Annotated in this window: 55 protein-coding genes and 1 riboswitch; of the genes, 22 read left to right on the forward strand and 33 right to left on the reverse strand. The window is 44.0% G+C overall.

Features of this window, described 5'->3' with window-relative positions; genetic code table 11:
• The coding region (locus OEX01_03605; protein ID MDH5448072.1) for an inositol-3-phosphate synthase at nucleotides 1–1,005 on the reverse strand (1,005 nt) is incomplete at its 3' end.
• A gap of 150 nt (nucleotides 1,006–1,155) precedes the next feature.
• Between OEX01_03605 and OEX01_03610 the strand changes: the two genes are divergently transcribed.
• Nucleotides 1,156–1,626 carry an MGMT family protein gene (locus OEX01_03610; protein ID MDH5448073.1) on the forward strand — a complete coding sequence of 157 codons (471 nt, stop codon included), beginning with the start codon at nucleotides 1,156–1,158 and terminating at the stop codon, nucleotides 1,624–1,626.
• Between the two features lie 17 nt (nucleotides 1,627–1,643).
• Here the strand turns inward: OEX01_03610 and OEX01_03615 are convergent, their stop codons facing one another.
• The 9 genes from OEX01_03615 to OEX01_03655 form a co-directional block, all read right to left on the reverse strand.
• Nucleotides 1,644–4,100, reverse strand: coding sequence for a valine--tRNA ligase (locus tag OEX01_03615; GenBank protein MDH5448074.1), 2,457 nt, complete (start codon nucleotides 4,098–4,100; stop codon nucleotides 1,644–1,646).
• A gap of 379 nt (nucleotides 4,101–4,479) precedes the next feature.
• Nucleotides 4,480–4,662 carry a winged helix-turn-helix transcriptional regulator gene (locus OEX01_03620; protein MDH5448075.1) on the reverse strand — a complete coding sequence of 61 codons (183 nt, stop codon included), beginning with the start codon at nucleotides 4,660–4,662 and terminating at the stop codon, nucleotides 4,480–4,482.
• A 226-nt stretch (nucleotides 4,663–4,888) separates the two neighbouring features.
• On the reverse strand, nucleotides 4,889–6,790 hold the full coding sequence (gene gatE, locus OEX01_03625) for a Glu-tRNA(Gln) amidotransferase subunit GatE (protein ID MDH5448076.1): 1,902 nt from the start codon (nucleotides 6,788–6,790) through the stop codon (nucleotides 4,889–4,891).
• Nucleotides 6,774–8,090 carry a Glu-tRNA(Gln) amidotransferase subunit GatD gene (gene gatD, locus OEX01_03630; protein ID MDH5448077.1) on the reverse strand — a complete coding sequence of 439 codons (1,317 nt, stop codon included), beginning with the start codon at nucleotides 8,088–8,090 and terminating at the stop codon, nucleotides 6,774–6,776. The genes gatE and gatD overlap by 17 nt, the downstream gene beginning before the upstream one ends.
• Before the next feature lie 38 nt (nucleotides 8,091–8,128).
• On the reverse strand, nucleotides 8,129–9,730 hold the full coding sequence (locus tag OEX01_03635; GenBank protein MDH5448078.1) for a tRNA uridine(34) 5-carboxymethylaminomethyl modification radical SAM/GNAT enzyme Elp3: 1,602 nt from the start codon (nucleotides 9,728–9,730) through the stop codon (nucleotides 8,129–8,131).
• Nucleotides 9,731–9,785: 55 nt separating this feature from the next.
• Nucleotides 9,786–11,360 carry an amidohydrolase gene (locus OEX01_03640; GenBank protein MDH5448079.1) on the reverse strand — a complete coding sequence of 525 codons (1,575 nt, stop codon included), beginning with the start codon at nucleotides 11,358–11,360 and terminating at the stop codon, nucleotides 9,786–9,788.
• 37 nt (nucleotides 11,361–11,397) lie between these two features.
• A complete protein-coding gene (locus OEX01_03645; protein ID MDH5448080.1) occupies nucleotides 11,398–11,571 on the reverse strand; it encodes a 30S ribosomal protein S30e in 174 nt (57 codons plus the stop codon).
• 62 nt (nucleotides 11,572–11,633) lie between these two features.
• Complete coding sequence (locus OEX01_03650; protein MDH5448081.1) at nucleotides 11,634–12,467, reverse strand: DUF362 domain-containing protein; 834 nt, start codon at nucleotides 12,465–12,467, stop codon at nucleotides 11,634–11,636.
• A gap of 24 nt (nucleotides 12,468–12,491) precedes the next feature.
• Nucleotides 12,492–12,833, reverse strand: a complete 342-nt coding sequence (locus OEX01_03655; GenBank protein ID MDH5448082.1) for a PadR family transcriptional regulator — start codon at nucleotides 12,831–12,833, stop codon at nucleotides 12,492–12,494.
• 84 nt (nucleotides 12,834–12,917) lie between these two features.
• On the opposite strand from OEX01_03655, the gene arsM reads away from it, so the two are divergent.
• Nucleotides 12,918–13,676: an arsenite methyltransferase gene (gene arsM, locus OEX01_03660; GenBank protein MDH5448083.1), complete on the forward strand. Its 759-nt coding sequence runs from the start codon at nucleotides 12,918–12,920 to the stop codon at nucleotides 13,674–13,676.
• A 22-nt stretch (nucleotides 13,677–13,698) separates the two neighbouring features.
• Here the strand turns inward: arsM and endA are convergent, their stop codons facing one another.
• The 4 genes from endA to OEX01_03680 form a co-directional block, all read right to left on the reverse strand.
• Nucleotides 13,699–14,256: a tRNA-intron lyase gene (endA, locus tag OEX01_03665; GenBank protein ID MDH5448084.1), complete on the reverse strand. Its 558-nt coding sequence runs from the start codon at nucleotides 14,254–14,256 to the stop codon at nucleotides 13,699–13,701.
• 16 nt (nucleotides 14,257–14,272) lie between these two features.
• Nucleotides 14,273–14,932, reverse strand: coding sequence for a DUF47 family protein (locus OEX01_03670; protein MDH5448085.1), 660 nt, complete (start codon nucleotides 14,930–14,932; stop codon nucleotides 14,273–14,275).
• Nucleotides 14,933–15,018: 86 nt separating this feature from the next.
• The gene (gene glyS, locus OEX01_03675) at nucleotides 15,019–16,764 is read right to left on the reverse strand and encodes a glycine--tRNA ligase (protein MDH5448086.1); all 1,746 of its coding nucleotides are present in this window, start codon (nucleotides 16,762–16,764) and stop codon (nucleotides 15,019–15,021) included.
• Between the two features lie 86 nt (nucleotides 16,765–16,850).
• Nucleotides 16,851–17,969 carry a bifunctional phosphoglucose/phosphomannose isomerase gene (locus tag OEX01_03680; protein ID MDH5448087.1) on the reverse strand — a complete coding sequence of 373 codons (1,119 nt, stop codon included), beginning with the start codon at nucleotides 17,967–17,969 and terminating at the stop codon, nucleotides 16,851–16,853.
• Between the two features lie 116 nt (nucleotides 17,970–18,085).
• Between OEX01_03680 and OEX01_03685 the strand changes: the two genes are divergently transcribed.
• From OEX01_03685 to OEX01_03705, 5 genes are all read left to right on the forward strand, one after another.
• A complete protein-coding gene (locus OEX01_03685; protein MDH5448088.1) occupies nucleotides 18,086–18,946 on the forward strand; it encodes an RNA methyltransferase in 861 nt (286 codons plus the stop codon).
• Nucleotides 18,947–18,973: 27 nt separating this feature from the next.
• Nucleotides 18,974–19,750 carry a hypothetical protein gene (locus OEX01_03690; GenBank protein MDH5448089.1) on the forward strand — a complete coding sequence of 259 codons (777 nt, stop codon included), beginning with the start codon at nucleotides 18,974–18,976 and terminating at the stop codon, nucleotides 19,748–19,750.
• 63 nt (nucleotides 19,751–19,813) lie between these two features.
• Nucleotides 19,814–20,824 (forward strand): 50S ribosomal protein L3, encoded by a 1,011-nt coding sequence (locus OEX01_03695; GenBank protein MDH5448090.1) that lies wholly within the window; start codon nucleotides 19,814–19,816, stop codon nucleotides 20,822–20,824.
• A gap of 21 nt (nucleotides 20,825–20,845) precedes the next feature.
• Nucleotides 20,846–21,622 (forward strand): 50S ribosomal protein L4, encoded by a 777-nt coding sequence (rpl4p, locus tag OEX01_03700; GenBank protein MDH5448091.1) that lies wholly within the window; start codon nucleotides 20,846–20,848, stop codon nucleotides 21,620–21,622.
• 2 nt (nucleotides 21,623–21,624) lie between these two features.
• Entirely contained in the window at nucleotides 21,625–21,885 is a 261-nt protein-coding gene (locus tag OEX01_03705; protein ID MDH5448092.1) for a 50S ribosomal protein L23, read from the forward strand.
• Between the two features lie 125 nt (nucleotides 21,886–22,010).
• Here the strand turns inward: OEX01_03705 and OEX01_03710 are convergent, their stop codons facing one another.
• A complete protein-coding gene (locus OEX01_03710; protein ID MDH5448093.1) occupies nucleotides 22,011–22,472 on the reverse strand; it encodes a flavodoxin domain-containing protein in 462 nt (153 codons plus the stop codon).
• A gap of 125 nt (nucleotides 22,473–22,597) precedes the next feature.
• On the opposite strand from OEX01_03710, the gene OEX01_03715 reads away from it, so the two are divergent.
• On the forward strand, nucleotides 22,598–22,948 hold the full coding sequence (locus OEX01_03715; protein MDH5448094.1) for a DUF3795 domain-containing protein: 351 nt from the start codon (nucleotides 22,598–22,600) through the stop codon (nucleotides 22,946–22,948).
• Nucleotides 22,949–22,960: 12 nt separating this feature from the next.
• Here OEX01_03715 and OEX01_03720 read toward each other — a convergent pair whose 3' ends face one another.
• From OEX01_03720 to OEX01_03735, 4 genes are all read right to left on the reverse strand, one after another.
• Nucleotides 22,961–23,701 carry an HAD family acid phosphatase gene (locus tag OEX01_03720; protein ID MDH5448095.1) on the reverse strand — a complete coding sequence of 247 codons (741 nt, stop codon included), beginning with the start codon at nucleotides 23,699–23,701 and terminating at the stop codon, nucleotides 22,961–22,963.
• Nucleotides 23,698–24,909 (reverse strand): cation:proton antiporter, encoded by a 1,212-nt coding sequence (locus tag OEX01_03725; GenBank protein MDH5448096.1) that lies wholly within the window; start codon nucleotides 24,907–24,909, stop codon nucleotides 23,698–23,700. Before OEX01_03725 ends, OEX01_03720 begins: the two co-directional genes overlap by 4 nt.
• Nucleotides 24,910–25,301: 392 nt before the next feature.
• Complete coding sequence (locus tag OEX01_03730; GenBank protein ID MDH5448097.1) at nucleotides 25,302–25,655, reverse strand: hypothetical protein; 354 nt, start codon at nucleotides 25,653–25,655, stop codon at nucleotides 25,302–25,304.
• A 21-nt stretch (nucleotides 25,656–25,676) separates the two neighbouring features.
• Nucleotides 25,677–26,147, reverse strand: coding sequence for a DUF3795 domain-containing protein (locus OEX01_03735; protein MDH5448098.1), 471 nt, complete (start codon nucleotides 26,145–26,147; stop codon nucleotides 25,677–25,679).
• A 97-nt stretch (nucleotides 26,148–26,244) separates the two neighbouring features.
• A riboswitch (TPP riboswitch) is annotated at nucleotides 26,245–26,358 on the forward strand.
• Here OEX01_03735 and OEX01_03740 point away from each other — a divergent pair.
• From OEX01_03740 to OEX01_03765, 6 genes are all read left to right on the forward strand, one after another.
• Nucleotides 26,346–27,092: an energy-coupled thiamine transporter ThiT gene (locus OEX01_03740; GenBank protein MDH5448099.1), complete on the forward strand. Its 747-nt coding sequence runs from the start codon at nucleotides 26,346–26,348 to the stop codon at nucleotides 27,090–27,092. It overlaps the preceding riboswitch by 13 nt.
• 14 nt (nucleotides 27,093–27,106) lie before the next feature.
• Nucleotides 27,107–27,814, forward strand: a complete 708-nt coding sequence (locus tag OEX01_03745) for a hypothetical protein (GenBank protein ID MDH5448100.1) — start codon at nucleotides 27,107–27,109, stop codon at nucleotides 27,812–27,814.
• Between the two features lie 11 nt (nucleotides 27,815–27,825).
• A complete protein-coding gene (locus OEX01_03750; GenBank protein ID MDH5448101.1) occupies nucleotides 27,826–28,833 on the forward strand; it encodes an AIR synthase-related protein in 1,008 nt (335 codons plus the stop codon).
• A 78-nt stretch (nucleotides 28,834–28,911) separates the two neighbouring features.
• Nucleotides 28,912–29,364, forward strand: coding sequence for an emp24/gp25L/p24 family protein (locus tag OEX01_03755; GenBank protein MDH5448102.1), 453 nt, complete (start codon nucleotides 28,912–28,914; stop codon nucleotides 29,362–29,364).
• A 69-nt stretch (nucleotides 29,365–29,433) separates the two neighbouring features.
• On the forward strand, nucleotides 29,434–29,931 hold the full coding sequence (locus OEX01_03760; protein MDH5448103.1) for a hypothetical protein: 498 nt from the start codon (nucleotides 29,434–29,436) through the stop codon (nucleotides 29,929–29,931).
• 106 nt (nucleotides 29,932–30,037) lie between these two features.
• Complete coding sequence (locus OEX01_03765) at nucleotides 30,038–30,385, forward strand: zinc-ribbon domain-containing protein (protein MDH5448104.1); 348 nt, start codon at nucleotides 30,038–30,040, stop codon at nucleotides 30,383–30,385.
• On the opposite strand, the gene OEX01_03770 is transcribed toward OEX01_03765, so the two are convergent.
• From OEX01_03770 to OEX01_03780, 3 genes are all read right to left on the reverse strand, one after another.
• Entirely contained in the window at nucleotides 30,364–31,134 is a 771-nt protein-coding gene (locus tag OEX01_03770) for a hypothetical protein (GenBank protein MDH5448105.1), read from the reverse strand. The genes OEX01_03765 and OEX01_03770 overlap by 22 nt on opposite strands.
• A complete protein-coding gene (locus OEX01_03775) occupies nucleotides 31,131–32,555 on the reverse strand; it encodes a B12-binding domain-containing radical SAM protein (protein ID MDH5448106.1) in 1,425 nt (474 codons plus the stop codon). Before OEX01_03775 ends, OEX01_03770 begins: the two co-directional genes overlap by 4 nt.
• A gap of 159 nt (nucleotides 32,556–32,714) precedes the next feature.
• Complete coding sequence (locus OEX01_03780) at nucleotides 32,715–33,050, reverse strand: hypothetical protein (GenBank protein MDH5448107.1); 336 nt, start codon at nucleotides 33,048–33,050, stop codon at nucleotides 32,715–32,717.
• A 235-nt stretch (nucleotides 33,051–33,285) separates the two neighbouring features.
• Here OEX01_03780 and OEX01_03785 point away from each other — a divergent pair, with 235 nt between their 5' ends.
• Nucleotides 33,286–34,527, forward strand: coding sequence for a redox-regulated ATPase YchF (locus OEX01_03785; GenBank protein ID MDH5448108.1), 1,242 nt, complete (start codon nucleotides 33,286–33,288; stop codon nucleotides 34,525–34,527).
• A gap of 145 nt (nucleotides 34,528–34,672) precedes the next feature.
• Nucleotides 34,673–34,870: a hypothetical protein gene (locus tag OEX01_03790; protein ID MDH5448109.1), complete on the forward strand. Its 198-nt coding sequence runs from the start codon at nucleotides 34,673–34,675 to the stop codon at nucleotides 34,868–34,870.
• Between the two features lie 91 nt (nucleotides 34,871–34,961).
• Here the strand turns inward: OEX01_03790 and OEX01_03795 are convergent, their stop codons facing one another.
• The 3 genes from OEX01_03795 to OEX01_03805 form a co-directional block, all read right to left on the reverse strand.
• Complete coding sequence (locus OEX01_03795) at nucleotides 34,962–35,264, reverse strand: hypothetical protein (GenBank protein ID MDH5448110.1); 303 nt, start codon at nucleotides 35,262–35,264, stop codon at nucleotides 34,962–34,964.
• Between the two features lie 130 nt (nucleotides 35,265–35,394).
• Nucleotides 35,395–35,691 (reverse strand): hypothetical protein, encoded by a 297-nt coding sequence (locus OEX01_03800; protein MDH5448111.1) that lies wholly within the window; start codon nucleotides 35,689–35,691, stop codon nucleotides 35,395–35,397.
• 192 nt (nucleotides 35,692–35,883) lie between these two features.
• Nucleotides 35,884–36,276 carry a hypothetical protein gene (locus tag OEX01_03805; GenBank protein MDH5448112.1) on the reverse strand — a complete coding sequence of 131 codons (393 nt, stop codon included), beginning with the start codon at nucleotides 36,274–36,276 and terminating at the stop codon, nucleotides 35,884–35,886.
• A 167-nt stretch (nucleotides 36,277–36,443) separates the two neighbouring features.
• On the opposite strand from OEX01_03805, the gene OEX01_03810 reads away from it, so the two are divergent.
• The 3 genes from OEX01_03810 (at nucleotide 36,444) to OEX01_03820 (ending at nucleotide 39,092) form a co-directional block, all read left to right on the forward strand.
• Entirely contained in the window at nucleotides 36,444–38,084 is a 1,641-nt protein-coding gene (locus tag OEX01_03810; GenBank protein MDH5448113.1) for a GNAT family N-acetyltransferase, read from the forward strand.
• Nucleotides 38,081–38,431 (forward strand): adenosylmethionine decarboxylase, encoded by a 351-nt coding sequence (gene speD, locus OEX01_03815; protein ID MDH5448114.1) that lies wholly within the window; start codon nucleotides 38,081–38,083, stop codon nucleotides 38,429–38,431. The genes OEX01_03810 and speD overlap by 4 nt, the downstream gene beginning before the upstream one ends.
• Nucleotides 38,432–38,552: 121 nt before the next feature.
• The gene (locus tag OEX01_03820; protein MDH5448115.1) at nucleotides 38,553–39,092 is read left to right on the forward strand and encodes a QueT transporter family protein; all 540 of its coding nucleotides are present in this window, start codon (nucleotides 38,553–38,555) and stop codon (nucleotides 39,090–39,092) included.
• 48 nt (nucleotides 39,093–39,140) lie between these two features.
• Here the strand turns inward: OEX01_03820 and OEX01_03825 are convergent, their stop codons facing one another.
• Genes OEX01_03825 through OEX01_03835 form a run of 3 tightly spaced genes read right to left on the reverse strand, consistent with a single transcriptional unit; the run spans nucleotide 39,141 to nucleotide 42,147 of the window.
• Entirely contained in the window at nucleotides 39,141–39,743 is a 603-nt protein-coding gene (locus OEX01_03825; GenBank protein ID MDH5448116.1) for a 4Fe-4S dicluster domain-containing protein, read from the reverse strand.
• Between the two features lie 33 nt (nucleotides 39,744–39,776).
• Nucleotides 39,777–40,280: a 4Fe-4S dicluster domain-containing protein gene (locus tag OEX01_03830; protein MDH5448117.1), complete on the reverse strand. Its 504-nt coding sequence runs from the start codon at nucleotides 40,278–40,280 to the stop codon at nucleotides 39,777–39,779.
• 1 nt (nucleotide 40,281) lies between these two features.
• The gene (locus OEX01_03835) at nucleotides 40,282–42,147 is read right to left on the reverse strand and encodes an aldehyde ferredoxin oxidoreductase family protein (GenBank protein MDH5448118.1); all 1,866 of its coding nucleotides are present in this window, start codon (nucleotides 42,145–42,147) and stop codon (nucleotides 40,282–40,284) included.
• A 244-nt stretch (nucleotides 42,148–42,391) separates the two neighbouring features.
• Here OEX01_03835 and OEX01_03840 point away from each other — a divergent pair, with 244 nt between their 5' ends.
• Nucleotides 42,392–42,889 carry a hypothetical protein gene (locus OEX01_03840; GenBank protein MDH5448119.1) on the forward strand — a complete coding sequence of 166 codons (498 nt, stop codon included), beginning with the start codon at nucleotides 42,392–42,394 and terminating at the stop codon, nucleotides 42,887–42,889.
• A gap of 66 nt (nucleotides 42,890–42,955) precedes the next feature.
• Here the strand turns inward: OEX01_03840 and OEX01_03845 are convergent, their stop codons facing one another.
• From OEX01_03845 to OEX01_03860, 4 genes are all read right to left on the reverse strand, one after another.
• A complete protein-coding gene (locus OEX01_03845) occupies nucleotides 42,956–45,358 on the reverse strand; it encodes a cohesin domain-containing protein (protein MDH5448120.1) in 2,403 nt (800 codons plus the stop codon).
• A 171-nt stretch (nucleotides 45,359–45,529) separates the two neighbouring features.
• Nucleotides 45,530–47,401, reverse strand: a complete 1,872-nt coding sequence (locus tag OEX01_03850; GenBank protein ID MDH5448121.1) for a cohesin domain-containing protein — start codon at nucleotides 47,399–47,401, stop codon at nucleotides 45,530–45,532.
• Between the two features lie 106 nt (nucleotides 47,402–47,507).
• On the reverse strand, nucleotides 47,508–48,500 hold the full coding sequence (locus tag OEX01_03855) for a hypothetical protein (GenBank protein MDH5448122.1): 993 nt from the start codon (nucleotides 48,498–48,500) through the stop codon (nucleotides 47,508–47,510).
• A 116-nt stretch (nucleotides 48,501–48,616) separates the two neighbouring features.
• On the reverse strand, nucleotides 48,617–51,655 hold the full coding sequence (locus OEX01_03860; protein ID MDH5448123.1) for a cohesin domain-containing protein: 3,039 nt from the start codon (nucleotides 51,653–51,655) through the stop codon (nucleotides 48,617–48,619).
• A 397-nt stretch (nucleotides 51,656–52,052) separates the two neighbouring features.
• On the opposite strand from OEX01_03860, the gene OEX01_03865 reads away from it, so the two are divergent.
• Nucleotides 52,053–54,113, forward strand: coding sequence for a PKD domain-containing protein (locus tag OEX01_03865; protein MDH5448124.1), 2,061 nt, complete (start codon nucleotides 52,053–52,055; stop codon nucleotides 54,111–54,113).
• Nucleotides 54,114–54,129: 16 nt separating this feature from the next.
• On the opposite strand, the gene OEX01_03870 is transcribed toward OEX01_03865, so the two are convergent.
• The gene (locus OEX01_03870; GenBank protein ID MDH5448125.1) at nucleotides 54,130–54,909 is read right to left on the reverse strand and encodes a hypothetical protein; all 780 of its coding nucleotides are present in this window, start codon (nucleotides 54,907–54,909) and stop codon (nucleotides 54,130–54,132) included.
• 700 nt (nucleotides 54,910–55,609) lie between these two features.
• On the opposite strand from OEX01_03870, the gene OEX01_03875 reads away from it, so the two are divergent.
• Complete coding sequence (locus tag OEX01_03875) at nucleotides 55,610–56,779, forward strand: right-handed parallel beta-helix repeat-containing protein (protein MDH5448126.1); 1,170 nt, start codon at nucleotides 55,610–55,612, stop codon at nucleotides 56,777–56,779.
• The last annotated feature ends 2 nt before the right edge of the window (nucleotides 56,780–56,781 follow it).

The following is a 56,781-nucleotide window of genomic DNA, read 5'->3' on the forward strand; positions in this document are numbered from 1 at the left end:
TATTTTGGGCGGGTGTTTGAAGGCATAAGCAGATATGCTCAGTATCGCTCCTGCTTCTTCTCTTTCAAGAGCAACCTTAACCGCCCTTATAATATCTAAAAGGACAGAACCAGCATTCGGGCCGTCAACCGTGCACAGTCGCAGTTCAATTTCCATTGGTGCCTTTCCAAAGTATAATCCTTTGAGCCACATGTAGCTGTCTCTTCTGTTCTGTAGAAAATCTACATAATCCGTCGTCCCAGCCACAACCGAAGCCTCATAAGGCAAAGCCGACTCCACCGTCCTCGTCTTCACAACCCGCTTAGTCTCCCGACTCCTCTCCAATGTATCCAACGACTCCGTCCCCCCACCCACATCAAGCTGATAAGTCTGGGAAATACGAACACCTTGCGCCGAAAGCAACCTCATCAACGTCTTATGCAACGTAGTAGCACCCACCTGATCAATCAAATCATCACCTGCAACAGGCAAACCCGCATCCTCAAACCGCCCCGCCCAAGCCACATCACTGGCAATACCTACAGGAGTTACATTAACAAACGCACAACCCGCCCGAAGCGCCTGCTCCGCATACCACCGCGAAGCCCTCACCGCACCACTTGGAAGAAGATTAACAACAATTTCCGCATCGCTCTCCTTCAACACTTGTGCTACATCTATATCTGGGGAAGAATCGACTTTCACGACGTCTTTCAGATACTTACCCACACCATCCAAGACCTGCCCCTTCTGAACAGAAACGCCTAATTCGGGAACCTGAGCAAACTTCAAAGTGTTGTTCGGCTCAGCAAAAATAGCCTTCGACAAATCTCTTCCAACCTTTCGAGCGTCAATGTCAAAAGCTGAAACAACCTCGATGTCCCGCGGATGATAACCACCAAGAACTAACCGCCTCAGCCCAACAACGTCTTCCGCATTGTCGGAATCTTTATAATAATGTAGACCTTGGACAAACCCTGAAGCACAATTTCCAACACCAGCCAATGCAATTTTAATCTTCGTCATTCAAATGTCACCAGCCACGCTTATGAGATACACTGTTCTATTCAAAACTCTTTCGAACCCCAAAGACATCTCCAAAAGCCCATCCGCCATCTGTACGCGTACTAAGACTTATTAAAACGGCAATTGCACAGTTAATTCCGGGAACAAATCATGCCAAAGAAGAAAAGTTGGTCTGAAAAACTACACGACAGCAAAGACCTGCCAAGAGTAGAAAAAATCACAGACAAAATGAGCAAAAGATGGGGCACGGGAACAGTAGTCATCCCGGCGCCGATAGAAGTCGACGAAATGATGAGAAAAGTACCCAAAGAAAAACTCATAACCATAAACCAAATCCGCACCACTCTGGCCAAGAAACACGGAGCAACTATTGGCTGCTCTTTAACCACAGGAATCTTCGCAAGAATTGCAGCTGAAGCCGCCAAAGAAGAAAGAGAAAAGGGTGGAAAAGATATTACACCTTATTGGCGCACCCTAAAAGCAGGTGGAGTCATAAATCCGAAATATCCTGGCGGAGCAGAAGGACAAAAGACACTGCTAGAAAAAGAAGGACACAAAGTAATCCAGAAAGGTAAAAAACATGTTGTCGTAGACTACGAAAAGGCATTGGCAAAACTATAAGCATTCAAGCTTTCTAGCTATACGCCAATAAACCGAACGTCACCGTACCCTTGAACTGCTACACCCTCACTCTTTCGTGGCAGTATGTTAATTTTTTCGATTTTGCAAGTACCCGCAATGTCTTCAGAAGACTTAGCTAGCGTTTCAGCGTTTTCTTTGGTTCCGGCGTAGACTCTTAATTCTTTAATTGGGGCGTTCAGCGGCATTCTCTTCCTCGCCTTCTCTCTTCTAATTTCACCTATCACTGCCACGAGCAAGTCGCCTTTCTCTATAGTGTTCACATCGATTTTTTCCTTTTTCACATGGGGCCACGGTGACAAGTGTATGCTTTTATGCTTCATGTCTTCGGCGAACATGGTTTGATAAATTTCTTCCGTGATGTGAGGAGCGATTGGGGCAAACAGTTGGAGAAGGCGGTAAAGAGCAGTGTAAAGCGTATATTGGGCAGCTTCGCGTTTTTCTGTGCCGTACACTTCACCCTTGTAAAGCCTATGCTTTGCCGCTTCTAGGTAGTTGTCACAGAGGTCACGCCAAGCAAAGTTTCTAATATCCTCCAAAGCTATGTTGAATTGACACTTCTCCAACGCCTCAGTAATCCTCAACGTGGCCTGATTCATCCTTTCCAGAAGCCACCTGTCTAAAAGAGCCAGTTTTGAAGCATTTGCAGGTTTGTAGTCTTTCAATAGGAGACTGGCGAAGCGAGAGGCATTCCACAATTTTATGAGAAAACGCCATCCATATTCTACGTCTGGCCAACGGAAAGGTATATCTGAACCTGTGGTGCCGCCGCCTGCTGCCCACTGTCTGCTTGTGTCTGCACCATACTTTTTGAACACTTCTGGAGTGGCAATGTAGTTGCCGAGGCTTTTACTCATTTTGCGCCCATCACTGCCGAGAACCATACCGTTGATAAGACAAGCCTTGTAGGGTGTCTTGTTGAAGAGGGCGAGGTGGCGCACCATGAGGTAGTAAGCCCATGTGCGGATAATGTCAGTACCTGAGGCGTGGAGATTTGCTGGAAAAAGTCTTCGCCACTCCTTTTCAGATTTATCTGGCCATCCTGCGTGTACAGCGCAGGTTATTGAAGAGTCCATCCAAGTGTCGAACACGTCTCTTTCAGAAATGAATTTTTCGCAGCCACATTTTGGGCATTTTTTGATTTTTGGATTTTCCTGTTTTGGGTCTATTGGAGGCCAAGTTTCCTCTGCTAATATCATTTCGCCGCATTTTTGGCAGTACCATATAGGAATCGGGGTGCCAAAGACTCGTTGGCGGCTGATGACCCAGTTCCAGTCCAGTGATTTTGCCCAGTCGATGAGGCGAGTTTTCATGTATTCCGGATACCATTTGAGGGTGTCGGCAGTTTTTTCCACGTGGTCTGTTAGTTGTCGGGTTTTCATGAACCACTGCTTCGTTTCTAAGATTTCGATGGGAGTGTCGCAGCGGTCGCAGAGACCTATTTCTTGTTGGATAGGCTCGGTCTTAACCAGCAAGCCTTGTTTTTCAAGGTCTTCAGCTACGGCTTTTTTTGCTTCTTGAACTGTTAAGCCTTCATATTTGCCTGTGTTTTGGTTCATTTTTCCATCTTTGGTTAGGGTTGTGATTCTAGGAAGCTTGTGTTTGGCGACAGTCTTTACGTCTGCTTTGTCGCCATAGGTGCATATCATGACTACGCCTGTGCCGAATTTTGGGTCTACCATGTTGTCTGTGATTATTTTGACGGTGCGATTTGTAGTTGGGACGTGGATGTTCTTGCCTACGTATTGTTTGTAGCGTTTGTCTTTTGGGTTGACGGCGACGGTGACGCAGGCGGGTATGAGTTCGGGGCGTGTGGTGGCGATGGTTAGATAGCAGCTTTTTTCTAGTGAGAATCTGATGTAATAAAGAGTGCCTTGTCGTGCTTCGTAGTTTACTTCAGCGTCTGCTATGGCAGTTTCGCAGCTGGGACACCAATTTACGGGGTGTGTGCCTTGGTAGATGTAGCCCTTCTTGTAGAGCAGTATGAAGCTTAGCTGAGTACGACGCCAGTAGTCCGGGTTCATGGTTTTGTATTCGGTTGTCCAGTCGTTGCTACAGCCAAGCTGTTTTATGGCGGTTTTCATGACGTTTATGTATTTGTCTACGAACTCCTTGCAGAGATTGATGAATTCGGATGTGGGAGTTTCAGACTTTCTAACGCCGTATTCTTTTTCGGCTCTTCTTTCGATTTGCAAGCCGTGGCAGTCCCAGCCTTGAGGAAAGTAAACGTTAAAGCCTTGCATGCGCTTGTAGCGGGCGACAATATCAAAATAAGTCCAGTTGAGAACATTGCCCATGTGGAATTCCCCACTGGGATAAGGCGGTGGGGTGTCGATGCTGAAGGTGGGCTTAGAGTGGTCGTTCCAGTCAAAGTGGTAAATGCCTAGCTCTTCCCATTTACGTTGCCACTTTTCTTCAGTAGCGAGGAAATCGATTTTTTTAGGCAGGGGCTTCATAGTATAAACTTCCAGTAAACGCATAGTCTTTTATGCAGATAGGCAAGGGAGATAAATAACCATTATCATTCTGCCGCGATGTGTACACTAAAAGCATAAAAGGGTATAGTGGCGTCAAAATTGTCGGGGAGTGGCTGTTATGTTTAGAAGCGAAAAGACTCTGGTTTTTTGGCTAGGTTTGATAATTCTTGGTATTGCGATTATTTTGTTATTCTGGGCTCTCTCTGGTATCCGTCTGTGATTTATCATTCCTATTCTTGGGCTACTTCTCCAGCTTAGCAGAATTTTGTGCCAATAATCTTTGGGAGTGTAGTTTTTTGCTCATCGGGTTTTATATTATGATGTCAGGTGTGAAGAAGGAAGAGATGAAGAGTTAGGTTTATTCTTTTGCAATTGTGTATTGACGCCCTCTGGTGTTTATTTTGCCTTTTTCGAAAAGTCTTTTCAGGGTTCTAAAGATGGTTTTTTCTGGTTTATCGAGTTTTTGGGCAATTTCAGCTAAAGTTAGAGGTTCCGGCGAGTTTTGTAAGATTTCTAGGACGGGTCTGTCAAGCTTACCCAACAAACAACACCACACATACAAGAGTTTTTTTATATTTTCCGTCTCAATTTCTATTTATAACTTATCCAATACCCCTTATAATTTTAAGAGAAACCGCTTTGAAATTTTCAATAATTGTGAAACTCTCAGCAAAAGTGTCTCTCACATATTTGGCTTCTATTATCCACCTATTTGGACCTTTTTAGAATCTAAAGAGTCTAGGAGGCACATGAATGCACAGCGCAAACTATTTCTTGAAATTTTTAAGTTTCCTCTTCACTAGCTTACTTACAAACTCAGCTTTTGCTCTTCCTCTCACCCGCCTCATCACCAAACCCATAAGAACACCAAAAGCCTTCTCCCCACGCTCTACCAAAAGACTTCGATTCTCTTCAATTAAGCTGTTAACAATTTTTTCAAGTTTACTTCGCGAAAGCATACCCAAACCAAGAGCATCAACCGCCCCCGCCACATCTGCATCCTCGTGCTTCGACAACCAAACAATTATATCCGAAACCGCCTCCTTCGCAACCTCTCCCAAACCCACCAAACGGAACAACTCCAAAAACTGCTCATCAGACACTTTTCCAATTTCCGCATTTTCACGTCTCAAAGCCTTCAACATCTCAGTCAAAACAACAGCAACCATCGTAGGCGAAACTCTACCATTACTAACAGCCTCTTCGAAAAGTTGGCTAAACTCAGAATCAAGAACTTGCTTCGACAACTTCTCGTTCAACCCATAATCCTGCATCAGACGCTGCATCTTCCTCTCTGGCAACTCAGGCAAACACTTACGCAAACTTTCAACATAGCCCCGTGAAATCTGGATGGGAGGCACATCAGTTTCAGGATACATGCGAGCAGCGCCAGGTCTAGGCCGCATATAACGAGTTGACCCGTCTGGTTTTGCAGCGCGAGTTTCCTGCGGTACCTTCTTCAAAGCTTCTTTTGCCCGTTCGTTCACCGCTTTTAAAGCATCAGACGCATTTCCCAAAACGTCCGCAACAAAAACCACAGCATCGCCCTGCTCTGCATTCATAACGTGCTTCAACGTGTCAACCTCTTCTGCAGTGATTCCGTAGGCAGGCAACTCGTCTGTGTGAAAGATGCCGCCGACACGCCCCCAAAACCGAGCTCTATCCGCCATCTCAGTGCCCAACCTAACATCAGGCGTTAATTCCTTCTTCAAGAGATTTTCAAATTTCTGTAATTTGACAGCGAGAACTTGCTTGCCTCGTTCTAGAGCAGCACGAATAACCTTGCACTTAGTCTTTGCAAAAACATGTGTAACGTTCACAAACACGTTTTTAACGTCTTTTTCTTTAACGCCTCGTTTCGTTAACTCTTCTTTTATTTTTAGGAGATTAAGCTGCCGCTGAACCTCGTTCTCAACAACTAAAGAAACAAGCTCAAGCTCCTGCACTCCCTTAATCTCCACGAGAGCACCATCACGAATTGAAACGTTCAAGTCTTGCCGTATGGTGCCTAAGCCCCTTTTCACCTTGCCTGTTGCTCGCAGAATCCGCCCAATAGCCAAAGCAACCTCTTCTGCTTCTTGTGGCGTATAGATAACTGGAGCGGTTGCAACCTCCACAAGGGGAATGCAAAGGCGATCAATACGATATTTGACAATGATGCTGTTTTTGCCCATTTTTCGAGCTGCGTCTTCTTCGAGACTCATATGTTGAATTGGAACGGTCTTCTCCTTGGTTTCAACTTTACCGTTAAAAGCTACTACACAAGTGCGCTGGAAGCCCGTGGTGTTTGAGCCATCGATGACTGTTTTTCGCATGACATGAATTTCGTCAACAGGCTTAGACTCCAGCATAAGCGAAATGATAAGCGCTGTTTCTAACGCTTCGCGATTTAAATTATGAGGCGGTTCTTCATCCATCTCCACCAAACACGCCGTGTCTTTATTAGCTTCGTATAGTATTTTGACGCCTTTTTGAAACTCGAAAAAAGCAGCGGGGTCAATTTGTCCTAGCTCGCTTTGTGTTGGGCGCAGTCTACGTAAGAAGGTGATTTCTGGTTCTTCCTTGAAAAGCTCTGTCTTGCAACTGCAAAAGAGTTTCTTTTCGGTGTTTAATTGCTGGTGTATTTCTAAGCCTACTTTTAAGCCTATTTTCTTATAATCTATAGTCACCAATCATCTTCCTCCTTTGGCTCTTTTCAAGAACTGTTCGGTCTGAGAATTCGTTGGCAATGTTTTTTGTGAGGAGTTTCTTTGCTTCCTCAACATCCTTTGTTTGCCCCAACACCCACATCATTTTTACAAGCGCCGTTTCAGGCAACATATCTCCAAATGGGATTACGCCGATTTCCTGAAGGTCTCTACCCGTGTCGTAAACGTTCATGTTTACTCGTCCCCAGATGCATTGGGAGGTCATGCCGACTATGATGTTCTGTGAAACTGCTTTTTTTATGGCAGAGAAACAGTAGTTACCTATATGCCCCAAACCTGTTCCTTCTAAAATGATGCCTTTGAAACCGTTGTCAACATACCAGTCGATAATTCCTGCGTCCATGCTGGGATAGAATTTTGCAAGGGCAACTTTTTTGTCGAACAAGGTTTTCACCATCAACTTTCGTTTACTGTCTCGTTCATTGTAAACTTCGGTTAGCATTCTGACTTTGCCATCTTCAAGTTCAGCCAACGGCTCCACGTTTACAGACTTGAAAGCATCACGACGGCTAGTGTGACACTTTCTCACCTTGGTTCCCCGATGAAAGACAATCGCTTTGTCAGAAACTGTATCATGCATGGCGACAGCAACTTCTGCAAAAGGCGCGTTTGCTGCAGCTTTTACGGCTCCAATTAGGTTAGTTGCGGCGTCTGAGCTCGGTCTGTCAGCGGAGCGTTGAGAGCCGACTAGAATTACTGGCACGGGCAAGTCTTGTAGTGCAAAGCTTAGCGCAGCTGCGGTATAGCCCATTGTGTCAGTTCCATGCGCCACAACCACTCCGGCAACGCCGTTTTCAATGTGGTTGGCAACGTGTTTTGCGGTTTTTGTCCAGTGTTTGGGCGTTATGTTTTCGCTGAATACGCTGGAGAGGATTTCTGTTTCTATTATGGCTATGTCGGAAAGTTCTGGGACAACGCTGTAGAGGTCGTTTGCTGTGAGTGCGGGTCTTACTCCGCCTGTTCTGTAGTCTACTCTGCTTGCAATTGTGCCTCCCGTGCTGAGAATGGTTACTCTGGGAAGTTTTGATTTTTGTTTAGGTAGAGGCGGCGTTGAAAACGTAGGTTTTGCTCCCGTTCCGATTTTTTCAATCTTTGTTTCGTGAGTTACTTGGATTCCAACGTTGTAGCCGTTTCTCAGCTTAATCACTATATGTTTGTCATCGCCAGATTCTGACCTTGGAATAAGCACACCTTCATATGTTTCTCCATCCTTCAAAACACGAATAATATCTCCAATTTCCGCTCTGGCTTCTTTCAACATTCCAAGAACTTTGCCTTTGTAACCCGGAAACTTTTCACTCAACTCTTTTGCCTCTTCAACATTTTAGACATGTAGGGACCGTCGTATTTGTAGCCGAAACGCATGTAGTACCTTTTTGTTCCTAAGGCGCTTATAACTACAACTTTTCGCCTACCATACTCTTCCTTTGAGATTCGTTCCGCCTCAGAAAGTAAGACAGCGCCGTAACCCTTGTGCTGCCACGCTCTAGCAATGCGCTTCCCGATCGGAACAAGATAGCCATACACGTGAAGCTCACGCACAATCGAAGAAGGCTCGGACAGTATTTCGGGTCGATGAGGATTTTCGGAAGGTATGCGCAGTCGCAGATACCCTATGAGAACGTCGTTAACAGGGTCTTCGGCAGAAATAAACACGTTAACTCCTTCTGAGGCTTTCTCTCTCACCGAAAGAATTTGCACATTTTCAGGGTCAGGTTTAACTTTGTCTCTGAGCCATCGGTGCCCCACCTCGCGACACCTTATACAACGACACCTCACACCCTCCTGTTCCAGCCTCTTCAAAACAAGTTGCCTAAGGTTACTCTTCTTAACTCCCGCCTCAACCAAATAGGCTGGGATGTCCCGCTGAATCCGCATAATACGAACCCACGGAGGAACAAGCTTCTTTACCTCAGCAATAAGTCTAACAGCTTCTTCTGTGGAGTAGGGAGTGTATTTACCATTCCTCCACCACTCATAAGCCCTGGTGCCTTTCAAAACAAGACATGGATAAATCTTGATCATATCAGGCTTGAAATCCGAGTCAGCAAAAACCGTTTTGAATCCTTCCAAGTCTCTCTCAAAACCTGACCCTGGCAACCCGGGCATGAGGTGATAAAGCACCTTCAAACCCGCGTCTTTTAGCATGCGTGTGGCTTCAACTACGTCTTTGACTGTGTGGCCTCGTTTAACATGGCGATAGATGTCGTCGTAAACGTTCTGCACTCCAACCTCCACACGAGTTACGCCCATGGACAGCATGTGGTCTATTTGCTTTCTTTTAGCCCAGTCGGGGCGGGTTTCGACAGTGATGCCTACATTGCGAATCTTGCTAGTCTCGGCAAGCCTTTTAGTCTCTTCAAGGCTCTCTGTTTCAGTCCCTATTAGTGCGTCTAAGCATCCTTTAACAAAACCTTCCTGATAATCTGTAGGCGTGTTTGGGAACGTGCCGCCCATAACTATCAGTTCCACCTTGTCAACTACGTGGCCAATCGCTTTCAGTTGTTTTATGCGGCTCCTAACCTGCATGTAAGGGTCGTACTGGTTCTGTATTCCTCGCATAGCCGCTGGCTCATAACCCGTATAACTCTGCGGAACTCCTTGAGAAGGGCCTCCTGGACAATAGGCGCACGGAGCATCATGAGGACATGGCCACGGCTTTGTCATTGCTGCAATTATTGTGACGCCGGAGATGGTGCGTGTGGCTTTCCTTTTCAGCACGGACAATAGTTTCCGTTTTTCATGGGGGTTTAGGCATTGTATTAGTTCTGAGTTGGGAGTAACACATGCCAAGCCTTGCTTGCCTGCAACTTTTACCTTGGCTATGTTAACGTCTTCTTTTGTGGGTTTGGGAATCTTCATTAGGGATTCGATGATTTCGCGGCAGACTTCTCGGTTCATGATAGTCTCATCTAACTATGCATCGGTGCTTTAAAATAAGGATGTAGTCGCCGAGTTACTGCTTTCTGGTGTAAACGGTGTTGCCGCCGACTATTGTCATCTCTACCTTTATATTCTTAATTTGTTTGGGTGCAGTTTTGTAAGGGTCTTGGGAGAGCACCACAAAGTCGGCAAGTTTACCTTTCTCTATCGAACCCTTGATGTCTTCTTCGAAGGAGCCGTAGGCAGCATTTATGGTGTAAAGTCGTAAAGCTTCTTCGACGGTTAACTGTTCTTGTGGAAACGTTTTTCTTGCAACCGCAGCGTAAACGCCTAAGATTGGGCTGATGGGTTCTACTGGAGCGTCAGAGCCCCCCATATTCATTATTCCTTCTTTAAAGAGACTTTTGAACGCATAAGCCCATCTAGCTCTAGCTTTTCCCAAACGATCTACTATCCAAAAATCCGAAACCACAAAGTGAGGCTGCACAGACGCAATGACGCCGATTTCTCTCATTTTCTTTATTAGCCGCGGATTAAGAACAGAAACGTGTTCCAGTCTGTGACGGTGATTTTCTTTCGGCACCTTCCCAAGCTCTTTCTCCAAGATTTTCAGCACCACTTCAACTGTTTTGTCGCCTATGGCGTGGATGGCTAGCTGCAAATTGGCTTCATGCGCTTTTTCCACAAATTTCTCCAGCTGTTTTTGTGAATAAAGCATCATTCCTTCAGTTTCTGGCGTGTCATTGTAAGGTTGTTTTAGTGCTGCCGTTCTTGCTCCTAGAGAGCCGTCTGCCAATATTTTGATGCTGCCAACTTTAATTTTGTCGCCTCCAAAGCCTGTTGATAAACCCAACTCGACAAGGTTGTCAAGAAATTCGACTGGTATCAACACGTAGATACGTAGTGGAAGCATGTTGCGACTATTTAATTTTTGAAGCACATGCAATTCACTTGCTGAGCTTATTATCCAATGAGCGGTGGTTATACCTTCTTCAACCATTCTCTGACAAGCCAACAAACATATGCTCGTAAGGTTTTTCTCACTAGACTCAGGTAAAACCTTGTAAATAAGGTTACGAGCGTTCTCTTGCAGAATACCATTCAGCTCACCAGTTTTTGGGTCTTTGTCTATACATCCACCTTCGGGCGGTTCTGTCTGCTCCGTGATTCCAGCGAGTCTCATAGCTTTTGAGTTAACCACACCAAGGTGTCCGCATACGCGTAGCAAAAAAACTGGGTGGCGAGGTGCTGCTTGATCTAGGTCAAAACGTGAAGGATATCGATGTTCAATGAGCTTGTCTTGATCCCATCCTCTGCCAATTATCCACTTACCCACAGCGGTTTTCTTAGTCCATTGCTTGACTTTTCGCTGGATTTCCTTTATTGATTTTACGTTACGTAGATTAATTTGAGATAAGACCCGCCCCAGTGACGCGCCATGCACGTGTGCATCAACGAAGCCTGGAACGACTGTCTTGCCCTTAAGGTCTATTCTCTTGGTGTTTTCCTCAGCATAAGAAAGAATTTGCCTGTTAGTGCCGACTGTGACAAATTTGCCATTTTTTATTGCTACTGCTTGGGCTTTTGGCTGTGCAGAATTCATAGTGACTATATTGCCATTTACAAGAACCAAGTCAGCGTATAGCATAGACGAGAAGTATTAGGCTGCACCGTTAAAAGACTTGTCAGTAACGCCTTTTTCCCCAATTCTGCCCAGCTTTTCGTTGCAGAATTATACGTTTTTCATAGTTTCGTCTTGCTCGCCTTCGGGGAACAGCACTTTTCTTGGGAGTGGGCTGTATTTTAGGGGTTTGACTACGCACTTTACCCGCTTTTGAAAGCGACCCGTGAGTTGGCATTTTCGCTAATCATATCTCCTTTACTGCTGAAAAACTATCGTATAGGCTCTTTTAAGCATTTCCTAGTCTCTTCTGAACCGTCTTTTAACTTCGTTTATTCTCGAGCCAACCACGCTTATTTTTGCTTCATCCATCTCACCGAAGCCCTTTTCGTATGCACGTTTGATGTGATATATTTCGGTGGGGTTTATGCCTATCACTCGACAGGCAGTTGCATCCACTGCTACTACATCCTTGCCAGCGATCAACAAATTCATCTTAACTGGCGTTCCAGAAGTAGGACCAGGCCCTTCAAGGGCATAAAATCCATCGATTATCGTGAATTCTGGTTGTAACACCGCGTTTATGTCTACCACAACTTTATTCATGTTTTTGAGATGATACTTGAACTTCATCTTTTCTGGCAAGAGACCGAATATGTTCTTCATCCCGAGAGACACGCCTGTAACACTGTGGGTTTTCAATTTTGCAGCATTAATTACAGCTGAATCCACAACTATTCGCGGCACTTTAATCTCCTTAAGCGTCTCAGCGTTTGGAATCAGCAACTTAACCCTGTCTTTCTCTCTTCTCAAATTGAGAAATACTACTTCGTTCTTGTCGCACACTTCCTTCACTCCTGTGATTTCACAGGCCTTATTTGCATTTGTCATGCTAGCATCAGATTCTACAACAAAGACTTGGTCGAAAACTTCTAAGGCTTTATGGATTAAACCCTCTACCACTATAGGGTCAGTTGTTACGCCTGTTTCGTAAGTTTTGGTTGAAATAAAATTTACCTTTATCAAAGCTCTACTATAGTCTTCTGCTATTTCCTCGAGTCCGCCAACAAGCTCAACAGCTTCATAAACTGTTTTTGGTTCTCTTGGACCCTTGACGAGAGCTACTTCAACCATAGAGAAATCACATCGGTAAAGTCTTCACTGTATTTCATCAACGTATTCTCGGAAGATCTCTCCAAAAGCTCTACAAAAGTATTTACAAGCATTTAGCATTCCTTTTTCGCCTTTTTTGGTAAGATGATAAGTTGTCTTTCTCCCCTTGATACTTGACCTCACTAAGTCCCGTTTTTCCAGCTCTTTCAGAGCGGGATATATCGTTCCTGGATTAGGTTTGCTGCCCCTTCTCCTACCTATTTCGGCTGCAATTTCTTGTCCATACATGGATTTCTTTGAAAGCAACCAGAGTATGTAAAAAGAAAGCATTCCTCTCATGTCACAGCATTCTGGAGGTTCGACGTTACAACATTTTTCAGGGTTCATTGAGAATATTATTGGGCGTCCAATACATTTAAATATTCCCCCCCGACGCTATTATCGGTCATCCAATAATAAGAGGTTCATAAATTGAAAGCAGATCACAATGAGAAGGAAATCAAAGATTTCGTTAAAAAGCGCTACTCAAAACTAGCAAAAAGAGGGTGCTCCTGTAGCGGAAACGTGCCAACATGTTGTACAGATGTGAAAGGCAGTTATGCTCAAAAGATCGGATATAAAGATGAAGAGCTAAAAGATTTGCCAGACACCGTACTCAGCACTGTGGCAGGCTGCGGAAATCCAACAGCGCTTGCCGATCTTAAGGAAGGGGAAACGGTTTTAGACCTTGGCTCCGGAGGAGGCATCGATGCTTTCCTTGCAGCAAAGAAAGTTGGCGCCGCTGGAAAAGTTATTGGAGTGGACATGACAGAAGACATGATAAAGCTCGCAAACGAAAACAAGAAAAAAATGAACACAAAAAACGTGGAATTCCGCTTAAGCGAAATCGAGGATCTGACAGTTGAAGACAACTCGGTTGACGTTATAATCAGCAACTGTGTAATCAACCTTTCACCAAACAAGGATAAGGTCTTCAAGGAAGTCTTTAGAGTATTAAAGCCGGGGGGACGGATGCTAGTCTCTGATATAGTAACACAAGGCGAATTACCCGATGAAATTCGCAAAGACCCTGAAATGTGGGCGGGATGTATAGCCGGCGCGTTAGAGGAAGAAGAATATCTTCAAAAAATTAGTAATGCCGGTTTCAGGAACATTCACTTAGTGTCAAAACAAGATTTTATGGGCCTTGCCAGTAGCATTAAAGTCAAAGCCAATAAACCGCTCAATTAAGGAGCAGCCTGGAAAAGACAGTTTACGCTTTGAACCATTTAAATATTAAATACTGAATCTTTTCTGTTCCAAGCTCTGGCACTGCAACGATGAATCTTTTTCTCACTGTTGTGGCAAGTCTTCCAGCCTTTACAATGTCAGTCGCCGTCATGTCCTCTTCATTCTTCTTTACTGACACCATATAAGGCGCATGTTCAATTCCAGGTCCATGCTTGTAAACGGCAAAGTCGCATCCATACTTGATGCCGGGAGTAACAATAAAGCCACTTCCTCTTAAGTCGCGGTAAACCGCATATTTTGAGTCAAACTCGTCGTACAGTTTGCGAGCTCTTCGCTTAAGCTCCTTCAACCTCACCTTCTTATTTTTCGGGCCTTCCTCCACCTCTATGATTTTGTTTTCGACTAGATATAGTCCTTCCATGAGGTCTAGGATTAGTGGAACGTTGAACTCGGCTATTTTTGGCTTGGGTATTCCTAAAGGCTTGCCGTAATATCCCATCTTATAAAGTTCTGAACTCTGCGCTGAATCCCAGACAACAAGAAAATTTTCGATAAATTCCACCGTAATATGCTTACTCATTGTGATCTCAGCTTTGTTATATGGCGAAGGACAATATACGTGCAGCGTCCGAGGCATCCTCAGCCTTATCCGCTGCGTTTTCAAGAAGTTGCGTTATGTCTCTTAAAAGCAGCATTGCCTGAATCTCTAGATTGCTATTTATTATTTTGATTTCCAACTCTCGGTAGATATCGTCTACTACACGTTCTGCAGTTTCAACCTCTCTGGCTTTCTCCAAAGTCTTCTCAGAACCGTAAGAAAGTGTTATAGCGGTTTCTCTAAGTTTTATCACAGTGTCCAGTGTGGCTTCTGCAAGCTTTACGAGGTCCCGCTTTATGTCTTTCGGCACCTTCCATCCGCGTTCCATAATGGAAAGCAGCCAGAACGCTAAACCTTCGCAGAAATCTGAGATTTCGCTTGCTAAGTTGGTGAAGCGTAGAAAATCTTCTCTGTTTATAAGTATGGCACCTATTTGGGCAAGTTCTTTAGAAACAATTCGTCTCGCTTTGTCCACTTCTTCTTCGGTTTTTCTTATCTCGGCGAAAACCTGTCTCGCGGTGTCTTTGTCGTCGGCGGCGAAGCAGTCAACCATTTGGGGAACTTTACGTGTAATCTCCAGCACCTTCCGTAGATGATCTTGGCAAACGCTAAGTGCTCTTCGCTTTACACGCTCTTCTGTTTCAACCGGAAGAACCAATTGTCTCGCCCCGGAAAATGCCTTGCAGGCACCACCATAGAATGTGTGAATACACTAAAAAAGCTAACGAAACTTGCCAGCGTTTTTTATAGGCTTTTTCCAATATCTTCAAAATCTTTTTTGTGACTGAAATAAGCGTGTAAACTTTTGGGCAAATTTTCTATTTTTGTGCGAACTTGTTTCCATGAGTCGCGGTCTCGTATAGTTATGGTGTCGTCCTTTAATGTTTGATAGTCAACCGTGACGCAGAGTGGTGTACCAACTTCATCGGCTCGAGCGTAGCGTCTTCCAATGGAACCAGCTTCGTCAAGTTCCACCGTAAAGCCTTCCTTCAGCAACATCTTGTGTAGCCTTCTCGCTTTTTCTGTCAACCCGTCTTTAGTGACTAAAGGATACACTCCAACTTGTACAGGCGCAAGTTCTCTTGGAAGCCTCAGAAGCGTTCTGTCCTCTCGCTTATCATAGGCATATTCTAAAGCCACATATACAAGTCTGTCTATTCCAAAGCTCGGCTCAACAACATGGGGGACGAATCGTCTCCCAGTTTCTTCTATGTCTTTGCGGACAATTTTGACGTGTTCGGGCAAAATTTTAAACGACTCCGCCGTATAGTACCCGTTTTCTTTCAGCGATTTTTCAACTTCTTCAATGTCGGCTTTCGAAAGCAGAGCCACCACTTTTGAAGCTTCTTTTTTGAATGCTGGCCCAATCTTAGCCAAGACAGGTTCGACAACAACCTTTTCTGTTATTGTGGGTTTGTTGTATTCTTTGAAAACTTGCATGTCCATGCCGCTATGTTTCATATGCTGTTTTAAGTCGTAGTCTGTGCGGTAGTTGAAGCCTGAAACTTCTGTCCATCCCCAGCGGTCTAAGTAGATTTCCTGATCATAACCCTGCTCGGAATAGTGAGCTCTTTCCCACTCCAGTTTTTCCGCAAAACGTTGCTTATCATCTGGAATTCCAAGCTCGTTTAGGAAGTGTTTAGCCAAGACCATGAAGTATGCTTGCCACTCTGTTTTAATGTATCCCTTCTGCAGGGCTTCTTTGACCGTTACTTGCACCGCTTTTTTAGCATCCTTCCGTTTCAACACCGTTGGGATAAGATGTAGAGTTTCTTTTTCAACCTCCTTCAGCATGGGGCATTGAGGTTCTTTCGGGTCAAAAAAGAATTCGATGTCGGCAATTGTGAACTCCCTTTGTCTGATGAGACCTTGTCTAGGCGAGATTTCGTTTCTCAAGGCATGGCCAATTTGAACCACACCTAAGGGCAACCTCTCTCTTGCAGTCTCGTAGAGGCGTTTAAACTCAACGAAAACGCCTTGTGCCGCCTCGGGTCTGCAGTAGCCAACAGCGTCGGAGTAAGGTCCAATTGTTGTAGTAAACATGGTCATGAAGTATTTGGGCTCGCCTAACTCGCCACTACATTCGGGGCATATTATGTCGTGCTTTTTTATTTCTGCGGCTATTTCTTGAAGACTAAGTTTTTCGGTTTGTGTGTCGCTCATTTTGGTTTGTTCTTGAAGTAGATGGTCGGCGCGAAACTTTTTCTTACATTTTGAGCATTCTACCATGGGTTCTTGGAAGGCTTTCACGTGGCCAGACGCTTCAAACACTTTCGCCGGCGTTACAATGGACGATTCTATTTCGAGGATGTCGAGGGGTTTGATGAAGAAATCTCTGAATTTCGCTTCAATTCTTTGTTTAAGCAGTGAGCCTAGGGGTCCGTAGGTGTAGAAGCCGCTGACGCCGCCGTAGATTTCGTAGGAAGGCCAAAAGAAGCCTCGGCGCCTAGCAAGTTCGCTGACAATTTCGTACTTGTCGGGTTTCTGCAATAAGCTTCAACTCCCCTTTAGCCGTTATTATCACAGCTTTTAGTGTGTTTCTTTATAATAAAGCAAACGTAAGCTGTTGGAAAACTTCAGGTTATTTTCTCGATTTCTTTTTCAAGCCTAGCTGTCATGTCAAATTCCTTCTTCATTTCCCTCTTCAAATGCGCAATTGTCTTAGTTGGAGTCGGGTCAACGCCTCTCAGCAACGCCAAATATATGCTCACAAAATCACCCATATACATGGCTGAAAGCATTTTCGCCAGCTTCTGCTTGCCAACTGCCCGGATTTCCAGAATCCTGCAAACTTTTTTGGACGCAATTTGCTTTGTTACCTCAATTCTCTGCTTGATTTCCCGTGGCTCTTTCGAGTCTCGGATGACTAGTATAGAGAAGGCTTTTGTGAGGTTTCTCGGCGCCTCCCACCCAACAACTTCATTGTGATTAAGCTCCGAAAACACGTCGAATTTGCTTGGAACCTTGCTGTTTTCGTTGAATTGACATTTTAGGCGTCGCGCTACCGCATTGTATTGTCTAAATCCGTAAACTATCGGAACTGTGTCTCCTATTTCTAAGGCAAGTTTTTTCGCCATGTTGTTTTTCAGAGGGGTTCGAAGCGCATTTTCTTCGCTGATTTTCTGCAAAACACGCAAAGTTTCTTCAATTTCCTCGTTTGCTTTTTTGGCGACACATAATTTTTTCATCAGCACCACAAGTGGAAAGAATAGGTAGGCGATTGCAGCACGTGGAGCAGGGGAATCTGAAGGTATGAGTATATGTGGGATTTTTAGTTTTTGTGAGAATGTTTGAAGGTGGCCGCCAGAGGACACTGTTAAAACCATGCAGCGTCGCTTTATTGCTTCTAGGAAGGCGCTTAGGGTTTCTTCTGTTTCTCCCGAGTAACTCACCGCGACGATAAGGCTGTTTTCGTTGGCGTATGCGGGTAGGACGTAATCTCTGCAAACTTCAATGGGAATTGACGCTCTGTCATACAGCCAGTTTTTTAGTAGTTCTCCGCCTATGGCTGAGCCGCCCATTCCAGCGACAATGACGTTCTTGGGTGATTTGTAGCTGATAGGTATTTCTACTTTTTCAGCTCGTTTGACTGCGTCTCTGCAGAAATCTGGAGTTTTCTCGCACGCTCCAAGCATGTTGCTCTTGTCAATTGCCTTAACCTTATCTGGCTGATCTAAAACTGTGAGTTTTTGCATTCACTCATCAACTTACCGTATTTTCTGCGTTTAAGCTTTTAAAAGCAGGTAGCTTTAAAATATGGCTAACGTAAAAAGGCTACGTTTCTATTCTATAAAAATGGAGAACATAAGAATTGGTCCTTAATCGTGAGATGTCAATAGCAATCCCCGCCTCAATTGTTTCTGACATTCCACACCTCAGAGAAAAAACTTTGAAAATCGGAATGGTAGGGAGAACCTCTGCAATTTTTGACGTAGAAGAAGTTATCGTTTTTCCAGACACTCCGAAGCGAAACCAGAGTCGAGAGATTGACCTCATCGCCACAATTCTTTCTTACATGGAGACGCCGCAGTACTTACGGAAGCGACTGTTCAAAATAAAGCCTGAACTAAGATATGCTGGTGTGCTGCCGCCTCTTCGTACACCGCACCACCCTCTACAAAATCGCGTGAAAGACTTGGAAGATGGCAAATATCGCGAAGGCGCAATTGTATCCCACACTAAAGATGGGGCTCTTGTGGATGTAGGTGTCGAACGACACGCGTTGATAAGAGGCAAGAAAATTCCGATTAATACTCGTGTCACGGTAAAGATAAGGAAGGCTAGAAAGCTGTTGGAGGCAGAGGTTGCGAGCCACAGCGAAATTGTGGAGTATTGGGGGTATCGAGTAACTCGTTCACGCTTGACGTTTGGAAAGCTTTTGAAGAAACGTGGTTTCGATTTAGTTATAGCAACTTCGAAGTATGGAAAGCCTTTCATGGAGACTTCGAAAGAGATAGTAAACTGTTGGAAAACTTCTAAAAAAATTCTTGTGGCTTTCGGTGCGCCCACAAAAGGGTTGTACGAAATTGTCAAGCAAGAAAACTTGAACTTGGATGATGTTGCCGATTTTGTAGTAAACACAATTCCCTGTCAAAGAGTTGAGACGGTGCGCACCGAGGAAGCGTTGGTTGTGACTTTGGGGATTCTTAACTTGATGGTTGCTAAAGGTTAAAATTTCACACATGCCATATAGTGGCGTATGCTGTTCGACATAGTGCTTCCATCGGTCATTAGCGTGGTCACGGTAGCTATAGTTTTGTTGTATGCTAAGTTTGAAGCTAAGATAAAGCTGCTTTTTAAAGAAGAAAAAGAGTTTCAGATTCGTGACGCTGTGTTTCTTGTCATTGGCATGAGTGTTATGGTTACAGCTATCGTGTTTATTCCTCAGCAAGCCATCCTAGTTTTGTTTTTGGCGGCTTACTCCTTCGTCTTATTTCTCTTTACTTACATCGCCCTAGAGAAATGGTACTTTGCAGTTTTACCATCCATCGCTTTTGTGGCACTCTACTTTCTCTCTTGGAACATCATTTTGCTTAACGCATTTGCACTGCTCTTCGCCATATTTATTTCAATTTATTTGGGTGGTCTCTTTTCGTGGAAAACTGTCTTAGTTTTTGCTGGGTTGATTACTGTTATGGATGTTATCCAAGTTTTTGGAACAGGGTTTATGGGCTCTGCTGCAGGCAAATTTGTTGAGCTTGGGCTGCCGGTGCTAATACAAGTTCCCACGTTTCCTGTTGATAGCTGGATTGGCTTGGGGTTGGGAGACATATTTTTGGGTGGTTTACTTGCCATTCAGACTACGCAGAAGTATGATAGGAAAGCAGGAGTTATATCTGCGGTATCGGTAGGCTTTGCTTTTCTTCTCTTCGAAATCATCATGTTGAATTACGAGTTCGCTGGCTATTTTCCCGCCACTCTTGTGGTAGTCGGAGGGTGGCTTCTGGGTTTGGGTGTGTACCGCATTATCAAGTAAAAAAATCGCTTCGTAACCTTTATAACGTGATGCTTGCATTGAAACAGAGACGAGTGGAAAACCATGGGGCATAGAAAGAAAAGTGCTCCAAAACGCGGATCCCTAGCATACCTACCTAGAGGACGCGCCGCTCGACAAACCGGCAGAATACGCTACTGGCCCCCCATATCTGAAGGAGTTAGACTTCTCGGATTCATGGGCTACAAAGCCGGGATGACGCATCTTTTTTACGTGGAAGATCATCCTCGTTCCCCAAATTTTGGAAAAGAAGTCAACCAACCCGTCACAGTCATCGAAACCCCGCCAATCCTAGTATGCGCAATCCGCGCCTACACCCGAACAGATTATGGTTTGAAAACGTTCACCGAAGCTTGGATGAAAAACCCCCCAGAAGATTTGGAACGAGTTTTAACTCTGCCAGAAAATTTCGACCCAGAAAGTGGCTTCAAAAAGATTGAAGAAAACTTAGACGACGTTGTGGAGCTTCGCCTTTTAACGATTACTCAACCACGATTAGCAAACGTTCCGAAGAAGAAGCCTGAGCTTATGGAGATAAAGGTTGACGGCGCACCCATAAACGAGCTGTTCGAGTATGCGAAGGGACTGCTAGGTAAGACGGTTGGGTTTACGGACGTTTTTAAGGAAGGACAGTTTGTAGATGCTGTGGGAGTTTCTAAGGGAAAGGGCTTTCAAGGACCTGTGAAGCGGTGGGGCATCAGAATTTTGTCTCGCAAGTCCAGAAAGATTAAACGAGGCGTGGCGTGTATTGGACCTTGGAAGCCGCCTAGAGTCTTGTACACCGTTCCACGGGCTGGGCAGATGGGTTATCATCATAGAACCGAGTATAACAAGCGTATTTTGAAGATAGGAATCGATGGCAAAGAAGTGACGCCCAGCGGTGGCTTCGTGAAATACGGCGTCGTAAAGGCACCGTATATTTTGCTTAGTGGAAGCGTTCCTGGCGCCAAGAAGCGTTTGATTCGGCTTCGTGTTCCTGCGCGAGCGCCTAAGGTGGTTTCTGCGGAGCCTCCGAAGATTGTGAGTGTTTCTTTGGAGTCACAACAAGGCAGATAGTGGGGTGTCTTTGTGGGTAAGGTGTCGAGTAAGGTTTTTGATTTGAAGGGGAAAGCGGTTGGTAAGGTTAAGCTTCCCAGTGTGTTTAAGACGCCGTTGCGTCCTGATGTTGTTAAGCGGGCTGTTGTGGCTTTGCAGTCGCGGGGTTTTCAGCCGCAGGGGCGGGATCCGATGGCTGGGAAGCGGACTACAGCTGAGTCTCGGGGTGTTGGTTTGGGGATTGCGAGGGTGCCTAGGTTGAAGGGTGGTGGGGGGCGGGCTGCTTTTGGGGTTGGTATTGTTGGTGGTCATAGTGCTCATCCACCGCGTTCTGAGAAGAAGATTGTGAAGAGGGTTCCGCGGAAGGAGATGGGTTTGGCTTTGCATAGTGCGGTTGCTGCTACTGGGGTGAAGGGTGTGGTGGCGAAGAGGGGGCATGTGGTTGAGGATGTTCGGGATTTTCCGTTGGTGGTGGTTGATGAGGTGGAGGGTTTGCGGCGCACGAAGGAGGTTGAGGGTGTTTTGTTGGCGTTGGGTGTTTGGGGTGATGTTTTTCGGGTGAAGGAGAGTCGGCATGTGCGGGCTGGTCGGGGGAAGACGCGTGGGCGGCGGTATAAGCAGGCTGTTGGTCCTTTGATTGTTGTTGGTGAGGATAGGGGTGTTGTTAGTGCTGGGCGGAATTTGCCGGGTGTTGATGTGGTGTTAGTTGATGGGTTGAATGTGGGGTTGTTAGCGCCTGGTACGCATTTTGGGAGGCTTACTGTTTGGTCTAAGAGTGCTATTGAGAGGCTTAATGAGAAGTTTGGGGAGGCTGCTTAGGCGTGGATCCGTATGATGTTGTTTTGTATCCGTTGATGACTGAGGTGGCTAGTAGGCTGTTGGAGACGGAGAATAAGTTGGTTTTGATGGTTAGTTTGAAGGCTGGGAAGGCGGATGTTAGGCGGGCGGTTGAGGAGTTGTATGATGTTCGGGTGGAGAGGGTTAATGTTTTGATTACGCCTCGGGGGGAGAAGAAGGCGTTTGTTAAGCTGCATCCCGACTATAAAGCGGTGGACGTAGCAATAAAACTAGGAATACTATAAACATAGAATGAAGTTATCTCTCGAATTAGCCCTATCTATAGTGTGACTTTCACTTTGTACAATGTACTTCGCAGATATAAGTCGATAAGGAATTGTTCTCTACAATTTGCTTCAAAGATACGTGGTCAAGTCTTAAGTTGAGTTGCTATTTTCTTTCCGAAATCTTTGCATTTGGGGAACTCTCCATCTGTGACTGGCCCTTTCATCCCGTCAACCCTTATTGACAGGCCAGAAGTTATTAGTTTCAATCTGGGAACCTTTTCGCTTATTCTCTTCTCCATTTTCTTCACAGACTTTTCGAAGTCTTCTCCCAGATAGGTGTCAAAAACAGCAACCCATTTCGCCTTCAAGTCAAGTTTGCCAAGTTTATCAATAAACTTATTAATACCCCTAACAGGTCCCCCAAAATGCGTTGGTGACCCTATCAATATTGCATCATAATCGGCTGCCTTTTTAGGATCGGTTTCCTTGACATCACTGATAGCAGTTTCTATTCCCTCGATTTCGCCTATTCCCTCCATGATCTTTTCCGCTACAAGCTTTGTGTTGCCATACTTTGTGTCATAAACGACAATAACCCTTACCATTTCGTTCACCATTCATTATGCCTATTCTCTTAGTTTTTATGACTTGTGGAAGAAACTTCAACCTTAAAAATAAATCCTAACTCTTATATTAATAGACAAAAGCTAATTCCTAAGAGGTCAAATACATGCAAAAGATAATTGCGTTTTGTGGGTTAAACTGCAAAAATTGTCGAGCCTACATCGCGACCCAAGAAAATAGCAACCAAAAAAGGAAAGAAGTAGCCGAAGCTTGGTCTACTCCTAACTACCCTCTAAAGCCTGAAGACATTAACTGCGACGGTTGCCTCTTAATCAAAAACGGACGCACCATCTCTTTCATGAACGCCTGCACCATAAGACAATGCGGACTCGAAAAACAAGTGGAAAACTGCGCCCACTGCGCCGACTACCCCTGCCCGAAACTCGCTCCAAGCCACCAAAGATCACCCGAAGCAAAACAAACCCTAAACAACGTACATAAACAACTAAAATATTAACTTATTACAATACTATACCGATTTCGGAAAATCATCTTTCAGTTCCTTCCAACTATCAACCACTCTAGTAGCACCCCGCTCAATGTACTGTTGCGGTTTATACCGTTTAAGAAGCAGCAAACCAACCCTATCAGGAACACCAAACTGCTTGAAGATAGGGAAATAGCCAGGATAATCATCAATAACTCTGACAACATTATACTGCTCAGCCAACGAGGCGAAAAGCCTCCTCTTCGCTTCAATCAGCGTTATCCCAGAAGGATCGACCCCACGAGCACGTCCGTAATCCTCAACACTAAACATCAACAACTCAATCCCATCAACAGGAAAACCAAATCTCTTCAACTCAGCCAAAGTTAACTCACGCATATTCTCAGTCCTCCCGGTCAAATACACTAACCTACACTCCTTACTCCACTTCTGAAGAACGTCAGCCGCAAAAGGAACCGCCTCATGCAACCCCATCAGCCCGACACCCCCCTCATCCAAGCAAAGCACAACATCCCAAAACCTCTTCTGAAACTCCCTCACATGCGCTTTCTGCTCCGCCGACGCAAACTTCATAAAAATCTGCTCCAAACCAAAAGTCTCCACAGCCTCCAAAGGAACTTCACGACTTAAGACTTGACGCCACACACCCTTCATCCTACGCGTCGTACTTGTCAACGTATCATCAACATCAACAACGACGCAAACCATCACGTTAACCTCATTCAGTTTTTGATTCATGAGCATAATTACTTTTTGGCTCATTTTACTGAAGATCGAGCAACTAAGATTGGAAGGACGATTGAGATTATGTTTGTCAGCAGTATCACATTCAACGCTACACTTGAAAACATTTCAGCATCCGCAAGCCCGTAAGCAAGAGGCAGAGTACTCATAGCCGCCGAAGCAACACCCTTCCCCACAATCAACCCAATAGCTGGAAAATCAGAGGCCAAAGAACTCCTCCAAGTCCCCACCTTAACTATAACCAACCTGCATCCATGAAGCAAAAGGCTAATGATTAATCCAAGAAACAACTCAAACCAGCCCGTCCAAATATACAACAACCCAATAAACACAAAAAAGAAAGTACTCAAGATAAACGTCAACTCTCCATGAAACCGTCCAATCAACCCCTTCAACTCAAACAACTCATCAACATCAACTTTTAACCTCAAAGACTTAGCCAACGACCTACCATTCCCCAAAATCAACCCAAAAACAAAAATCGCAATCCCCCCAGTCCCACCCAACAACTCAGTTCCCGAATACACCAACAACACAGCTGCCAACGTAAACGTATAAGTAAACTCACTTTTGCAGGAGTAATACAAAATATTCAACCACCCTAACCCAAAAACCGCACCCAAAAAAACCGACACACAAGCATTCCTTACCAACAAAACAGAAACTTCACCAACACTCAAACTCCCCAAAGTAATGTAACTCAAAATAGTCAACGTAGAAACCAAAACAATCGGGTCATCAATTAACGAGGACATCGTCAACGTAGTTACAGTCTCCTTTCTAACCCGCAAATGCTTGCAAACCGCACTAACCGTAGCCATACTCACCCCACCCCAAGCCGAAGACAACAAAAAAGCAAAAGCCCACCTCAAACCAAACACAAAACGCAAAAACACTCCCACAACAGTAGTGCTAAACACAAAACCCAAAACCGACAACAACACCGCCCTCCGACTCTGCGCCAACACCTCATGAACATCCATATGCATACCCGCATCAAAACCAATGAAGGCAATCGTAAGCGGAGCAAGAAAAGGAATCACTTCCACCAAAGCAGACCTATCAAACATGCCAAGCACCGGACCACAAACAATCCCCGAAACAATCAATAAAATAACATTAGGCAACAAAACCCTACGAGACACCAAATCCCCAACAAAACTCAAAACCATAATAACCGCAACAGTAAAAAAAATAACCGCAACCTCGATGACGACCAACTCCAAACAAGAAATGAACACCTCAGCTTAAAAGATTACACCCATATCTGAAACCTAACAGAACAATCTAGCCACTGCACCACACACAAACGACAACAAACGGCAAAGCTGATTCAGAATCCAACTCTAAAATATAGAAAATCCATACTTCAAGTTCATACATGTTAAAAGCTACAAGTTCTAGAATGCCCTTCAGTAAACTAAAACTGATGGAGGTATTATAAATTGCTAAAAAAATATGAATTCCTCATCGAAGTAAAAATCGTTTATTCCTCACATCGCTGGTAAGGAGAAGTGACCGGAAAAATGATGCAGACAATAGCGAAACTAAGAGCCACAGTAGAAGAACTAGGCGGCAAAGTTCGCGTCAGATACTAAAGTAACAGTTTAAACATCACTTAAATGTCACTGTACATGCCAATTATCTCTTTATACGTTTCCAAAAATTCTTTGGCAAATGCATCAGCTCGCTTTTCGGTGCCCTTATGTTTTCTGCCTTGGGTTCGTAAGTGGTGATAGAACTCGTGAAGTACGACGTGTGGGCTGTAAAGGGCGTTTTGGTTTGAGAAGTATATTGTCTTCTTTCCAACAACATAGCAGCCCCGATTTTTCACATGACCTCTCGGCATACCAACCTTCACTTTAGGAACTTCAATATTGTAGTACTCACTAAGCTGCTTCAACGCTTCCTCGGGTTTTCTGGACAAAATCAGGTAGACTATTCTGGCTTTAAACGGAAAATCGGCTTTCAATATAAAACCGCCACTGCATAGTCAATGATGTGAAAGGTCTTTGCCGCAGTGGTAGCATTTCTTTCTTAACGCACTAATAGACAAGTGTCTGCCGCAGTAGGAGCAGCGGAATTTTTCCTCTGACTCCTTTAGCCACTCCTCAACTTTGCCAGCCTTAATCCTCGCCAAATTAGCCCTCAAGTCTACTCCGTCTTCTTTCAAGTATGCTTCTGAGAATTTTTCAAACTTTTCGCACGCAGTATGCTCCTTATAGTCGGGGCATTCATAGCAAAATCTGAATCCTTTTGCGTTTAAGCATTGGACGATTTTACAGTCGTTGCCCCAGCATTCTAGAGTTAAAACTTGACAACCTTCACAACGCATTTTCTCGGGTGGACACTTGAAGAAATCTGCCAATCGTTGACGATACTCCCCGCCGTCTTTATAAGCTCTATAAATTTCACATGCGCCACAATAAAGTCCACATCTTCCGACGAGATTTTTATCAACCAAGATAAGCTCCCTTTAACAGTTAAAGACGCTCCTTTTTATTTTATGTTTCGAACCTTGTTTGCATCGTTACCATTATATACTTGAACCGTTATCCATTCTACTTCAACAGGGGAGCCAGGAACATGACCTGGCTGAGAAGATGGTGAAGCCCATCGACCCTTTGAACCTGATCCAGATAATACTGGCGGAGGGAAAAAGTTGAGTGAAAGTAAGACAGTATTTCAAACAAAGGTAATCGCGGAAATCGTTGCTTTTGTGGCTCTTTCAACTGCACTTAGTTATGTAAAAGTTTTTAGTCTACCACAAGGAGGAGCAGTAACAGCTGGGTCAATGGTGCCTGTCATATGGCTCTCGTTGAGAAGAGGACCAAAAATAGGCCTGTTTGCTTGCGTGCTCTATGGGCTTGTTCAGTTGATGCTTGAACCTTTTGTCTATCACCCTGTGCAGGTATTGCTCGATTATCCAATAGCCTTTGGAGCACTCGGACTTGCTAGCTTCTTTCAAAAGCACCCAACTTTAAGGAAGGGGACAACTGTTACCATGGACCGTTTAATCACAGTTTTGCTTTGCGTTATTTCCTTTTTCCTCTTCAGCTACGAGTTGACACAGTTTAGGATAAGCGAGACCCTGTTCTTTTCTTGGATTTTTGCGTTCAGTTTTATCTTTCTACTGTGGCTAGAAAACAGAATAAAAACCAAAAGAACAGAAGAGCAGCAAAGAACTGTTACCCCTGCACTTTTCGGAGCAACCGTAGGTATCTTCGGTAGGTTCTTGGCACATTTTGTTTCTGGAGTGGTCTTTTTTGGCTCTTATGCTCCTGAGGGAATGAATCCTATTGTTTACTCTGCTTTATATAACGGTGCTTACATAGTTCCAGAGCTTCTCGTAAGTGCTTATCTGGTGTATTTGCTCGCCAAAAGCGGCATGATAGGAATATACAAGTGAGAGTGGGAAGCGCAGTGAAACTCAAAACCGGAATCAAAGGGCTTGACGAATTAATAGGTGGCGGAATAGAGTCTGGTTCGCGGAATATTCTTTATGGATCTCCGGGCGCTGGAAAAACCGTTTTTGCCATGCAGTTTCTTTGGCAAGGACTACAAGAAGAAGAAACCGTTGCCTTCGATGTTATGGATAAGCCATTTCCACGCTTAAGAGCCTATTTCAAATCTTTCGGATGGAACATAGAATCCTATGAGAAGACAGGAAAACTGATTGCCATACAAGCCTTTCCCCACTTTGCGCCTTACCCCAAAGACCTGAGAGTTCATTACTTTAGCCTAGACGATTTTGAGGAAATGAAACGCATTGACGCTATGCTTTCAGAAAAAAATGTGACAAGGTTTGCGGCTGGAGATTTCAGCGAACATCTATTCTCCCTATACGAGTTGAAGTATATGGACCCGGTGGAGGACTGGACCATCAACTGGTGCCACTTTGACAACATTGTTAACATTGACATAATGACAGCAGCTACACAAAAAGACATTGCAACTCAGCGGGCAACAGACTTGGACCTAAACAAAGCCCACAACATTTTCTTATTCAGATTTAACGAAGAAAAATGTCGCAGGGAACTGCGCATAATGAAGATAGAAGGCTGTGATCATCCGTTAGGGTGGTTGTCTTTCAAAATAACCAGCAAAGGCATCGAGATGCTGGAAATCTAGCTTTTTTGGACATGATCGAAGTGGGAAAGCTCGCTACTGAAGAGCTCAAAAAACTGCTTAGATGCATAAAGAAACATCCAAAAGTAATAATTCCACCTGCCCCCGGCTTTGATTCAGGAGTTCAGATAACAAACGAAAATGAATGTCTTGTTGTTTCAACAGACCCTTGCATAGGCGTGCCTGAAAAATGGTTTGGATGGTTACTGATACACTACGCAGCATCGGATGTAGCCTTGTTTGGTGCAAAACCAGAATTTTGCACAATCACACTCTTAGGTCCTCCTTCAACGAAAGCCAACACTTTCATAAAAATAATGGAACAAGTCTGCGCTGTAGCAGATGAGCTTAATATGACAGTAGTAACTGGGCACACGGGAACTTACGATGGGCTTTCGACCCTTGTTGGAACTTGCACAGCTTATGGTACAGTTAGCAAAGATAGGCTTATAACTCCTGGAGGCGCCCGGGCTGGAGACCACATAATTTGCACTAAACAAATCGGCCTAGAGACGGTTGTTAACTTCGTCCTCACGCATGAAGCCCTCGCAGAAAGTCTCTTCGATGTTGCTCGGACTTATGTACTTCAAAGCCTAGTAAACATGCAAACGTGCGTTAAAGAAGCATACCTTCTTGCCGAGGTCGGAGGAGTTCATGCCATGCATGATATCACTGAAGGTGGATTGGTGGCGGCTTTAAACGAGATGGCTGAATCTTCAAGCCTCGGGTTTGCGGTGGACTTGGAGAAGCTTCCAATTTTGGAAGAGGCTTTAATTCTCCAAAAATATTTCGGTCTTTCGCAAAGAGAGCTTCTTTCAATTTCTTCTACAGGCACTCTTCTGACAGCGATTGATCCTGAAAGAAAGGACCAAGCGCTCCAAGAACTGCTAAAACATGGTATAGACGCCAGTTTTATAGGTACTTTCACAAAGAATAAAAAACGTCTAATTCAGCATGGAAAAAAGAAAACAGTGTTTCCAAAGACAGCTGAAGATCCTTATGCCAAAATAATGCTGAAGTGACGCATGTTATATTTTGCTAATTCATATTTAGTTTTCATAACTTTTTTCTCTTCAGACTCTGACTAAAGCATGGTAGCCATGAGCATGAAGAGTCTTCTTGCTGTTCTTTGCGTTCTTCTAGCTTTCGTCTTGATGTGTGGTTTTGCTATTGCGTATTCTGAAACTATAGAGCTGCCAGCGGGAGAAAGCGTAACGAGAACTGTAAACTTGAATGAGGGAGACGAAGTTTCGGGACGCATAACTGTAATACCTGCTTCTATAAACTTCTCCATCTCCGACTCTGACGACATAATCATTCTAAACTACACGAATGTCGCTCAAAAAGATTTCCAGTTTACAGCTTTAAAAACAGGCACATATGACTTCCACTTTGAAAACTGGTTTTCAGAAGAGATTAAGGTTTTAACTCTCAACTATAATGTGCAACATTACATTTTCGGTTTTCCACAAGAATACATCCTCGTTTTCGTTATAGTGGGCCTTGCACTTGTTGCAGTTGTAGTTTTCGTTGCGATGTCACCTAGACCTTAGAAAGGGATAATGCCGCAAAAGGTTAAAGGATGCGATGTAATTTTTACTTAGAAGTAAAGTTGAAGGACTATGAAAAAGATAGAAGAGAATAGACAGCAGTTAGACAATGCAGAAGGATACAGTGAAGTGTGGGAAATAGCAAAAGACAACGTGAAGGCTGTTTTGAAGCAGCAACGGCAGGGAATGATGCTTTTTCTCGACGATATGCCTCTCAGGCTTGGAGCTTATCATCCGTTGGGTACAAACAACATAGTTCTAAACCGTGCTCTTGTCCAAATAGTCGAGGCAACCACAAAGTCCAGAAAGTTGCTAAACGCCTTCGTTTATACAATACTACTCCATGAGTACCTTCACGCCTTGGGATACATACCAGAAGCAGAAGTGCGACCGCTCGTGTATAAGGTTTCGAAAACATGCTTTGGCGAAGAACATGTTGCCGCGCGGCTGGCAAAGTCAGGACCTTGGTCTCTACTGCGTGGGCTCCCGTTGGATGCTTTGAAGGCTCCGAAACGTGTGATGGAAATTGTGAAGGATTTCGAAAAGACGAATCAGAGATACATAGTTTAACTGCAATTTCCGTGTTTTGCAGGCTAGATTGTAAGACAAGACTCGCTAAACTGGTTCTTATCTACCCAAAATCTTAAGAATAGATTAGACAATGAAGTGTCTTAGGATGGAGGGAACAGAATTGGTTTACTGCACTAAATGTGGAGCTAAAAACGAGGATGATGCTAAGGTCTGTGCGGAATGTGGCGCGCCACTGCAAGTATCTCGTCCCAAAAAGCGATACCGCTCAAACGATAATTGTTTTGGACCACGTGAACGCCACGTGGAAGATGAATGTTTTGGCCTTCCCCATGGAGGAGCCATAGTAGGCATAATCTTTGGAATCATAATCGTCATCATTGGATTGGCGGTCCTTTCAGGATTAGAAATATGGGATTACTTGGGGCCATTCTTCATAGTCATTGTTGGCCTATTAATCATCGCTGGCGCTCTTTACGGAATGAGACGCAGATAATAACCATTTTTCACGCTTTTTCCCTTGTGAAACTCACATTCCTTCATATGACAAGCAGTGCAAATTATTTTGTGGTCCAGTTGAGAAAGCAGTATTCTTGTGTAAAGCCAAAAGATGCCTAAGGCGATCAGATAAAAATCAGCGATGACATTCTGAGTTATTCCGTCAACTCCAACAAGAAGCAGAAAAACACTGAAGACAAAAAAAGTGTTCACGGAGAAATGAACAGAACTTTTGCCCCAGTTAAACAAGTGATACTGGAGCAACCCACAAGAAACCCCTACGAAACCAATCCAAAAAACCAGAAAATAGTTCAACCAAGAAGATAGGTTAAGAAAGAAATACGGCACAACTCCTAAAAGAGAGAGAGCAGCGCCCAGAATTAATCCCGCGCATCCAGCGCAAAAAACTCTGTCGCCTATTCGGAATGCATGAGCACCAAAGTTTCCACAATCAGGATGATGCCCACGAAACGTTAGAGTTTTTTTCGGCAAACCAGTTGATTCTCGAGTGAATTCTCCTCGCTTTGCCTTTCTGAAATGAAACATGCCTGAACATTTTGAAGGAAATACACCCGCAAGAATTCCTAGAACACAGACAATGCTGAAAACAGTGCCTATTAGGGGTTTTCGCCAAGAAACGTCGCCCTGTATTGCTGGTGGCAAGTTTGCGAACGCGGCGATGAGAATTAACCCTAAGAAAGAAAATGTGAGAAAGAAAATAGAGGCAAAGTTGGGGGGCGTTCTCAAATCAAGTCCCTTAATGCTTTCAAAAGACCTTGGCTTGCTAGGTATCTGTAGGTTCTTCTTTTCAGCTTGTTAGAAGAGAAAAGTCCTTTAAACCGTCTGCCCATGGAGCCGTAGAAGCTGCGGTAGCATTTATACAATTCTTCTTGCACATCTTTTCTCGACAAGGTTTCGGTGGGCATTACTGCATGAGCCATGTCGTAGTTTGTCCAGTTATCATCCTCTATCCACCCGTTCTGTTTGGCCGTTTCATAAAGCTCAGTTCCAGGGAACGGTGTTAAAATCATAAAGATCGCCAAATCTGGGTCAATGTGGTTTACGAAATCTCTAAGCTTGGCTATTGATTCAGCCGAATCTTTTCGTTCTCCTATGATGAGGGTAGCTTGGGCGAAGATGTCGTTTTCTTTTAGCAGTTTCATCGCCTGCTCTGCTTCGTTGGGGCGTATTTTTTTGTGGAATCTTTCCAATGTGGCTTCGCTGCCGCTCTCTATCCCCACGAGCATCCAGCGGTTTCCAGCCTTCCGCATCTTGGGCAAGACATCCTGATGCTTGATAATGTCGTCGCATCTGACTTGCGTGAACCACATTATCTCGTCGGCTATTTCCCGCTTGACGATTTCGTCGCACAAGTCGTTGGTGTGTTTTCCCAGACCAAAATTGTCGTCAGTTAGCCAGAGAAATTTGCTTCCAAACTCGTTGTAACAGTATTCAAATTCGTCTGCGATCCGCTTCGCCGACTTGATCCTCCAAGTGCCTCTCCAATGCTTCCATTGGGAGCAGAAAGAGCATTTGTGGGGGCAACCTCTCGAGCCCTCGATGAGAGCGTAATTTTTTGCGCCAGCCATCATAGTGAAATGATATTTACCCATATGTTCCTCGACAAAGTGATAGCCAGGCAAAGGCAAGTCATCCAAGTTTTCGATTAGAGGCCGCGGAGGATTGTGGACGATTTTACCTTTTTGCCTAAAGGAGACGCCTTTAATCTTTGAAAAGGAAGGGCGCTTTTTCTTTAATTCCTGCACAAGCTCAACGAAAGTCTTTTCACCTTCTCCACGAACGATGAAGTCTATTTCTGGCCAAGCCTCAAGACTTTCCTGCGCTGTGGCTGTGAAATGTTGTCCTCCAATAAACGTTTTGACGTTTGGGTTCACTTTTTTTGCAGTTGCTACTGTGCGGAGAACTGTGTAGGCGTTGCATGTTGCGAGGGCACTTGGTGCTACTATGTCTGGGTTTGATGATTCAATATGTCTTTCTAATTCTTTCCAATCTAATCGTTTTGCTTGGCAGTCTAGCACTTCTATCTCGGCGTCTTTGTCTCGGCTTTCAAGGTAAGTTGCTAGTTCGATTATTCCGAGAGGGGGAGGGAGGTATTCGCCCATGACGAACCAGAAGTCTTTCGGTGGTTCTACGAAAAGAACTTTCATCGTGTTCCCAGCTTATCTGACTCTAAATTTCATGTTCATTACATTTTCCTAAAACCGTAAAGTCTTCACAGTCTAAAAAGACTTTTCGACCTGTGGAAAACATGTTTTCTAGGTTTATAAATGGAGCTTCAAGAATTAGAGACGGTTGGTGTTGTCCAGTTATTGAGGCATTAGTGTTCTGAGTCGTTCAACAAATTCGGTGTTTCTGTTTCCTTCGAGTTCAACACGTTGAAATAAACCTAAACCCGAGTAGAAGCTTTCAAGTATCTCTTTCTCCACAACTGCTGCTCCTGAATTCAAGTATTCTTGCATTGCTTGGCTAAATGATTCAAGGTTTTCGGCGATTTCGTCTTTCTTTATGGAATAGTTTTTTTCCAAGTGTGTATAGATGATGTTGGCTGCTGTGTCGCCGAAAACTCGTTTGAGTGTTTTGTCTACTGCTATGTTGAGCATTTCTTCGTATTTGTCTGTTTTCTTACAAATCTGTATACTCATCTTAGTGGTTCCTTTGGCAGCGGTAAATGAGAATTGTATATTACGATGTAATAAACCTTTGTGTCTAAATGTGCAACACAAATACACACAACAGAACACGCTGCCACTTAAAACAGAGTCAACCTTAAGCTGTGGTTTGTACCTGTTATTCTCTTAGGATCCATAAAAAGGAATAAGCGTTTTTTCAAAAGCCTTTATTCTAACTTCAACAAATCTATTCATAGAGCTGACAGCAATGTCTATAGTGGGTAAGAAAACCCGGCCATACTCAATTGGAATTGTTGGTAAGCCAAATGTGGGCAAATCAACCTTTTTTTCTGCTGCTACGTTGGCGCCCGCGGAAATCGCTAACTACCCGTTTACTACCATAAAGCCGAACCGTGGAATCGGATACATTCGCACACCTTGTGTTCATGAAGAATTTAACGTAAAGGATAACCCTGTCAACTCGCTGTGTTTGGATGGCGTGCGGCTTATCCCAGTGGAGCTTATTGACTGTGCTGGATTGGTGCCTGGGGCATGGCAGGGGCGAGGTTTAGGGAATCAGTTTTTGGACGAGATTCGAAAGTCTGACGCTTTGATTCACATCGTTGACGCGGCTGGAGCCACAGACATTGAAGGCAGACAGTGTAAGCTTGGCATGCATGACCCCTTGGAGGATGTGCGTTTTCTTGAAGTTGAGATTACAATGTGGATAGCTAACATTCTGAAGCGTGATTGGGCTAAGTTGGCGAGGACTGTTGAATCTGGGGGAACAGGAGCCGATTTGCTTGCGCAGCTTGAAGAGAGGTTAAGCGGCTTGTCTATTAAACGTGGGCACATCTTCGAGGCGCTTCATAAGGCTGGGCTGAATGCTGATAAGCCTGCTTCGTGGAGTGAGGAAGTTTTCCTAAAGTTTATAGATACGTTGCGGAGAGTTGCGAAGCCTATGTTGGTTGCTGCGAATAAGATTGACTTGCTTGGGGCTGAGGAAAATGTGGGGCGGTTGAAACAGCAGGATTATTTTGTGATTCCTTGTAGTGCGGAGGCTGAGTTAGCGTTGCGTAGGGCTGCGGAAAAAGGGTGGACGGATTATAAGCCGGGCGACTGCAACTATAACATTCTTAAGCCAGATGCTTTGACTGAAACGCAGCGTGGCGCTCTTCGGACGATTAAGGAAAGAATCTTGACACCTTTTGGCACTACGGGTGTGCAAGAGGCTATTAATGCTGCTTACTTCAAGCTTCTGAATTGCATTGTTGTTTATCCGGTGGAGGATATAGAGAAGCTTAGTAATCATAAGGGTGAGGTGTTGCCTGATGCTTATATTGTTCCTTATGGGACGACTGCTCGGCAGCTTGCTTATCTTATTCATACGGAGCTTGGTGATAATTTTATTTATGCTGTTGAGGCTCGAGAGAAAAAGCGGATTGGCGAAGACCACGTGCTGAAGGATAGAGACGTAGTCTCCATTGTAAGCGCCAAAAAAAGAGCCTAAAGCCACACTTTGAAGCATAGTAGAATTTATTCCCGACAGCCCATTGTTAAGCTTGGTTTGTTTGTGCTCACGTTCTTTTCAGCTTTCTGTTGAAAAAGGTTTAATTTTTGCACTGTTTTATATTACTAATTAGGAGCGTGCGTGAATGCAGGAGCATGAAAAGGAGACAAAGCGTGGACGTTGGGCAAAGCTATTGAAAATGCTAATAAAAGCCGTGATTTCAGGACAAGTTGGGAATATCACATCTGGCGGACTGGGCGATGAAGAAGAAGAGGTCGAAAGGAAACGAAGACAAGAAAGAAACAGAAGTGAAGTTGAAAAAGAACGCGACATGGCTAAGTAAGTAAACCAACACGCGGGCAATCATCAAATCCCATAGTGCCATAAATGTTTTCTAGAATTGAGCAAATTGCAAATGTGATTTATTTGATATGTTATTCTGCTGTTTCTATGACATAGTATTCGTTGCCTGCCGCTGTTTCGATTGTTGCGTAGTAGGTTACTCCATAGCCCCAGGAAAAATTTAGTTCCAGCGCTTGGATCTCATTAGGGAAAAACCATTGTTTCTTTTCAAACTTCCAGTATTTGTCGTCAACGTCGTTGAAAACTGTCGTCCTCCTAACGATGATTGGTATATCTCCAAAGTTCCCAGCTCTAATATCCCAAGACTGATAACCAACCAATATGCCGCTACTGAAGTAGTAATCTATAATCGTCAAGTTCTCCTGTTTTACCATTTCCTCTTCGATTTTGAGTAAGAAGGGGAAATGGTTGCCGCTTGATGTGCCTATTGTAAAGCTGTAGGTTGCATTGCTGATAAACACTGTTTCCTCGGGAGCAACGTAGAGATCTCGAGTATATGTTGGCTCAATTGGACCCCCCCCAATAGCTTCCCCACTCGTCAGAATCCAGCAACGTACCGTTCACCCACACCCTTCTTATAGTGACGTCTTGTGTTCCATTGTTCCATAAAACAAATGTAGTCTGCCTAATCTCTCCCTCAGAGTTAACAGTCCAACCTTCAACCCCTGAAAGCCTTAGACTCTCGTAAGAAATCAGGATGGGGAGGATATAGAACCAGAAGACACCTGCAAATATGATAAACACCACAACAACGATGAATGCTTTAAACCTTAAACTCCTGTGAGGCTTCTCAGACTCCATAAAATCACTAACTAATTATTTACAACACAAATTCTATAAACTTTTCCATGCCATATGACTTAACGGCGAAACTTTTACGAAAATAATGAAAACTATGCGATTTTGATGGCTCTTTGCCTATCTCTTCAAGCATACATATGTTTAGTTCCTATGAGGATGGTCTAGTCTCTGTGTAGAGAAAACGCAAAACAACTACTCACGCTTAACATAACACTGCATAATATTCGGACAAACCGCACACACATCAGGAATTCCAGCACCCTCAGGCAAACCCCGCAAATACCCCAAAAAATGCCTACAACTCTTAGAAGGCCTAGAAGCCCGATGACTCGAAACAGCCTCCCCTAATCCCTTATTCCCCACCTCCAACCGCGACAACAACAAATCATCATCCTCAGCCTCCACATGCACACGCCCCAAGCCACCACCCTCCATAGACAACTCCAACCGCAACAAACAATGCGGACAAGCATAATGCGTCTCCCGAGGAAGCTTAGAACAATCCGTAACCAACACAGGCTGCCTAAACGACCGCCCACACTTAGAATAAGGACAAACCAAGCCCTCGGACTTCAAAGCACCCAACTTCATAGCGTCTAGTGATACTTCAGATACTGATTCCTAATAAACATTACTGTAGAAACGCACAACACAAATACAACAAACAAAATGAAACATAAGTAACGTAAAGACTAAATATCCCCCCATTCCATTGATGGGCGGAATATAAGCGCAAAGTTGAGACAAGTATTATGCAGCCAGAAAGGTATCAAGAAAAGTCTAGTTTGTTGAAAATTGTATCTGAAAAAGCAGAGTTGGAGGAAGGCGAAGAAGGCGTTAGAAAAATACTCCGCGAAGTTTTCAGAAGGCAGAAAATAAGCACAAAGGAACTTGCCTACCTCACTCATCTCCCCGTGCCAGTCACCGCAGCTGTCAGAAGAGAGCTAGAAAATGAAGGTTTGCTAGCCAGAAACGGAGGCGCTTTTTTAACAGAAAAAGGAGAGAAATTCGTCAAAAATCAACTGGGGTTAGTTTATCCACAAAGATTCACATGCCCAACTTGTCAAGGTAGAAGCATCCAAGTTCCAGACGAATTCACACCTGTTTTAGAAAAACTCAGAAAACACTTGAGCACACGACCAAAACCATTGCCATGGCTGGATCAAACCCACGGAACACCCGAAACAGCTTTTCTAAGAGCCCTCTTCATGCTGGAAAATGGCGACGTTGAAGGGGAAAGAATCATATTTTTAGGCGACGACGACTTTACATCAATCGCAGTTGGATTGCTAAGAGCTGCAAAAGAAATAACAGTTGTAGATGTAGACCCAAGAATACTTGAGGCTATTCAACTAATTTCTAAAAAGGAAAACCTCCACGTAGACTGTGTTGAATGCGATCTTAGGAAACCGTTTCTCCAAAATCTACAGCATAGATACGATGTTGTCTTCACCGACCCACCTTACACAGTTGCTGGTCTAACCCTGTTTGTTTCTCGAGGCATAACAGCCCTTAAACGGCGAAAAGGCGCAAGCATATACTTGGCTTTTTCTCATCAATCTCCTAAAAAGATGTTGACGATACAGAAAACTCTGATTGCTATGGGGCTTGCAATTGTTGAACAGATTCCTAGATTTAACATTTATGAAGGCGCGGAGATGTTTGCCAACACAACTTTTCTATCACAACTTAAAACTACTGAAAAAACAAAACCGTTAGTAACAGGAGCTTTCGGTAATAAGCTCTATACTGGTGAAATTACCCAAACTATACGAACATATCAATGTCGATGCGGTGAACAAGTAAAAGTGGGTGCAACTGGAACATTTAGAACAGTTGAAGAACTGAAAGCAAGAGGATGTCCTAAGTGTGGAAAAACGAAAGGCTTCAAGCTGATAAAGAAGCAAAAAATAAAGGATACCTTGGCTGAAAGATTGACGTTGCGAAATTTTAAATGGACTGACTTTCCCGCAATACTTGAGTTCGAAAGAGAAATTGCAAGGAAATCTTTTCCAGAGGCACCGATTTTGGATGAGGAGTATCATAGGCAGAAGTTGGAAAAAGCATCAAAAAGAGAGCCTAATAGGCTTAAAGTTGCGCTTTTAGACAATGATATTGTCGGTTGGCTGTGGCTGAGAACCGAAGAAGACAGAAACACAAACGAAAAATTCGGCTATATCAAGGCTATCATTGTAAAACCCGAGCATCGTCATCAAGGATTCGGAAGAAAACTTATGGAAGCGGCAAAACATTACTTCTTTAACAAGGGAATCCAAAGAATAGATCTTATAGTATCCGCTACTAACCATGATGCTGCCTCGTTCTTTGAAGAGGTTGGCTTCGAAAGAGAACACTCTACGATGAGAATAAGGCTGAAAAATGAAGAGAAGTGAAAAAGTTGAAGCAAATCAGAGAACTGTTAGTAGACCTTTACGGGTGCAAGGCCGACCTTGATAATGTTGAATTCTTAATTTATGTCTTAGAGATTGCAGCTCAAGAGATGGGAAGCAAGATAATAAAAACAACATCTCACAAGTTTTCGCCGGAGGGTACAACTGTCATCATCATACTTGCTGAGACGCACATATCAATTCACACGTGGCCAGAGCACAAATATGCTGCTTTAGACATTTTCATATGCAGCGAAGAAATAGACCCTGAAATGGGATGGCAAGCTGTAAAAGATGCCCTACAACCTTCTTCTTTTGAAATTCGCAGGATTACAAGAAAAATAGAATAATGCTGTCAACGTTACTTTTATAACCCTAAATTGTTGATTAGGCATGCATTGGCGGGTGAGTGGGTGCCTCCCATCCGTTCCGCCATAAAAATCCCGGAGTAGTGGAGGTGAAAACTTGAGAATGGGTACGAAAGACCTTGCTTTGACGGCTGTTTTTGTCAGCTTATACGTTGTTATCAACTTGGTTCAAACTGCCACTGTTGGTAACCCGGCAATTTCTGGGCCTGTCCAGTTGCGTGTTGCAGATTGTCTAATTCCTCTTGCGGCATTGCTTGGGTGGCCTGTTGTGGCTGGAGTGACTGTTGGAGGTGTTTTAACAAACGTCTATGCTTTCATTGATCCGGTTGATGTAGTGCTTGGACCAATTGCTAATCTAATCGCGGCGAGTCTAGTTCTGCTACTTAGAAGACGCCAGTTACCAGCATGCATAGTTGCTGCTTTCCCAATCGGTGTTATTGTAGGTGGTGGTTATCTTTGGTGGTTCTTTGATTCCCCAGACATTTTAGGTTTAAGCTTGCCGACGTGGATGTCTATGATGGTAAGCATTACTATAAGCAGTTTGATAGCTACAGCAGTTATTGGCTATGCATTGCTGAAAATATTAAGCAGACCTGGAATAATTGAGCCGTTGAAGTCTCGTGGATTAAAAGTTTACAAATAATCTAAAAATTGGAAAAAGACGCTAGCTACGACAAAAAGGAAGCTGGGGTCACTTTTTCCTAGCGAAAAGCTCTCTATATTTCTCATCAATACGTTCCATAATCTCCTTACTATCTGCTAGAAAGTCAGTTACTCCTTCGCCTTTAGCCATCGTGACGAGTTTTTCTGAAGCATCAATCCACTTCTTTGAAGCTGCAACCCAAGCCTTCACAATATCAGACTCTTCAGCGACAAAATCTATTGCTTCTTCAGGACACATCTCTTTACATTTGGGATTTCCATCGCAGAGATCGCATATAACAACAGTGTCGGCGTCGCTATCATATCTTATTGCACCATACTCGCACGCTTCTAAACACCACTTGCAGCCATCACATTTCTCGTCGTCAACAAGTATGGCTCCAGTTTCCTTAGATTGAAATAATGCATCCTTAGGACAAGCTCTTATGCACGGTGGGTCTTCGCATTGTTTACAGGTAACTGCTAGATGTATGAAAGGAGGGCCTCGAATAATGCGAATTCGAGACTTGATAGGATTAAGTGTCCCTTCTTTTTCTAATGAGCAAGCAAACTCGCATATGCTACATCCAACACATTTTTCAGGGTTGACAGACAAGAACTTTTTAACGATTTCTTTTTCCTCTGCTTTCATCGTAAGGGATCTCTTAAGTTACCGTATTTATTGCTATTCAGAAGCTTTTTCTACAGCCTCATGGAACAACTTTTCTACTGCAGTTCGCCTAGCTTTTTGAGCAAGAACGTCTGCCGTCACAAAGTCCAAGGCTTCCTCTGGGCACCATTCAACGCATTGGGGTTTGCCCAGTTCCTTGCATGTATCGCACACATAGACCACTTTTTTCTCAGGATGCAGCATGATTGCACCGTAATCGCAAGCTTCGATGCACCATCCACATCCATTGCATTTTTCTTCGTCAACCACAATTATTCCCGTGTTTTCTTCTTGGGATAATGCGTCTCTTGGACAAGCAGCAACACATGGTGGGTCTTCGCAAAGTCTGCATGCTACTGCCAAGTTTACAAGGGGGCCAAGCCTTATGGCACGTATTCGCGACTTTGTCGGGTTGAAAGTTTTTTCTTTAACCATGGAACACGTGTACTCGCAGACACAGCAGCCGATGCATTTTTCTGGGTCTGCTGAGACAAATTTCCTTTCGTGAAGCTTTGGCAAGTTATTTCTCTCCTCTTCCTTTCACTATGTAAGCAAACTCACCTAAGTTCAGTTCGTTGAGTTTCTTGATTGTGGGAATGCCTTCTTTTGTCCATCCGCGTGTTTCGTAATAGTCATCTAATCCCAGCTCAAATTCTTCTTTGTTAACGACGCTTCCCTTCGCAACTCCCTCGTCAGGTATGGGTACAGTCATTATTTTTGGTGGCAAGGCATCGTATTCCCTTGTTCCCATGCCTTCTCGGACGTTGAAAAGCCTTGCTAGATTGTTTATTCTTTCGCCAGCTTTTCTCAATTCTTTAACGGTTATTTTAATACCAGTTGCTAGAGTATAGTACTTAGCCATGTCTTCAAGGCCGTCATAATATGTGCCTCTCGAGAATTTGCATAATATAAGCGAGTCAATGACGTTGTACACGTCTTCGTTGTCCATAACTATTTTTCCCCTTCCTTTCTCAATGACGAAGCGATTTACCTTACCCTTGACGTCAGGTGAGTAGGCACCAGATCGAAGGTGGCAAGCTCCTCGGAAAGAAACCGCAAATCCTATGGCTGCTGTCTTCAAACCTCTTATGTCATAGCCTGGTAGCTCCAAACCTTTAATGTGACAAGCGTATTTTTCAGCGCCTTTGCCGATTTTTTCAGCTGCTCTCTTGGTTCCCTCTGCTAGCACATCACCCAACCAGCCATCCCGAGAACCGATCTTCTTCACCATTTCTATCAAGGCTTCATGATTTCCAAAGCGAAGGTCTAAGTTGTCAGTATTTTCTTTTGTGAGAATTCCATTCTTGTACAAATCCATGGCAAAACTGACGATAACTCCTGTAGAGATGCCGTCTACACCATAATGGTTGCATAGGCGCATTGCTTCAACAATTGCGTCCAACCGATCGACACCGCAGTTTGGTCCAAGCGCCCATAGACATTCGAATTCCATTCTTGAAGTTGATCCTTTGTACGGGCCTTCAGGTACAACCGCTACATGGTCGCAACGCATGGCACATGTTGCGCACCCGATTATTTTCTTTACGTAATGCTCGTTCAAGTATTCTCCGCTAACTTTTTCTGCTCCTTCAAAGGTGGCTTGAGTGAAGTTACGCGTTGGTAAGGCTGCAAGAGCGTTTAAAACAAGAACGTTTTCGGGGGTTCCAAGGGTTCTGTATTTTCTCGTTGCAGGGCCTTTCATGTGTTCATGTATCATCTTTATGAATTCTTTGAATCCTTCAAGGTCTGCTACGTTCACATCTTTTGTTCCGCGAACAGCCACAGCTTTCAGGTTTTTAGAACCCATTACAGCGCCCATGCCAGTTCTTCCGATGGCTCTGAACTCGTCGTTTATGATTGACGCGAAACGAACGAGTTTTTCTCCAGCTTCGCCGATTGCTGAGACACGAATGTAATAGTCACCTAATTCTTCTTTGATATCTACATCCGTTTCATATGGTGACTTTCCTTTCAGGTGCTGGGCATCCAGCAGATGAACCGAGTCATCGTCAATCCATGCATACACAAGTTTTTCAGATTTTCCTGTAAAGATAACTGCGTCATAGCCCGCTCGTTTCAGTTCAGGTCCAAAGAAGCCGTGAGCCTTAGACTCAGCTATTCCTCCAGTTGCAGGTGATTTCGAAACCACTGCATATCCGTTTCCTGCAGTAGGTCCCATAGTGCCGCTGAGAGGGCCTGTTACAAAGATCAAAGGGTTGTCAGGGCTGAAAGGATCAGTACCTGGCTTTGAGTTATCCATGAGCAGGCGAATGCCGAGCCCTATGCCTCCAATGTACTTCTTAGCCATTTCCTCTTTCAATGGTTCTGTTTCGACTTTTCCAGTTGAGAGATCAACGCGTAATATTCGTCCTGCATATGATGACAAGATTTTTCCTCCAATTATACTTCCTGTTTAGAAGACAATATGATAAAAACACTGGTAAATATGCTTTCTTGTTTAATCACAAAAAAGCCTCTAGTTCAGCTCTTTGTAGTAGCAACTGTGTTAAGAAAAATGGGCAGTATTAACAACATTTGCCGCAGATTGCTTTTTTGCTGGGAGAATGCAAGCTTGTGTTAGTAAAAGCTTAATTATAAAATGGAAAATCTATAATTTAGATTGTGATTGGATGATAAACTTCGAAGATCTTGGTGCTTGGGTTTCTCGAAACAGAAGGGATATTTTCATAGTGGTGGCATGGAGTTTAGTGATAGCTTGTGTCATAAGCGAGATTTTTTTGCTTAAATATGTAACGAGTGCAAGGCTTGGGCCTCAGAAAATAGCTTATACTTTGTATGATGCTCCTAGTGCTGGATTGTTGGAAATACTGATTCTTTTTGTGGTAAGCCTAGTGGTCCCTATGTTTATATCTAGTGTTGAAGCCTTGTTCTATAGTTCTGTGGTGTCACTTGCTTCGTCGTTTATTGGCGGGACTATTGTTATATCGTTTTATATTTGGTATGGTCTTGGTATGAATGTGTACTGGCAGTTTGAATGGGGTTGGGAATGGGCGGTTCATTTTGGAATATTGAACGTCTTTAGAATTGTGTTTCCAAACGTACTAGCACCTTGTTTGTTAGCTGTGGTGATTGGTTCTTTTCTTAGAAGTTGGATACGCGAATTCTAGCTTCTTGGTAGCTTGGAAAGGCTGATTTTTCTTCTTTTCAAAAAAAGTGGGGGTGAGGTTGCATTTTTAGATGCTGAGTGGAACATTTTTGGTCTTTGTCGACTTCTTTTTGGCTAATGCAACGGCAATTGTAGCTGCTATGAGAGACAACACTAGAGCGGAAGATCCTGGAAATTCTGGTATAGTCACTTGTGCATTTTCCACGTCGTGTGGAAGAGGTATTGCGGAGTCGCTGTAGTGCCATGGGCAGAGTGCCCTGTCTTGATGTGGGAATCCTGCGACGCCGACTATAATCTCGTTGCAGTAGAACGGGTCATTTGGATCAACGCTGCATATGCACCCGATTTGATCGACTATGATGTCAGTGGCTATTTTGTCTATGATGTATGGTGCTGTTATGCTGTTCCGTGTGTTGTCTTCAAGTGTAATGATGTCGCCAACCGTGAGGTCGCCGCTAGTGTCTTCGTCTGACCAGCCTACGCAGTTGTGGGTTCTGAAGGGCCATGCGTAAGTCTCGGTCCAGTTGGTGTTAGTTGGGTCGCTTAAGGCTAGGAAGTCTGTGTATGTGCCGTCATACTCCACAATGTAAGGTGTTGGGTCGGGTACAGCGTTATAGTCGACTAGGATATCTGCGGGTACAGTGTAGTTTATCCAGTATTGAGTGCCTACAGGCCATGCTTCTGGGTTTTCTGTGATGTTGGCACCGAAGTCTAGTGCCCACCAGCCTTCGATTTCGTTTGGCCAGTCTCCCTCATACCAGTACTCGTTTGGTGGTCCTGTTTCGAATCCCAGGTTTCGCGCCCATCGCGAGGTTCCATTGTTGAAGTCTACCCAGATGCTTTGGAATCCGCTTGCCATATGCTCAATGCCTGGCCATCCTGCTGGTGTTCCGTTGATGCCTGCAATGTAGTATTCGTTGATTACTTGCTCGTCGAGAGGTGTAAGCAGTTCTACATTGGGAGTGCCCGTATGCACGATGAAGTCCGTTCCTTCAACCAAGTCGTAGGGTGCGCTGAATGGCGGGGTCACATGGATAGAGTTCACAGAAGATACATCGTAGCTCAATGAGAAGTTGCCTGTCCAGTACGGGTTGCCGTCTTTGTCGTTGTATGTACCCGTGTCAGCTACCACTGGCTTATCCCATACATCAGGTATACCGTCCACGACAGTGAATTCCTGAGTGAGCTGGAAGGGTTGTTGCGTCATTTCCAAGGTGCCGGCAAGGTCGTTCACCACGTATTCGTGCCAGAAATCGCTGGTTGTATCGTTTAGCATGATTTTGTCTCCTGCGCTTAGCTCTCCATCAAAATCGGCGTCTACCCAACGGGTCAGCTCAACATTTGTGCCATAGTCATCGGGGTTAACCATAGTCCAAAGCTCGCCTACAGGACTCGCGAGGTCAATCAACCCTGAATCAGCATCAGGTGTTGCTTGATGTATGAACAACGTTGGATTCTTCAAAGTTATGTCTACAGAGAGATCGGGGGGGCCTGCATAGGTTGCGTTGAACGTCACAGTGAATATGCGGAAAGTGCCTTCAGGTGGTGTGTGGTTGCTTGTATCTATGTCTGGTATTCCTAGAAAGGCAACATGCACTGTTCCTGCGGTGTTATCGAAGTCTTCGACAAGTTTGATTATGCCGCCTGGCCAAAATGCTGTGAAGGTTCCATCTGGGTCGATGGTGACGTCAATGGCTTCCATGATTATGTAAGGAGCAGCTGAACGGCTGAAGTGCATCCATACGTCAAAGCCTCCGACATCCCAGAATGGGTCTAAATCTGTTTCGTCTTCTGCCATTACGTATACGTCTGAGGTGAATTGGGTGCCTGTCGGTGGCTGGGCAGTTTCGGGCATGATTTTCAGCATAGGTTTCGGTGGATACACGTAGGGTATTTTATGTAAAATGACAGTTCCATCGTAAACATCCCATCCTCCTGGGAGAGGATCGCCGGGTTTATCTGACAAAGCGGTGTATGTAAACCTAAAATCCATAACAGCATCTGGTTCATAAAGCTCCCATGGATGTTTTATTATCATGAATGTCATGTTGAAGGCTTTGCCCGTGCCGTCGAATGATGGCGCTGGATCCATACTGGCGTATGAAACCCAATAAGTGCCCGCTACTTCGTCAACGTCATCTTTAACACTTATTCCAGGTTCCCATAGTACACCGTCTGGGTAGTCGTCAGCTGGGATTGTCATCGTGTGGCTTACATACGCTAGGTACTCAGTGTCCCATGCGAATTGGAGGTCGAGACCATAAAAATTTGTGACGTTTTCAATGTTTACGTCGATAGTGAATTCTTGGCCTGTAGCATTTGCGGGGCCAAACTCTAGAGTGGCAGGAACTACTCTGATAGCTGAATCTGCTGCATAAGTGGACGGGGCCTGCGCCAGTAACGTAATGATAGTGGCTGTTACAAGTGTGATTAAAATCAGCATGGTTTGCGAAGTTCTTCTGCTAATCAATTGACATGAATTCTTTCTCAAATCTTAGTCACCGTAGCTTTTAAGTATTTATAGATGTGTATTTGAATTTTGCTATGTTGCGATTAGTATGCACACTTGACTGAGATGTATTCTAAGAAAAAAAGTATTTTTTTAAAAAAAGGAAAGTGAGTTTTTGATGACTGCTAGCTGTTAGGGGCAGGTTTGTCCGTAGCGCGACGCGATTGTTACAAGGTCATATATCTCGATGATGCCCCATATAGGCGCCAAATCTACTTCTGGATTCCAGTTGGGATCTCCTTCTCGAGACCCGTAAGCTCCACAGGCTGCGGTAAGATCGTAGATGTCAATTATTCCGTCGCCATTTACGTCGCCTATCATCTTGATTTTAACGAAGCCATCGGTGTAAATGTTGTTTTCGATGTTGATCTCGTATGGCACTTGCCAAGCTTCCGCTTTTATTGTGTAGTTATTGCAGGGTTGTAGGCCAGTTGTGTTCCAAGTGAAGGTCAATGTTGTGTTCCGATGTGGTGCCAGATTAAAAACAGTCTGTGTTCCAATCTCGTTGCTGTCATAGTATGCTGTCACGTTAAAGGTTTCTATCATATCTCCTAAGTTTGCGGCGACTACTGTGACGTTTACTAGACGACCAGGGTATGTTGCGTTGCGTGATGTTCTAACGTCGACTATTGCCACATCTCTTATGAGTGTGCAGAAGAAGCCATCTCCAACTTCATGTGACATCGCTCCGCCATATTGATTAATGATTTTTGTGTTGTGTAAGTCAAGTTCTGTGCTTCCATAAGTTTGAACTTGGAAATAGATTGTTGCAATCGTGGTTGGAATAAGAATGGTTTTCGGAGTTGCCGGAGAATGATATGTAACATTGATCCATATATTCCCAGCCTCATCATTTATAGACATCTTTAAGATGAAGTTTGTATCATTGTCTGGTGGAATGGTAATTGCTCCTAGGCAAGTTATGATGTCGGTGTCGTAGGCTAAGCTGAGGTCATAACCGTAGAAGTCAATAGCGTTCTCCACTTTTATATCGATGTGGAATTGGTCGCCTGGTTTTAGAGTTGGATCAATGATTGTCGGGGGGTCGACATATAGCTTTGTTACTAAGATGTTGTTGAAGTATCCGTCTCCTGGGTCTTCGTATGGAACTGTTCCATTCCACGTGTCTATGAGGGTAATGTTGTGCAGGTTGAGTATGGTTCCGCCGACTTCCGTTACGTGGAAAGTGATTGATGATATTATTAGGCTGCCGCTGACGGGGGTTGATGCGGTTGCGGCAACTCGGATTTGCCCTTCGGGTTCTGTTATTTGTATTTCGGTTGGAGGTGAGAATGGTGGGTTTACAGTGACATTGACTGTGTCTAGTATTGTGGTGTTGTAGCTCAGCTGGAATTCGAAGCTTTCTAGTTCTACGATTTCTTCAAGGTTTATATCGATGGTGAAGTTTTTGCAGGGTTCTAGCGTTGAGTCAACGATTTTTTCTGGGTTGACGTATATTCTAGCCTCTGATGGAGCGTAATTGCTGAAGTACCCGTTCTGTTTATTGTGGTTAATTGGATCTCCGGGCTTGTCGGAAAGGTAAGTTAGGTACGCTTCTAGGAGGCATGTGCCTATTCCGATTACTTTGAATGTCATGTTGAAGACTTTGCCCGTGCCGTCGAACACTGGTGCTGGGTCCATAGACGCGTATGCGACCCAGTATGTTCCTGCAGTTGCGTTTACTTCGTCCTTTATTTTTATTCCTGGTTCCCATAGGATACCGCTTGGGTAGTCGTCAGCTGGGATTGTCATTGTGTGGCTTACGTATTCTAGAATTGCGGGGTCCCATCCGAATTGGAGGTCTATTCCGTAGAAGTTGGTGATATTGGCGATTATGACGTCTATGGTGAAGGTTTCTGAGATGGATAAGCCTGTGATAGATGGGGGGTCCACATAGACTAGGGGTGTTTCTTGTGAGAATGAGCTGTCAATGTTAAGCGCAGAAGTTACGGTTAGTATTAGTACGGCGAGAAGTATACCGTATATTCTTTTTGTTTTTAACATATTCTCCTCTCTCTCTAGTCTATAGAAGTTGTCTAACACGATTTAAAGATTCTGGAATCTTCTTCCACGTTTTATGTAGGATGGCAAAGGGAAGTAGTCACCAAAATTAGTACGTTGATCCGTAGATACCTGTTACTCTGACTAAGTCGTAGATGCCTATTTGTCCGTCAGGGTATAAGTCTATTTCTGGGTTCCATTTTGGACCGCTGCTTTTTGCTCCATAGATACCTGTTACTTTGACTACATCGTAGATTTCTATGATGTGGTTTAGATCGAAGTCCTCTGGAACTTGGTATTCAACTGAGAATGTGGTGTTTTGGAGAGCTTTCCAGCCTTGGCTAAAGGCTCCGACATAAACGAAATGCGTGTCTGAGTATGGAGCTTCATGTGGCGGTATTCGGAATGTTAGTTCGTAGTTTCCAGTACTTTGGGTGGGAGGCGGGCTTTGACTTGCATGCTCTTCTATGGCAAAGTTTGCTGTTTTCTCTGGGCAGTATGGATAGCCATTGTTTTTGGGCCAGTCTTCATAAGCGTTCGCAGTTGCCAACGCAGTTCCAGTGGATACCCAATCTTCGATCCACATGCTTGGCATGAAGAAAATTTCTTGATTGCCGGGAATGGTAAGTTTCACCCATGCCATACCAATCGGAGTGAGGTCAATGTCAAAAATGTTGACTACTACTAAGACGGATTCATCAAGTGGAACGTTGTTTCTTACGGTTGCTTTGAAGTAAGCCCTGGCGTTTCTGGCGAAGTTGTCTTTAGGGTGGCCGCTCGCATTGCATGGTATGATTGAAACGGTTTCAATTGTCAAAGGCATTGACGGGGTTGTGTTAGATGGTACAGTTCTGAGCACGATTGTTTGACTCATAGAATCTTCCACTTGTATCGCAACTAAGCCTTCTTCAACCTGTTGTCCTTCGTACGTCACGTTTCCGTAAACGTTGACAGCTTGTCTGTATCGATATGATGATTTGTCGGTTGTGACTGTGGCTTCTAAGGGTTCAAATGGTGAGATGCCTAATTTCGTGAACCACGCTAGGGTTATTAACGTTAAAAGGAAGATCACGCTTAAGCTTTTCATTACAGTGAGTTTCATCTTTCTCCCTTTTATTAAGGGTCAGAGAGGTTTATTAGCATTCTGGAATTGATGTTCATGTGTCTTTGCGGTGAAATAAAAAAGGGGGGAGAGAGTCAGTATTTGGTTGGGCCTTTTTAAGGCGCCCATTCAGCTAGTATGCCGACTTCTGGTATAGGTTCGAACAGTGCGCAAAGCGCACAACCGCCTTCTTGCGGGAAGTCGCTTAGAGCTCCAACGAGTATCTTAGCTACGCCAGCGCGAGCGAATTTCTCCACGTGTACAGTGAGGATGACTTGGTCGTTGTTGTAGGTGCAGTATTCTGCTCCTCCGATTACAACCCAAACGTAAGCGAAGGCGAATGGAACTCCAGTCTCGTCTACAATTGTGACGGTTATTAACACGTTGTAGTACTGCATTGCGTAACTTCCGAAGTCTACTGTTACTTTAATGTCTTCGCAGTGAGCGTACGTGTCTTTGTCAGTTGTAACGTCCCATAGGTTTACGAGGTAGTCGTACTTGAAGGGCATTATGTCTTCAACTACGAGGCAAGCGACGTCAACTGTTCCGACGATAGTCCATTCTCCGAAGTAGGATTCTGGGTTGTCACATGGCCAAGGTAGCCTTATGAATACCCATGCGTAGCCTGTTGAGTTTGTTCTGGCGTATTCTATAGCCCAAACGTTGTGTTGTGGATCTTTTATTTCGAAGGCAACGTCCTTGTTCTGCTCTGGCCAGAAGTTGTATGTTACGTAGGCGTAGAGGTAGAAGCCTTTCTGCGGCCAGTACATGTCGCTTGGCACATTTGGACCTTGTCCTCCGTATGGGGCTGGGTAGTCTGTAAAGATGTCAATCCATGCTCCTGGAGGCTTGAAGAACGATTCGAAGACTCCGTCTTTTACTACGTGTGGGAGGGGTACTGCAGAGTCGCTGTAGTGCCATGGACACCATCCTCTTTCAGGATGTGGGAACCCTGCGATGCCGACTATCGGTATAATTCCGTAGAACGGGTCGTCGGGGTTCGTGTCACATATCACGCCTATTTGGTCTACTATGACGTCAGTGCCCACATGGTCTACTAGGTATGGTGCTGTTATGCCGAAGTTGTCTGCAGTTGTGATGATGTCGCCAACCGTAAGGTCGCCGCTAGTGTCTTCGTCTGACCAGCCTACGCAGTTGTGGGTTCTGAAGGGCCACTCGTAAACTTCGCTCCAGTTGGTGTTGGTTAGGTCGCCTAAGGCTAGGAAGTCTGTGTATGTGCCGTCATACTCAAAAACGTAAGGTGTTGGGTTGGGTACAGCGTTATAGTCGATTACGATCTCTGCGGGTACGGTGTAGTTTATCCAGTATTCGGTGCCTACAGGCCATGCTTCTGGGCTTGGGTAACCCCAGTCTAGTGCCCACCAGCCTTCAATTTCGTTTGGCCAGTCTCCCTCATACCAGTACTCGTTTGGTGGTCCTGTTTCGAATCCAAGGTTTCGCGCCCATCGCGCGGTTCCGTTGCCGAAGTCTACCCAGATGCTTTGGAATCCGCTTGCCATATGCGCAATGGCTGGCCATCCTGGTGGCATTCCGGTGACGCCTGCAATGTAGTATTCGTTGATTACTTGCTCGTCGAGAGGTGTAAGCAGTTCTATATTGGTAGTGCCAGCGTGTACGATGAAGTCCGTTCCTTCAACCAAGTAGTAGGGTGCGCTGAATGGCGGGGTCACATAGATAGAGTTCACAGAAGATACTTCAAAGCCCACTGAAATGTTGCCTGTCCAGTACGGGTTGCCGTCTTTGTCGTTGTATGTACCCGTGTCAGCTACGACTGGTGGGTCCCATACACTAGGTATACCGTCCACAACAGTGAATTCCTGAGAGAGCTGGAAGGGTAGCTGCGTCAACTTCAAGGTGCCAGCAAGGTCGTCCACCACGTATTCGTGCCAGAAATCGCTAGTTGTATAGTCTAGCCTAATTTTGTCTCCTGCGCTTAGCTCATAATCAACATCGACGTCTACCCAAGAAGTCAGCTCAACATTTGTACCATAATCATCAGGGTTAACCATAGTCCACAGCTCGCTTACAGGACTACCAAGGTCGATTAGCCCTGAATCAGCGTCAATCATTGCCCGATGTGTGAAGGTGAGAGGATTCTTCAATTTTAGCTCAACTGCCGGTGGCGGGTACGTGTCTGACTCGTAAAGTGCATTGAATGTCACACTGAACACACGGAAGACACCATAAGGCGCATCATGCCCTAAGACTTCGTCTGGAACTCCAAGGAAGACAACATGCACTGTTCCAGCAACGTTGTCGATTGACTTTTCAACCTCAAGTACTGGGGGCGAACTATAGAAGAAACTGCCAAAGTCTCCGTCAGGGTCGATATCTACATCAACTGCTTCCAAAAGCAACTGCGGAGGATTAGCACGCTTAAAGTTCATAACTATGTCAAAGCCAGCGACATCCCAGAACGGATCAAGATCGTGTTCTGTATCGTCGGTCGTGTTGATTCCCATAATGTACACGCTTACTTCGAAAGTGGTGCCCATCGGCAAACCTGAAACTTCAGGCGGATCTACCTTAAGGTAGGGCAGATTCGGATACTCGAAAGGCTTGGTTTTGATCACCACGAGTCCTGGGAATTCATCCCATGTTGGAAGGGGATCACCAGGTTTGTCAGACAGGCCAGTGTATGTAAAGGCTATATCGATGTTAGCATCTGGTTCAGGAACTGATGGTTGATATTTTATCCTGAACGTCATGTTGAAGACTGTGCCATCGCCGCTCCATTCGAGTGCTGGATCCATACACGCGTATGCAACCGCATAAGTGCCCGCTATTGGATCTACGTTATCCGTAACGAACATTCCTGGTTTGTGTAGCACGCCGCCGGGGAAATCTTCTACTGGAATAGTTGCTGTGTGGTCTAGATATTCCAGATAGTAAGGATCCCATGAGATTTGTATGTCAAGACCGTAAAGCATCGGGTCGTTAATGTTTCTAATCCAGCATTCAATGGTGAACACTGTACCTACACAAGGCGCAGGTCCAAACTCTAGATATGAAGGCTCGATTGAAACTGATGGGTCGACTTGCGAGTATGCCATCGGTATCGCAATCGCTAAGGCGCTAAAGGTAAGCATTGCAGCAAAAAGTATAGCTACTAGTCTCTTTACTTTAATGTTCATATTGTACTTTCTCCTTTCTCTTTCAGCAATAAAGAAAAAAGACTTCATAGATTAAAAAGGTTTCTGGAGAAATGTTCTAGTTGCTTACAACGAGGTCAAAAAAGACCCATTACACGCCAAGTTAACAAATTCAAGACTTCCAACATTAAGCCTCACACACCACACAATTCCAAATAAAGAAACAAACAGTAAGACTTCCCCTTTCTTTTGCATGCAATACAAGCTGTTTCATTTCTGCAAAGCCTAAAAACTAAAACAATCACCTTTCTAAGCCCACAATAGCCTAACTACTCAAGACGCACTTACACACATAAGTTAATCCTCAAGTAAAAAAGAGATAGCCTTAAAAACTAAAACTTAAATCAGTAAACTAAACAGTAGTAACCAAATATCGGTGATGAAGTTGAATTCACAGAAAACACTTAAAATCTGCATTGCAATAGTTCTCTTCTTAACATCAAGCATCCTGACCACACCCAAACTAGCGTTTTCCCAAAACGCATCCACTGATCAAACAAGCCTACAACCGTTGTCTGATGGTCTTCCTGTGCTATACGTCAGCCCAGAAAGCAACACTGGACAAATTAACGACTACTTTACCATCAACATCATTGTTGCAAATGTTACGGATCTTTACGCTGTTGACATCCAATTTGCATGGGACCCCGCAATTCTAGAATACGTAAACCACACGGCGATGGTTCCAGTGGAAGACTTCCCCGGCGGCATCCTACATGAAGGAATATTAGTTATGGACAAAGTCGACACGACAGCTAGCATGCCAGGCACAGAGGAAGGAACCATGTATTGGCTAGCATACGCGTCTATGGAGCCAGCACCAGTGTTCGACGGCACAGGAACAGCATTCAACATGACATTCAAAGTGATCAAAAGTGGCGGTTGTGCCTTGGAATTCACTAATCTCTCCTTAAAGGAACTTTCCGACAAGCCCGGAAATCCAATTAACCACGAAAGATACGATGGCTATTTCGAGTCTGCTGGAACTCCAACCGCCCGTTTCAGCTGGTCGCCCACCGTGGGCGTCGTTAACGAACCAGTGACCTTCAACGCCTCTGAAAGCTCCGACCCAGAAGGCCCCATTGTAAATTACTTCTGGGACTTTGACGACGGAAACACGGCAGCAACACCTAACCCTGTGATCAACCACAACTTCAACCATACAAAAGACAAAGAAATCTACTACGTTTCGCTCATCGTCGAGGACAACACTGGCATAAACAGCAGCAAAACGATAGCTGACCCTCCCCTCACCGTCGTCCAATTTAGAAACATAGGACTAACTAGGATTTCACTCTCGACATATCATACTCTTATTAACACAACCATCTACGTTAATGTCACAATCAAGAACTACGGAATTGTTCCGGAGAACTTTACCCTGACAGCTTATTGCAACATTTCATCCACAGACTGGGCACTAATCAACACAACCACCGTGGACGGCAACCCATACAACATGACTATCGCTCCAAGCGGTCTTCCAGGCTCTGAAGTGCCGCACTCCTTCGCTTGGAACACCACAACACTGCCAAACCCAGAAGCATACTACAAGGTGCAAGTCAATGTAACAGGAGTCCCATACGACGACGAAACTGACAACACCATTACTTCAAAACCAGTGCATATCACAGAAGATTTGATATACGATCTAACCATTGAAACACTAAGTTTCCGCGCCTCACATGGAGTACTAACATTTCCGCTTCCAATCATTCTGGGAGAAAAAGCAGAAATCACAACAACAGTTAAGAACCTCGGAACTGTTCCAGAAGAAGCTTTCAACGTGACTCTGTACATTAATGGTACTGCATTGAAACAATGGATATTAAGCGAAACATTGACATCTGGCGCTGTAAAAACTTTAACGTGGACTTGGGAGGAAATCTTAGAACGCGGGTATTACAACATAACCGCGAAAGTTACCGTTGCCATCGAAAATGTAACAGAAAACAATATTCTTCAAGACTTTCTACGTGTCATTGAAACTCCTCAACTAGAGATAATCTACACACCCGACACACCTGTGGTAAATGAAACTGTTACGTTAAATGCCTCAAGCAGCATTCATAGAGAACCTGGAGGTCAGATAACAGGATACGCTTGGGAAATATGGTCTCCCGACCAAATTCTTGATGTAGGATCCCCTATATCCGACCTCACTGGAGTCAGTGTATCCTACACCTTTAGACATTTGGGCAATTGGACAATAGTTTTGAAAGTAACCGACAACTTTGGCTATACATACGAAACAAGAAGAACCTTAACTTCAGATTACAGGTTGGATTTGGAAATACCTATTGAATTAGCTGAAGACGGTGGCGGCGGAGAGGGCATACCTATTGAATACATTGTGGTCATAATAGTAGTGGTCATCGTTATTATAGCAGCTTTGGTTATATTCTACCGTCGACGACAACAATCACCGGCAGCAGCTTAGCTGCTACCTCCTTTTTCTAAAATCTATTCATATACAAATTATCCCAAGTTTGAATTGGCGCACGCGGAAAAGCCTTCACAGACTTGCGTGTGCGTTTTCTGGTTTTACGCTTTTTGACTTTCTTCTGATTTAGGATGAACACGGCTGCAACCGAAATTAAAAGAAGAATTACAATTGTACTGGCAATAAGCCAAGTAAAGTCTGCAGGCTCCGACTTTGATTCGGTCCACAATGTCGTCTCAACAATTTCAATGTCGGTTTTTATGTAAAGATACACGTCTGGGAGAAAAGGGACTTCTTCGAATGTAGCTGTTGATATCATGCCGCAAAGGATTCCGGTTTCTCTATCCCAAAAGGCTCCAATATAAATGGGGATGTAATACTCGCCTACAGGTTCATGTTTGGTAAAGGATGCGTATACCACATCTCTTGTTGTATTCGCAAACGGGTACTCTGTGCTCGAAGATATAATAGGTATATTTGCTGACTCATCTCCTTCATATATCGCATCATCATCGTTGAGGCTACTCTGAATTATCCACATGCCCAATTCTTTATATCCAGTTATAATACTACCTTCGTGGTTTTCAGTCAATGTTGTTTCATCACTAAATGCCTTCTCAATTGAAAACTTGATTTGAGGAAAATGAAATTCTTCAACTCGGAGCGTCCATTTTGTATCGTTGATGTTTCTAAAATCTTCGATAAGCCATTCGACATCCTCTTCTGTTGCGTTAGTAGTGTACCACGTATCAACTGAGTATACTGCCCAATCTCCTTCCCGGGGAACGCTCAAACATATGGAACAATACGACGTTTCAACGAATATAGTCGCCACAATTATGAAACATAAGATTGTTCGCAAGTCCTAAACCTCTAGTTTATAGTATATCCTATGACAAAACAAAAAAGTTATTTTATAACCTTTCTGAAATTGCCGAACAAAAATTAGGAGTCTTTCTGTTTTCTTGGTTTCTTTTGCAATAACTTTTCATATTCTTTAACCATGCTTTCAACTTCTGCCTTGAAAGGTTTCATTTCGGGTCCCGCGCCAAGTGGGTGGGAAGCTGACAAATATTTTATCTCACTAAATCTGACCTTATAGTTTTTCCTCCTTTCATCGAGCCAAACAGCATATACAGAAAGGATTAGAGGTAGAATAAAAATTGTTATTGGATGCACAAGAAATATCCACATTTGAAAGAAAAAATAAACTGCGTATAGCACTGGAACCCAGAACCAGAGAGTAGTTAAACAAGCCTTAATGATGAATAGAACTTCGGCTAAGGACTCCTTAAAGTTCTGCAATCTTTTCAAGAGAAATCCTCAGTTCAAATTAATTTGAATCTTCCGTGTATTTAACTTTTAACGTGTCTGGAAACATAAACTAAACTACACAACCCTTCTTACTTTCATATATATTTGCTTTGATAACATTCACAAAGAGCGCAAAATGACCGCAAAGTTTTGTAAGAACTTAAGAAGCAGTTTTCCTAGTGATAATATGCTTAAACATTGATGGTACAGTTGCAATGAAATCAAAAGAAGTTCTGGGTCTATTCTTTTCTGTTTTGTTAATTATGTTACTCGCAATCAGTGTATTGCCCCTAAAAACATCTGGGCAAGAAAACCCACGAGTTCACAATCTAAGAACAGGCAAGAGTTATGAAGCAATACAAGAAGCCATTGATGAATCGAAATCTGGGGACACTCTCTACGTAGGAATTGGGACATACCGAGAAAATGTTGTAGTGAACAAGACTATTTCACTTGTAGGAGAAAACAAATCCAACACGATTATTGATGGAGCAGGTATCGGAAACGTGATTTATGTAACCGCAGATAACGTGGAAATAAGAGGCTTCACTATAGAAAACAGCGGATCGATTCTTATATACGGTGGTGTGTATGCAGATCACTCAAGTGGCCATAAAATAATTGACAACATCATAAAGGACAACGAATATGGAATTTATCTCTCATATTCAAGCGAAAACTCTGTTTTGAATAATACCGTTCTAAATAACAGTTATGGGTTCGGTTCTCTCTATACCACTAATAACGTTTTTTCCAAAAATAATTTTTTGGATAACCACCAAGACGGAATCAAGCTTTACTATTCGACAAACAACGTTTTCTCAGAAAACAATGTGTCCTCACACACCAGATACGGGGCTTATTTATTAGCTTGCACCGGAAATGTGTTTTCAAATAATAGAGTTGTTGACAACTATCATGGGTTTTACGTAAGCGCTTCGACCAGCAACAAGTTCTTCGGAAACAGTGTTTTGAATAACAGTCGAGGTTTTTCCGTTGGTACCTCGCTAGATAGTACATTTTCAGGAAACAATATTTCCTCGAACAAAGATTATGGAGTCTGGCTTGTAACTTCTAGAACCAATGTTTTCTCAAATAATTATTTAGTAGATAACGGCATTAGCCTCCGTCTCGCAACATCTGATAATAACCTCATTTATCACAACAACTTTATCAACACCATAACCAACACCACACAGCAACCAATCAGTATTGAATCACAAAATTCTTGGAACAATGGTATCGAAGGGAACTATTGGAGCAGTTATAATGGGTCAGATAAGATCGAGAATGGAATCGGTGATACAGCATATATTATCAATGAAAACACCAACGACAGTTACCCTTAATG

This window comes from Candidatus Bathyarchaeota archaeon (assembly GCA_029882535.1).
In the GTDB taxonomy this organism is placed as follows: Archaea; Thermoproteota; Bathyarchaeia; order Bathyarchaeales; family SOJC01; genus JAOUKM01.

What these genes read in the sequence shown, in the direction of transcription:
- OEX01_03610 (MDH5448073.1), top strand. Translation starts at nt 1,156, where the DNA reads ATGCCAAAGAAGAAAAGTTGGTCTGAAAAACTACACGACAGCAAAGAC.
- OEX01_03615 (MDH5448074.1), bottom strand. Translation starts at nt 4,100, where the DNA reads ATGAAGCCCCTGCCTAAAAAAATCGATTTCCTCGCTACTGAAGAAAAG.
- gatD (MDH5448077.1), bottom strand. Translation starts at nt 8,090, where the DNA reads ATGTTGAAAGAAGCCAGAGCGGAAATTGGAGATATTATTCGTGTTTTG.
- OEX01_03635 (MDH5448078.1), bottom strand. Translation starts at nt 9,730, where the DNA reads ATGAACCGAGAAGTCTGCCGCGAAATCATCGAATCCCTAATGAAGATT.
- OEX01_03640 (MDH5448079.1), bottom strand. Translation starts at nt 11,360, where the DNA reads ATGCTATACGCTGACTTGGTTCTTGTAAATGGCAATATAGTCACTATG.
- OEX01_03645 (MDH5448080.1), bottom strand. Translation starts at nt 11,571, where the DNA reads ATGCCAACTCACGGGTCGCTTTCAAAAGCGGGTAAAGTGCGTAGTCAA.
- OEX01_03650 (MDH5448081.1), bottom strand. Translation starts at nt 12,467, where the DNA reads ATGGTTGAAGTAGCTCTCGTCAAGGGTCCAAGAGAACCAAAAACAGTT.
- OEX01_03655 (MDH5448082.1), bottom strand. Translation starts at nt 12,833, where the DNA reads ATGAACCCTGAAAAATGTTGTAACGTCGAACCTCCAGAATGCTGTGAC.
- endA (MDH5448084.1), bottom strand. Translation starts at nt 14,256, where the DNA reads ATGAGTAAGCATATTACGGTGGAATTTATCGAAAATTTTCTTGTTGTC.
- OEX01_03680 (MDH5448087.1), bottom strand. Translation starts at nt 17,969, where the DNA reads ATGCAAAAACTCACAGTTTTAGATCAGCCAGATAAGGTTAAGGCAATT.
- OEX01_03690 (MDH5448089.1), top strand. Translation starts at nt 18,974, where the DNA reads ATGCTGTTCGACATAGTGCTTCCATCGGTCATTAGCGTGGTCACGGTA.
- OEX01_03695 (MDH5448090.1), top strand. Translation starts at nt 19,814, where the DNA reads ATGGGGCATAGAAAGAAAAGTGCTCCAAAACGCGGATCCCTAGCATAC.
- OEX01_03710 (MDH5448093.1), bottom strand. Translation starts at nt 22,472, where the DNA reads ATGGTAAGGGTTATTGTCGTTTATGACACAAAGTATGGCAACACAAAG.
- OEX01_03715 (MDH5448094.1), top strand. Translation starts at nt 22,598, where the DNA reads ATGCAAAAGATAATTGCGTTTTGTGGGTTAAACTGCAAAAATTGTCGA.
- OEX01_03720 (MDH5448095.1), bottom strand. Translation starts at nt 23,701, where the DNA reads ATGAGCCAAAAAGTAATTATGCTCATGAATCAAAAACTGAATGAGGTT.
- OEX01_03750 (MDH5448101.1), top strand. Translation starts at nt 27,826, where the DNA reads ATGATCGAAGTGGGAAAGCTCGCTACTGAAGAGCTCAAAAAACTGCTT.
- OEX01_03755 (MDH5448102.1), top strand. Translation starts at nt 28,912, where the DNA reads ATGAGCATGAAGAGTCTTCTTGCTGTTCTTTGCGTTCTTCTAGCTTTC.
- OEX01_03760 (MDH5448103.1), top strand. Translation starts at nt 29,434, where the DNA reads ATGAAAAAGATAGAAGAGAATAGACAGCAGTTAGACAATGCAGAAGGA.
- OEX01_03765 (MDH5448104.1), top strand. Translation starts at nt 30,038, where the DNA reads ATGGAGGGAACAGAATTGGTTTACTGCACTAAATGTGGAGCTAAAAAC.
- OEX01_03775 (MDH5448106.1), bottom strand. Translation starts at nt 32,555, where the DNA reads ATGAAAGTTCTTTTCGTAGAACCACCGAAAGACTTCTGGTTCGTCATG.
- OEX01_03780 (MDH5448107.1), bottom strand. Translation starts at nt 33,050, where the DNA reads ATGAGTATACAGATTTGTAAGAAAACAGACAAATACGAAGAAATGCTC.
- OEX01_03785 (MDH5448108.1), top strand. Translation starts at nt 33,286, where the DNA reads ATGTCTATAGTGGGTAAGAAAACCCGGCCATACTCAATTGGAATTGTT.
- OEX01_03790 (MDH5448109.1), top strand. Translation starts at nt 34,673, where the DNA reads ATGCAGGAGCATGAAAAGGAGACAAAGCGTGGACGTTGGGCAAAGCTA.
- OEX01_03795 (MDH5448110.1), bottom strand. Translation starts at nt 35,264, where the DNA reads ATGGTAAAACAGGAGAACTTGACGATTATAGATTACTACTTCAGTAGC.
- OEX01_03800 (MDH5448111.1), bottom strand. Translation starts at nt 35,691, where the DNA reads ATGGAGTCTGAGAAGCCTCACAGGAGTTTAAGGTTTAAAGCATTCATC.
- OEX01_03810 (MDH5448113.1), top strand. Translation starts at nt 36,444, where the DNA reads ATGCAGCCAGAAAGGTATCAAGAAAAGTCTAGTTTGTTGAAAATTGTA.
- OEX01_03820 (MDH5448115.1), top strand. Translation starts at nt 38,553, where the DNA reads ATGGGTACGAAAGACCTTGCTTTGACGGCTGTTTTTGTCAGCTTATAC.
- OEX01_03825 (MDH5448116.1), bottom strand. Translation starts at nt 39,743, where the DNA reads ATGAAAGCAGAGGAAAAAGAAATCGTTAAAAAGTTCTTGTCTGTCAAC.
- OEX01_03840 (MDH5448119.1), top strand. Translation starts at nt 42,392, where the DNA reads ATGATAAACTTCGAAGATCTTGGTGCTTGGGTTTCTCGAAACAGAAGG.
- OEX01_03850 (MDH5448121.1), bottom strand. Translation starts at nt 47,401, where the DNA reads ATGTTAAAAACAAAAAGAATATACGGTATACTTCTCGCCGTACTAATA.
- OEX01_03855 (MDH5448122.1), bottom strand. Translation starts at nt 48,500, where the DNA reads ATGAAACTCACTGTAATGAAAAGCTTAAGCGTGATCTTCCTTTTAACG.
- OEX01_03860 (MDH5448123.1), bottom strand. Translation starts at nt 51,655, where the DNA reads ATGAACATTAAAGTAAAGAGACTAGTAGCTATACTTTTTGCTGCAATG.
- OEX01_03865 (MDH5448124.1), top strand. Translation starts at nt 52,053, where the DNA reads ATGAAGTTGAATTCACAGAAAACACTTAAAATCTGCATTGCAATAGTT.